This is a genomic window from Luteimonas sp. TWI662, from assembly GCF_039673825.1.
In the GTDB taxonomy this organism is placed as follows: domain Bacteria; phylum Pseudomonadota; class Gammaproteobacteria; order Xanthomonadales; family Xanthomonadaceae; genus Luteimonas.
This window is the reverse complement of record NZ_JBDJMI010000019.1, coordinates 1-54,869: the sequence shown is the minus strand read 5'-3', so window position 1 is coordinate 54,869 and position 54,869 is coordinate 1. Positions and strand designations below refer to the sequence as shown.

Sequence of the window (54,869 nt, the reverse complement as noted above, 5' to 3'; positions counted from 1 at the left end):
GGCGAGGCGCCCTCCGCGCCGGTGTTCATCGACGGCGAGAAGGCCGTCACCCTGCGCGGCGAGACCATCGCCCAGGACTTCGTCGCGCTGGTCGACGACTACGTGCACCGGACCTACGGTCGCGGTGCCGATGTCGGCTGATCACGCGCTGGCGCGCGAGGCCGCGCACGAAACTGGCGGCCTGCTGCGCAGGCACGGCTGGAAGCTGATGCTGCTGTTTGCCGGCGTGCTGCTGCCGATGTGGGGCTTCATGGAGCTGGCCGACGAGGTCCACGAGGCCGAGGCGATCCCGTTCGACGAACCATTGCTGCTGTACGCCAACCAGATGGCGCGCGAGGGCTTCGACCGCGTATTCCTGTTCTTCTCGCAGATCGGCTACGCGCGCGGCGTGGTGCCGGTCGACATCGGCCTGGTCGTGCTGCTGCTGGCGCTGCGGCGCTGGCGCGATGGCCTGTTCGCAGCCTTGGCGACCGGCGGCTCGGCGCTGCTGAATCTGGGAACCAAGCAACTGTTCGCGCGCGACCGGCCCAGCCTGTGGGCGTCGATCGCGCCGGAGGCGACCTACAGTTTTCCCAGTGGCCATGCGATGGGGTCGATGACGCTGGCGCTGGTGCTGGTGCTGCTGACCTGGCCGACGCGCGCGCGCTGGTGGACGGTCGCGGCGATGGCGGTGTTCGTGCCGATGGTCGGGCTGTCGCGCATCTACTTGGGCGTGCATTACCCCTCCGACATCCTCGCCGGCTGGGCCGCGGCCTCGGCCTGGGTGGTCGGTGTGTACCTGCTGCTCTACCACTCGTCGCTGCGCCGGCGCGGGCGCACGCTGGCTTCGGGCCGGTAGGCCGCAACGCGCGACGGGACAGCGGCCGGGGCCAGGCCTGCGCTGCGCAGCCGCCAAGCGGGCAGGCCTACAGCGGCAACTGGATGTCCGACAGCCGCCAGCGCAGGCCCTTGCGCGTGAGCACGAAGACGATCGGCCGTCCGGACTCGTCGCGCACGGTCGCGGTGAAGCGCGACAGCGAGTGATAGCGCCAGTGCGCATCGGCCAGCGGATCGGCTGCCGGCGCGCGATCGCCACCGACCGGCGGCGTGGCGCCGCTCGACAGGTCCCACAGCCGCCGTCCGCGCATCAGTGCGCTCAGCCCGACCGGCGTGACCATCATGTCCACGCTCGTGCCCACGGTGCCGCTGGTGGCCTGGAGCGCGAGCGCGCCGAGCAGGCTCGATTGCACATCGACGCCGGCGCGTCGTACGAGTGCATCGGACAGCTGCAGGCGCAGGCTCTGGCGCAATGCCGGGAAATCCACCTGCCTGGACAATGCCCGGGAATCCTCGCGCTGCACCGCATCGCGGATCGCGTGCATGGTCAGGAACGGTCCGGCCGCCGTGTAGGCCAGCAGCAGGGCGGCGATGAGTGCGGACAGCCAGGCGAGTTTCTTCATCGGGCGACAGGCCGAACAAGGGAGCGTCGCCATTGTGGGACCGCACGCCATCGAGCGGCTGAACACCGCCGCGCCAGGCTCAGAACTCCAGGTCCAGCGCCGCGCACAGATAGTCGACGAACGGCGCCAGCACGGCGAGGTCGGCGGCGATCGTGCGGTCGAGGCCGGGACCGGCCATCGCCGCATCATCGAGCGGTCGCAGGAACGCCCAGTTGCGATGGCGCAGATCATCGATGTAGACGAAGTCGGCCGGAAAGCCGCGCGGCGGGCGGACCAGCATCTGGCTGTCGTCGAGTGCGAAGTGGCGGCGCAACTTGGGGGCGTGCGCGGCCGCCTTCCAGCCGCCGGGGTTCTCCAGGATGAACTGGCGGACCTTGCGCTGGGTGTGCGGCTCGGGATGCCAGAGCCCGGCGCCGACGAAGCTCGCGCCCGGCTCCAGGTGCACGTAGAACGACGGCGCGGCGACTTCCCGCCGCCGTTCGTGGAACAGCCGCGCGCCCTGCCAGGTCTTGTACGGCGACTTGTCGTGCGAGAAGCGGGCGTCGCGATGGATGCGGAACAACGAGCCGCCGACGGTGCGGGTGTCGGCGCGGAAATGCGGGCTGATCGCGGCGACGTCGGGCTGCAGGTCGCCGACCAGCCGCAGGAACGGCTGGCGCACGTGCGCTTCGTAGTCCTTGCGGTGGGCCTCGAACCAGGCCTTGTCGTTGTGGCGCGCGAGTGCGCGCAGGAAGCGGAAGCTCTTCTCGCTGAAGTAGGCGGTCATGCGGGGGCGGTGGGGTAGAGGTGCGAATGCAGGCCATGGCCCCAGTCGACGAGCGCGTCGAGCAAGGCCTGGTGCGTGGAGGACTGCGCATGGTCGGCGCGCAGCGCGTCGATCTGCGTGAAGTAGCCGTCGAAGTCCTGTTCCGACGCGGTCGTGCCGGGGCCGAGCCGCAGACGACGGTATTCGTCCCAGCGGTGGCGCTCGTCCGGCGACAGGGTGTCGGGCCAGTTCCGGGCGCGGTAGCGGAATAGCAGCTCGTCCAGGCGCGGGTCCTCGAAGCCGAAGTCCGCCCCGTGCAACTGCGTCGGCGGCGTGGCCCGGACCCGGGCGACGCGGCGGCGGTCGCCGTCGCCCAGGAAGCCGTCGTACAGCGAGCCGTCGGCATCCGACGGCCCGTGCGCGCGCTCGGTCGCGAAGACCGCACGGATCTTCGCCGCCAGTGCCGGACCGGCTGCGCGCAGTTGCGCGGCGCGGCGCTCGACCAGCGCTGGATCGATCGACAGGCGTGCGAAGTCTTCCGCGCGCAGGTGCGACCAGGCGACCAGGGCCGGGCAACGGTTGCTGTGCACTTCCTTGAGCGGAATGCGGGCGATGCCCTCGGGCAGGTCGGCGCCGCGCACGAACACGCGCGCGGCGATGGTGTCGGCGTCGAGATCGAGCAGGGCGTCGGGCTCGGCGTCGAGGTCGAACACCACGATGCGGCTGTCGATCGTCGGGTGTCGTGCCAGCGGCAGCACCGGGGCCGCGCACAGCCGCGAGGCCGGATAGCGCTGGGAGACGTGCAGCACCGGGGTCATCGCGACCGGATCGAGCATCGCGGCCGCATGGCGCTTGTCGCGCAGTTTGGCGGCGTAGTCCCACAGCCGCGGCTGGGCGCTGCGCATCCGCCGCGCCAGGCCGATCAGCGCACGCACATCCGACAGCGCTTCGTGGGCGTCACCGGTGCGCACGTCGTTGGCCAGTGCCAGGTGTTCGAGCTTGAACGAGGTCGCGCCGTCGTCGCGCGTGGGCCAGACCAGCCCCTCGGGACGCAGCGCATGCCACAGCCGCATCACATCGAGCAGGTCCCAACGGCAGTTGCCGCCGCGCCACTCGCGCGCGTAGGGATCGTGGAAGTTGCGGAACAGTCCGAAGCGGACGAACTCGTCGTCGAAACGCAGCGAGTTGTAGCCCAGTGTGCAGGTGCGGGGGCGCGCCATCTCCTCGAAGATCCGCGCGAATGCCTCGGCTTCGGTCATGCCGTCGCGCTGTGCCTGCTGCGGCGTGATGCCGGTGATCAGGGTGGCGACCGGCGAGGGTAACAGGTCGTTGGCCGGTCGCACGAAGAAATCGATCGGGTCCTCGATCTGCACCAGATCGGCATCGGTGCGGATCGCCGCGAACTGGGCGATCCGGCTGCGACGCGGGTCGGCGCCGAAGGTTTCCAAGTCGTAGAAGAGAAAACTATCCGTCATAAGCAGTGCTATCGGCTCTTTTTTGCTGCAGGCCGTTGCGACGGCCTTACTGCGATGGGGGCGGCAGGTTCGTCGAGGCGCAGTCGTAGAAGAGAACACTGTCGGTCATAAGCGATGCTATCGGCTCTTCGTGGCTGCAAGCCGTGGCGATGGCGGCACGATCATGCGGGTGTGTCCTCCAACGGCGTCAGCTGCGCTCGCACCTCGGCGTCGATCGCCGGCCAGTCCAGCGCGTCGAGCGTGGTGTGGCCGGCCGTTGCGCGTTCGAGGATGCCGCGCTGCAGATCGGTGCGGTGCATCGCCAGCGAGTACGGGATGCGCATGAAGGTCACCATCGCGTAGTGCGGGACGAAACGGCCGGGGTGGCGCGCCTGCAAGGCAAGTTCGAGTTCGCGCTGCAGCAGGTAGTCGGCATCGTCGACCCGATCGCGCATCTCCAGGTAGTTGTCGAGCGCCATGCGCTGGATCGCGGCGGCGTCGGGCCGGCGCTGCGCCTCGAACGCGGCGAACGCGTCGGCGGTATCGGCATGCGCGTCGAGCTGGTCGGCCAATGCCACGCAGTCCTCGAATGCGCAGTTCATGCCCTGGCCATGGAACGGCACCATCGCGTGCGCGGCGTCGCCCAGCAGCACTGCGCGACCGTCCAGATGCCAGCGTTCGAGGTAGAGCGTGGCCAACTGGCCGACCGGATTGGCAGCCCAGTGCGCGCGGAACTCCGGCATCAGCGCCAGGGCGTCTGGAAACTCGCGCGCGAAGAACGCCTGCGCCGCGTCGACCTCGTGGATCTGCTCGAACGCCGGGCCGCCGTGGGCGCCCGCGCGGTGCGGCAGGAACAGCGTGACGGTGAAGGTGCGCTCGTCGTTGGGCAGGGCGATGCACATGTAGTGACCGCGGGGCCAGATGTGCAGTGCGTGCGGCTCGATGCGGAAACCGCCGTCGGCCGACGGGGGGATCTCCAGTTCCTTGTAGCCATGATCGAGCACGTCGACCCGCTCGCCCAGGTCGCGCACGCGCTGCATCGCCGCGCGCAGCGCCGAGCCGGCACCATCGGCACCAACCAGTGCGCGGAAGTGGACCTCGCGCGTTGCGCCGCTGGCCGGATCGCGGAACACCGCGCGCCGGGAGTCGAAGTTGACCGCATCCAGGCCGGCATCGAAATGCAGCCGGGCGCCGGCGGCCTGCGCCAGGTCGAGCAGCACGACATTCAGATCGCCGCGATGCACCGACCAGATCACCTCGTCGTCGTCGCGACCGTAGCGCTGCAACTGCGACGCGGCGGCGCCGGTGTGGACCATGCGCCCGCGCATCATGATCGCGTGTCGCATCACCGCAGCGTCGGCATCGGCCGCGCGCAGCGCATGTCGGCCGCGCTCGGCCAGCGCCAGGTTGATCGAACGCCCGCCGGCGTAGCCCAGACGCCGCGGATCGCCGCGCTTCTCGTACAGATCGACCTCCCAGCCCCGGCGTCGCAGCAGGATGCCGAGCAGCGCGCCGGCCAGACCCGCGCCGACAATGGTCAGCTGGCGGGCGCTCATGGCAGGGCACCGCTGACGAACGCCGACCCGTCGGGTGCGACGGCGCGGAAGCGGTCCGCGATCGACAGCAGTGCGCGCCGGACGCTCGACAGCGCGTCGGCGAGCGGACGGCGTGCCAACGACACCCGGATACGGTGGCGCGGCATCGCGTCCGCATCCGCGCGGCTGTGCCAGGACTCGCTGCGGATGTCCCATGCGTCGGCGTCGACGATCACCGCATCGCCCTGCAGCCAACTGCGGTCGCCGAGGATCGATGCGAGCGTGTCATCGCGGTCCTGTGCGGGTGTCGCAAACGCCTCGGGGCCGGTCGCCGGGCGCGCGCGCAGACGATCGGCCGCGAGACCGAGCGCATCGAGGTCGGCCACCTGCAGGTCGAGCGCGACCCCGCCGACTTCGGTGTGGCGGTCGGCGACATGGACCTGGATCTGCCAGCAGGGCACGCGCGTGGCGACGTCGAGCCGATGCGCACGCGCGGAGGTCCAGGTCTGCGCGAAGGCATCGAACCACGCCTGCCAGCCCGCGGGGTCGGCGTCGAGCGCGAAGGCGTGCCAGAACTGCGTTTCGAGGTGCATCCGCCGCGGGTCGGTGCCGATGCTGACTGCGTCGGCGAGATGCGCGTCCGACAGACCGGGACGCGGCAGGGCCCGCCAGCCGCGGAACAGGCCCAGGCGACGCGTCGGCAGGCGCATCGGTAGCCGGACAGTGGCCTCGACCCGGCAATCGCGCAATCCGATGTCGCCGTCGACAGCGATCACGCCCGCGGCGGTGCCGCGCGGGTCGCGCAATGGCCGGATGTGTTCGTCGTCATCGAGCACCCACGGCGCCACGCCCGCCTCGCGCAGCGCCTGCGTGAGCGCATCGCCCTCGGCATCGGCCTGGCCGGCATCGGCGGTGGAAGGAAAGTCGCCGTCCGCCGTCATCGTGTCTCGCTCCATCGCCTCACCGCGCGTGCGAACCGCAGCACGTCGGTGTGATCGTTGTAGAGCGGCGCCGGCGAGATGCGGATCACGTCGGGTTCGCGCCAGTCGCCGAGCACGCCGTTGTCGGACAGGTGCTCGAACAGGGCGCGGCCCTGCTCGCGGCCACCGCGCACGCGCAGCGACAGTTGCGCACCGCGCCGTGCAGGATCGGCCGGCGTGACGATCTCGAGCACCTCCGACAGCTGCGCGTGGATCAGCGCTTCCAGATACCCGGTCAGGCGCTCGGACTTGGCGCGCAACGCCGGCATTCCGGCCTCGGTGAACAGGTCCAGCGACGCGCGCAGCGGCGCCAGGCCGAGGATCGGCGGATTGCTGAGTTGCCAGCCCTCGGCGCCCGGCGTGGGCTGGAAGTCCGGCCCCATGCGGAAGCGCGTCGCCGCATCATGGCCCCACCAGCCGGCGAAGCGCGGGCGATCGGTCGTGGCGTGGCGCGCATGCACGAAGGCGCCGGCCACGGCCCCCGGCCCGCTGTTGAGATACTTATAGTGGCACCACACAGCGAAGTCGGCGTCGCTGTCATGCAGCCGCAGCGGCAGGTTGCCGGCGGCATGGGCGAGGTCGAAGCCGACCACGGCGCCGGCCGCGTGGCCCAGGCGCACGATCTCCGCCAGGTCGAACGCTTCGCCGGTGCGGTACTGCACGCCCGGCCACAGCACCAGCGCCAGCCGGTGCCCGTGTTCGGCGATCGCCGCGGCGATCGCGTCCATGCCGAACAGGCCGTCGGTGCCGGGCTGCACCTCGATCAGGTCGGTCGCCGGGTCGAAGCCGTGGAAGCGGACCTGCGATTGGAGCGCATAGCGGTCGGACGGAAACGCGCCGGCTTCCATCAGGATCGCCGGACGTTCGGTGGTCGGGCGGTAGAAGCCGACCATCAAAAAATGCAGGTTGGCGGTCAGCGAGTTCATCGCGACCACTTCCTCCGGTTGCGCGCCCACGACCTCGGCCAGCTGCGCGCCGACCAGTGCGTGGTAGGTCATCCACTGCGAGTTGCCGCGGAAATGGCCCTCGACCGCCTCCATCGCCCACTTGTCGAGCACGTCCTCGACCTGCGCGCGGGCGCCGCGCGGTTGCAGGCCCAGCGAATTGCCGACGAAATACGCCTGCTCCACATCGCCGAAGCGCGGCATGTGGAACTGCGCGCGGAAGCGCCGGAGCGGGTCGGCGGCGTCGGCGGTCGCGGCGTAGTCGTCGGTGAAGAGGGCGTGCGTCTCGGTCATCGTGAAAAGCCGGTGGTGTCGCGCGAGGCGAAGCGGAAGAGGGGTCAGGCGAAGCGGTTGATCGGCAGGCCCAGCCAGTCGAGCGCCGTGCCGTGGTAGAGCCGGGCGCGAGAGGCGTCGTCGAGCGCCAGCTGTTCGATTCCGGCGCCGGGTTCCTGCTCGCCGAGCGGGAAAGGGTAGTCGGTGCCGAGCATCACCCGGTCGGCGCCACAAGTGTCGAGCAGGTACTGCAGCGCCCGCGGATCGGCGACCCAGGAATCGAAATAGAGCCGCTTGAGATAGCCACGCGGGTTGTGCGGGTTGTCGGTGGCGACGAGGTCGGGACGCATGTTGAAGCCGTGCTCGATGCGGCCGATCGTGTATGGGAAGCTGCCGCCGCCATGTGCCATACAGATGCGCAGCTTCGGCAGCCGCTCAAGCACACCGCCGAAGACCAGGCAACAGGCCGCGCGGGCCTGCTCGGCCGGCATGCCGACCAGCCAGGGCAGCCAGTACTTGGGCATCGACTCGCTGCCCATCATGTCCCAGGGGTGGACCAGGATCGCAGCCCCCAGGTCGGCCGCGGCCTCGAAGAACGGGAACAGTTCCGGCGCGTCGAGGTTCCAGTCGCCGACATGGCTGCCGATCTGCACGCCCTGCAGGCCGAGCTGATCGACGCAGCGCTCCAGCTCCTGGATCGCCAGCCGCGGCGACTGCAGCGGCACGGTGCCGATGCCGGCGTAGTGCCGCGGATGGGCGGCGACGGTCGCCGCCATGTGGTCATTGAGCGCCTGGTGCAGTTCCAGCGCGTGCGCGGGCTTGGCCCAGTAGCCGAACATCACCGGCACGGTGCTGATCACCTGGACCTGCACCCCGAAGCGGGCGTAGTCGTCGATGCGCTCGCGCGCGTCCCAGGTCCGCGACCAGATCTCGCGGAAGAACCGCCCGTCCTTGTAGATCCGGTGGCGTCCGTCGGCGGTGTGGTGGATAACCGGGAACCGCGCCTCGCCATACTTGGCCGCCAGGTCCGGCCAGTCGCGCGGCAGGTAATGGGCGTGGATGTCGATCTTCAGCATGGCCCGATTGTAGGCACTGGCGGCCATGGGCACCCGCTGCGGCGCGGCAGGCGTTCGATCATCCGGCGGCCGGCCCGGTCGCCTGTTCGTATCGGGCGGGACGCGGGTTGACGTGGCCGCAGGCCGCGCAGGTGCGCAGGTCGATCGCGCCGTAGAAGCGGTCGAACACCGGCGGGAAGTCCTGCTCGATATCGGCAAGCGTGAAGTAGTGCTCGAAGAGTTTGTGGTTGCAGCGCTCGCAGAACCACAACAGGCCGTCGCGCTCATGCGGCAGGCGCTTGCGCTCGATCACCAGTCCGACCGAGCCGGCGCTGCGCTGCGGCGAATGCGGCACCTTGGGCGGCAGCAGGAAGGTCTCGCCGGCGCGGATCGGAATGTCGCGCGGGCGGCCGTCCTCCTGGATGCGCAGCACCATCTCGCCCTCGAGCTGGAAGAACCACTCCGGGCCCTCGTCGTAGTGGTAGTCGGTCCGCGCATTGGGCCCGCCGACGATCATCACGATGAAGTCGCCGTCGTGGATGCACTTGTTGCCGACCGGTGGTTTGAGCAACTCGCGATGCGCGTCGATCCAGGCCTGCAGGTTGATCGGGTTGGGCAGCATCGGGCGTCTCCGGTCAGTGGCGCGCGGTGCGCAGCGCGCGGACGTCGGGGCGGGCAGGGCGCGCCACGACGATCATCAGGTGCGTTCGGCCGCGTCGCGCGCGCTCGCCACGCATTTGAGTTCGATCGCGATCGGCGTCGGCAGCGCATCGATGCCGAGCGTCGTACGGCAGGGCGCCGCGGCAGGGTCGGGAAAATACTCGGCCCAGACCGCGTTGTAGGCGGCGAAGTCCGCCATGTCGGTCAGGTAGACGGTCACGTCGACCAGGTCTTCCCAGCACGCGCCGCTGGCCTGGAGCACGGTGCGGACATTGGCGAGCACCGCGCGGGTCTGCGCCGCGATGTCGCGCGCGACCACGCGGCCGTCGGCATCAAGCACGTTGCCCGGCACCGCGTCGGTCGCCGGGTCGCGCGGGCCGATGCCCGACAGGAACAGCAGGCCGCCGGCACGGCGCGCATGCGGGTAGCGCCCGACCGGAGCGGGCGCGGCGGCGGCGTGGACCGCGTCAGTCATCGCGCTCGCCACGCGCGGCGACCGCCGCCACCTTGGCGACGGCGGCGCGGTAGGCCGGCGTGATCTGCTCGGGACCGGAGACGTCCATCGACAGTTCGCGCACGCGGCCGTCGCCCAAGGCGTACACCCAGCCGTGCACCGCCAGCGGCTGCCCGCGCGCCCAGGCGTCGCGGACCACCGTGGTCTGACAGACGTTGAGCGCCTGCTCGATCGCGTTGAGCTCGCACATCCGGGCGTGGCGCTGGGTCTCGTCCTGGACCGAGGCGAGCAGATCCTCGTGCTTGTAGGCGAGGTCGGAGACATGGCGCAGCCAGTTGTCGACCAGGCCGACCCGCGTGCCGGTGAGGGCGGCCTGGACGCCGCCGCACCCGTAATGGCCGACCAGCAGGATGTGCTCGACCTTGAGCACGTCGACGGCGAACTGGATCACCGACAGTGCGTTGAGGTCGCCATGCGAAAGCACATTGGCCACATTGCGATGTACGAAGACTTCGCCGGGGTCGAGCCCCAGGATCTGGTTGGCCGGTACCCGCGAATCGGAACAGCCGATCCACAGGTACTTCGGGGTCTGCTGGCTGGACAGACGGTTGAAGAAATCCGGGTCGTCGCGCGAAACGCGTTCGGCCCAGTCGCGGTTGCGTTTCAGGAGGTTGTCGAGTTCGCCCATCGCACCATTATTCCAGAGACAGGCCGATGTTCTTCGCCTCGGTGAAGAATCGCATGGCCTCCAGCCCGCCTTCGCGGCCCAGCCCCGAGTCGCCGCTGCCGCCGAACGGGGTGCGCAGGTCGCGCAGCAGCCAGCCGTTGATCCAGACCATCCCCACGCGCAGCGCGGCCGCCAGGCGGTGGGCGCGGGCCAGATCGCGGGTCCACAGCGACGCGGCCAGGCCATAGCGGCCGGTATTGGCGAGCGCGAGCGCCTCCGCGTCGTCCTCGAAGGTCTGCAGCGTGACCACTGGCCCGAAGATTTCCTCCTGATTGGTCGCGCAGTCCGGTCCCAGGCCGTCGATGACTGTCGGCGCGACGAACCAGCCGGGGCGGTCGAGCGCGTGGCCGCCGCACAACACCCGGCCGCCTTCGTCGCGGGCGCGCTGCAGCGCGGCAAGCACCTTGTCGAAATGCGCCTGCGACACCAGGGGCCCCATGCGCACATCCGGGTCCATCGGGTCGCCGACGCGAAGCGCGGTGGCCTCGGCGACGAAGCGCTCGGCGAATTGCACCGCAATGCGCCGCTCGACCAGGATCCGCGAGCCGCACAGGCAGATCTGGCCGCTGTTCTGGAACGCCGAGCGCACCAGGGTGTCGAGCCGGTCTTCCCAGTCGCTGTCGGCGAAGACCAGCGTGGCGTTCTTGCCGCCGAGCTCGAGCGAGGTCTTCTTCAGCAGGCCGCCGGCGAGCGCGCCGATCCGCCGCCCGACCGCGGTGCTGCCGGTGAATGACACCGCCCGCACCCGGGGGTCGATCACCAGCGCCTCGCCAACCTCGGCGCCAGTGCCGTGGACGAGGTTGAGTACGCCCGGCGGCAATCCGGCCTCGGCCGACAGCGTGGCCAGCAATGTCGCTGTCGCCGGGGTGATCTCCGACGGCTTGGCGACCACCGTGTTGCCGGCCGCCAGCGCCGGCGCGATCTTCCAGGTGAACAGATACAGCGGCAGGTTCCACGGCGAGATCGTCGCGACCGTGCCCAGCGGCTGGCGCAGGGTGTAGTGCAGGCCGGCCTCGCCATGGTGCGATTCGCTGGCGAACTGGGTCGCGGCATGTGCGAAAAAGCGCAGGTTGGCGACCGCGCGCGGGATCTCGGCATCGCGCGCCAGTGCGAACGGCTTGCCGCCGTCCAGGGACTCGGCGTGGGCGAACTCGTCGTTGCGGGCCTCGAGCAACGACGCCAAGCGTTCGAGCAGGGCCGCGCGTTTGCTGTTGGGCAGCGCGGCCCAGCCGGGGGCGGCGCGTTCGGCGGCCTGTAGCGCGAGATCGACATCGGTGACATCGCCCGCGGCGACCTCGGCGTACACCCGGCCGGTCGCGGGGGCATGGACCGGCCACCAGCGATCCGCCGCCGGGTCCCGTGCTGCGCCGTCGATCCAGTGGGTCAGCCGCTGCATGGCGCCAGCTTACCTGAGTGCGCGCCGGGGCCGGGGGGGGCGGCCGGCCCGGCTCCAGGGTCAGTGTTGGCAGCCCGGGCACCAGTACAGCCGGCGGCCGGCCAGGCGGAGCTCGGCGATGGTGCCGTCGCCGCGCGGGCACGGCGCCCCGGCGCGCTCGAACACCGCGAAACCGAAGGTCGCCCGGGTGCGCGCCAGATAATCCTTGCCCGGCGGCGGCGTGTCGTCGAGTTTGGCGCGATAGGCGCGCCGGGGCACGTCGAGCAGGGCATTGGCCAGCCGCCGCCGCTCGCCGACGGTCAGGTCCTGCAGGATGCGATGCGGCGACAGCCGCGCCTGGAACAGCACCTCCGAGCGCAGGTAATTGCCCATTCCGGCCGCGAAGTCCTGCGCCAGCAGCAGTGCGGCCAGCGTGCGCTTGCCGAAACGCGGTTCGCGCATGTGCGCCAGCAGGGCTTTGGCGTCGATCGCCGGATCGAGGACGTCCGGGCCGAGCTTGGCGAGGTAAGGCTGGTCGCCGAGCGCATCGGTGCGCCACAGCGAGACCGACGGCGCGGCATAGAGCGCCGCGACACCGCGCACGGTGACCAGCAGCACGCGCGGCCGGGTCTCGCCCGGCAAGGCCTCGGGCGTATCGACAAAGCGCCAGAAGCCGAACAGGTGGCTGTGCGTGTACAGCGTCCAGCCCCCGTCGACCGCGGTCAGCAGCGCCTTGCCGCGCGCCTCGACAGCCAGCACCCGATGGCCTTCGAGCAGACGGCGGCGTCGCTGCAGCGCCGGATCGACGAACCGCACGCAGCGCAGCGTCTCATCGACGAGCAACTGCGACAGGTGGTCGGCGAGGGCGTGGGTTTCCGGACCTTCGGGCATGGGCGCATCGGAGCAGCCCGCGCGTCGTCACGCCGTGACCCTGCCGGACACCGCGTTGAGGGGGGCGGCCGCGTGGGGGCTCAGATCGAGGCCATGCGCCCGCCGTCCACCGGGAGGCTGACTCCGTTGATGTAGGCCGCGGCCGGCGAGCAGAGGAATGCGATCACGCCAGCGGTCTCCTCGGGTTCGGCGAAACGCCCGGCTGGCACCGCAGCCTGCATCGCGGCGATGACGGCATCCTCGGACTGGCCGCTGCGCGCGGCGCGATCGGCGACGATCTGCGCGATGCGCTGGGTGCGCGTGTAGCCGGGCAGCACGTTGTTGACCGTGATCCCGTCGGCCGCCAGTTCGCGGGAGAGCGTCTTGGCCCAGCCGGCCACCGCACCGCGCACGGTGTTGGACACGCCCAGGCCCGCGATCGGCTCGCGCACCGAGGTCGAGACCACGTTGACGATCCGGCCCCAGCCGGCGGCGCGCATGCCCGGCAGCAGCGCCTGAACCAGAACCTGTCCGGCGAGCAGGTGGCGCCGGAACGCGCCCAGATAGGCGTCGGCCGATGCGGTATGCGCCGGCCCGCCGGACGGACCGCCGGTATTGTTGACCAGGATCTGGGCCGGGACCGTGGCGACGTGCGTCTCCAGACGGCTCCGCAGAGCTTCCAGGTCGTCCATGTCGGCGACGAGCGCATGGTGCGCCTGGCCGGCAGGCGCCGGCAGCGATTCGCATACAGCTTGTAGCGCATCGCTACGCCGGGCGAGCACCGTCACGCTGGCGCCCAGCAGGGCCAGCTCATGCGCCGTAGCGCGTCCGATGCCTTCGGAGGCGCCGCAGACGAGCGCGTGGCGGCCGGTGAGGTCGAGGTCCATGGACGGGTCTCCTGGAGCGGATGTGCACGTGCGGTAAGGATCGCGCGAGTCGAGCCTGACGATCCACTACGCGAAGAGGCGTGAGCGAGGACCTGGCCTCGGCGCCGACGTCGATCCGGTTGCGCGGTGTGTCCGGGGGCTGCCGGTGGACGCGAGCGGTGGGCACACGGCACGGTCCGGGGTGCCCCAATCCTGCAGGGCGATGACACGGGCGACGCGCCAGGCGCGGTCGCGCGCCACGCCGATCTCATCCACGCTCGGCGGCACGTCGCAATGCGGCCGCACGCCACGGCCAGCGGGCAGACCGGGCCAGTCGAACCGGAATCGCAGCAGCGGAATCCCCAGCGCGACCCCGCTGTGCGGCAGAACCAGGGGCCAGCTGTAGCCGCTGGTGTTGCCTTCGTGTGCGCCGCCGACCTCTTCGCCGACGAACACTGCGCGCCCGACGTGGTGGAGCATCGACGCCAGCTCGGCGGCACCGGAAAACGTGCGGCCGCCGGCCAGAACGACGAGCCTGCCCGAGAACACTGGTGTGGACGGTGCCCAGTGACTCATCAGCCCCTCGGGCGGGACATTGAGCCGGGTCAGGCGACCATCCCCGGCCGAACGTTGGAAATGGATTTCGTCTTCGTCGTAGACCTCCGTCTCGAAGATCTGTCCGGACGCAGACGCGACGCTGATCCGTTGGCCTCGTGCGTCGACGGCGCGGTATTTGCGCAGCGGCGTGTCGACCAGGAAGGAGAACAGGATGCTCTCGTTCGGTTCCGAGCCGCCCCCGTTTTCGCGCAGATCGAGGATCAGACGCTCGGCGCGACCGCGCTGCAGTTCCTCGAACAGATGGCGCATCTCGTCGCGGAAGGTCGTGCCCGCATCGCGATAGACCCGGTTGGAGAAAGAGGGCACCTCCAGGTAGGCGAGCCCGGGCGCCAGCCATTCGAGCGCGGCGCGCCGCCTCTCCCGGTCGGGCGCACGCGGGCGTTCGGCCATGGGGTGCGCGCCGACGGTCCTGTGCACGGTCCCGCCCGCAGGCGGCGCATAGATCAGCGCGAATGCGGACTCCGTGCCGCGGCGCCTGTGCCGAAGTACGGCATAGCAACTGCCGGGGCACTCGCGCATTGCGCCGGTCGCGATCCGCCCGTCGTGCTCGACCAGCGACATCAGTTCCTGCAGCAGAGTGTCCCCGTGCTCGCCGTTGATCGACAGCAGCCGGCTGCCGAGCGGAATGTCGGCCGCGTCTCCGTAGCCTTCGCTCACGAAGATGCCTTCGGTGCTCCAGTGCAGGTCGAGCGGCAGCAGCCGCGCGGTGCGTCGCTGCTGGGCCGCCGCTGCGGAGGCCGGGCGGACGGTCAGGTGGCCTTCGCCGATCCGGCTCGTCAGTTCGGCCACCGCCACATATACCGACATTGCGTCGTGCGCGCCGTCGGCCGCGGCCAGTGCGCGCGCCTTGGCCGACGTCCAGTCGTCCGGCGACTGATGCCAGTGGATGTCCGGCAGCGCCGCCTCGGTCGCATCGATCGCCAGCAGGATGTCTTCGCGCGCCTGGATGGGCGTGATCGAACGCGCCACGGGCACTGCCTCGGCAGCGGCGGCCGATGTACTCGCGAACAGAATCGCGGCGAGGAACGCCGCCCGGAAAGAGCAAGTTGGCGGCACGCGACAGACCCGCTATAAGCAAAATACCGCCGGTATCCTATGAGGCAATATTTTGCCGAGTCAAGTCACCCCGTCTTTCATGGCGTTCGTCGCCAACAATGTTCGCGAACGGCGCTTGGCCGCCGGCCTGAGCCAGAAGGCACTGGCGGCGCGTTCGGGTGTCAGCCAGCGGATGATCGGCGCGATCGAGGCCGGCACCAGCAGCGTCAGCACCGCGACGCTGGACCGGATCGGGATCGCGCTCGATGCCACGCTCGCAGAATTGGTGACCGACCCCTCCGCACCGCGAAGCGTGGTGGTGGACCGGCTGGGCTGGACGGGTGCGCACGGCGGCAGTGGCATCCTGCGCTGGAGCGTCAACGCCGTCCGCGAAGTCGATGCGTGGGCGTGGCAGCTGCAGCCAGGCGACCGCTACCAGGCCGCCGCCGACCCTGCGGGTTGGCACGTCATGCTCTTCGTGCTACAGGGACGGCTGACGCTCGAACTCGACGACGTTGAGATCGAGATCGAGGCGGATGCGCGCGTGTTCGAGAGCGCGACGACGCACGCTTACAGCAACCGGACCGACTCGCCGGTGCGGTTCTATCGCTGCACGGTGTGGTAGGTCGTCCGCGGCGACGTGGCTCGCTGCGGGTGGGTCGCTCTTCTGGCTTCCGGGTCAGGCGCGCGCGCCCAGCGACTGCACCATGCGGTCGCGCAGTTGGGCGTCGTCCTCGGCCTGCGGCGGGGCGATCTCGCCGGGCGCGAAACCGCGCTCGAGCGCATCCTCGGCGTCCAACCCGTCCCAGGCGACGAACTCGGCGTCGAGCAGCATCGCGCGCGCGGTGTCCTCGCTGTCGTAGGGCAGGGTGTTGCCGTCGCTGTCGAACACCTCGGCGGTGCCGGCCTCGAGCACGCGCAGGCGCGCCCAGATCACGGTCCGTCCGATCGTCGCCAGCCACCATTCGTCGCGGGTCATCGAAAACGTCCTTCCTAAGGTCAGGGGGCGATCGACCACAGCCACAGCACCGCGCAGGCGGTCAGTGCGCCGAGGATCACCATCAGCGAGATCCGCGCCGGGGTGGCCAGGCCGGTGAACTGGCGGTCGGGGACTTCGTAGTAGCCACCGGCCAGCAGCCAGCGCAGCGCCGCCGGCTGCAGGAATGCACCCTCGGCGAACCGCGCCCGCACCTGCGGATGCCGGTCGCGCAGGTGCACCAGCGACAGCGGCCAGAAGATCACGAACGCGGTCACGCCGCCGATCGCGACGCCGAAGAAGCACAGGGCGAGGAAGAGAATCACGGCGTGGTCAATACTCCGCCTGCCCCGGTGCGCGCGGGTAGGGGATTGCGTCGCGGATGTTGGACAGGCCGCAGACGTAGACGATCAGGCGCTCGAAGCCCAGGCCGAAGCCGGCGTGGGGCACGGTGCCGTAGCGGCGGAAGTCGCGGTACCAGCCGTAGTGCTCGCGGTCGAGACCGAACTGGTCCATGCGCGCATCGAGCACGTCGAGGCGCTCCTCGCGCTGCGAGCCACCGATGATCTCGCCGATACCCGGCGCCAGCACGTCCATTGCCGCGACGGTCTTGCCGTCGTCGTTGAGGCGCATGTAGAACGCCTTGATGTGCTCGGGATAGTTCGCGACCACGACCGGCCGGCCCACGTGCTGCTCGGTCAGCCAGCGTTCGTGCTCGGTCTGCAGGTCCAGGCCCCATTCGACCGGGAACTCGAACTTCTGCCCGGACTTGCGCAGCAACTCCACCGCCTCGGTGTACTCGATGCGCTCGAACGGGGCGTTGACGAACTTTTCCAGCCGCGTGATCGCATCCTTCTGCACGCGTTCGGCGATGAACGCCATATCGTCGGCGCGCTCGTCGAGCACCGCGCGGAACAGGAACTTCAGGAAGTCCTCGGCCACGCGTGCGTCTTCGGCCAGATCGGCGAACGCGATCTCCGGCTCGATCATCCAGAACTCGGCCAGGTGACGCGTGGTGTGGCTGTTCTCGGCCCGGAAGGTCGGGCCGAAGGTGTAGACCTTGCTCATCGCCAGGCAGAACGCCTCGACGTTGAGCTGGCCCGACACGGTCAGGAACGCCTCCTTGCCGAAGAAGTCGCGCGAAAAGTCGACCTTGCCATCGCGCAGCGGCAGGTTGGCCAGGTCCAGCGTCGAGATCCGGAACATCTGGCCCGCACCTTCGGCATCGGACGTGGTCACGATGGGGGTGTTGATCCAGTAATAGCCGTTCTGGTGGAAGTAGCGGTGCGCCGCCTGCGCCAGGCAGTGGCGGATGCGGGTGACCGCGCCGAACAGGTTGGTGCGCGGGCGCAGGTGCGCGACTTCGCGCAGGAATTCCAGCGAATGCGCCTTGGGCTGAATCGGATAGGTCTCCGGGTCCTCGACCCAGCCCACGACCTCGATCTCGCGCGCCTGGATCTCGAAGCTCTGCCCCTGGCCCTGCGAGCGGACCAGCGTGCCGGTGGCGATCACCGAACAGCCGGCGGTCAGCCGCCGGATCTCCGACTCGTAGTTGGCCAGTGTCTGCGGCGCCACGACCTGGATCGGCGCAAAACACGAGCCGTCGCTGACGTTGACGAAGCTCAGGCCCGCCTTGGAGTCGCGGCGGGTGCGGACCCAGCCACGGACGGTGACGTCGCCGCCTTCGGGAAGATGGCCGGCGAGGGCCTGTTGGACGCTGGTCGTGGTCATGCCTTGAATCCCGGAAATCCGCACCGATGAATGGCTGCACAGTCTACCGTGCCGCCGCCGCGCCGCGGATGTCCGCTCAGCTGCCGCTGTCGACCGCAGGAGTACACTCGTCCCATGGCCATCGCACTCGCTCCCGCTGCCCTCGAACGGGCCCGCCGTTTCCTTGCCGCCAGCCCCGATGCGCTGGGGTTGCGCTTCGGCGTGGCCAGGACCGGCTGCTCGGGATGGGGCTATGTCGTCGACCTCGCCCACGAGGAACGTCCCGGCGATGCGGTCTCCGAGCAGGACGGTGTGCGGATCTATGTCGATGCGCAGAGCCAGCCGATGGTCGACGGCACCGAGATCGATTTCGCGCAGAAGGGACTGAACCAGGAGTTCGTGTTCCGCAACCCCAATGCGGCCGCCGAGTGCGGCTGCGGCGAAAGCTTCACGACCGATCCGGGCAAGGCCTGATCGCTTCGGCCGGTGGCCTCGGCGGCCAGGGCGAACGTTCCCGCCGGGGCAGTGCGCGTCTAGGCGGCGTCAGGCGCGCTGCGCCGGAACTCGCTGCGCAGCACGAAACCGATCGCCAGCAGCGTCAGCAGCGCCATGCCGAACCAGGTCAGCGCATAACTGAGGTGGTTGTCGCGGAACTGCACGATCGTCAGTCCGGGCACCGGCCAGTTGGCGCCGTCGATCGAGGTCTGGGCGTCGATGAAGAATGGCGCCACCGGTGCCGGGACCTGCCGCGCGGCAGTCATCTCCACCGGCACGCGGGCATACCAACGGTCCTCGGCGGGCACGTTGGCACGCACGAACAGGCCGGCGCGGTCGGGCTGGCGTAGCAGGCCGGTGACCTCGACGACGTCGGCGGCGTCCACACGGGCGCGGCTGTCGCGTCGGCGATGCGCATTGTCGACGTAGCCGCGGTTGATCCACACCGCGCCGTCCGCGGTCGCCATCGGGGTCATGATCCAGTAGCCGGGTCCACGCTCGGTGGAGGCGTAGACCGCGACTTCCTGATCGTGCAGCAGGCGCCCGCGGGCGGTCACGCGCTGGTACTGCGCATCGGCCACGTCCAGGCTGTCCCAGTCGGCGACGGCCGGCAGCGCTGTGGGGGCTGCGTGGATCCGGGCCTCGACCCGGGCGATCAGGTCGCGTTTCCAGCCCAGCCGCTCGACCTGCCACAGGCCCAGCGCGATGAAGCCGGCGGTCGCGGCGACCAGGAATACCAGCAACGCCCAGCGTCGGGCCGGGCGTTGCGGGGCGCGTTGCACGTGCATGCGGAGGCGTCGCGTCCGGTCAGGGCGCGGCGCGCATCTGCTCGGGCGACATCGGCATCATGTTGTTGTTGAGGTGATACATGACCCACAACGAGCCGACCAGCGCGATGACGATGAGGATGCCGGTGAACAGCATCGACATCAGGATCCAGCCGCCCTCCGATTTCCGGTTCATGTGCAGGAAGTAGATCATGTGCACGACGATCTGGATGGCGCCGAACATCATGATCAGTGCGACTGTCCAGACACGGCTCTCGATCACCTCGCCCATGACCAGCCAGAACGGGATGACGGTGAGGATCACCGACAGCACGAATCCGATCACATAGTCGCGCATGCTGCCATGGCCGTGCGCGTCGTGTGCCGCCTCGTGGGCAGGGTGGTGGTTGGTTCCGGTGCTCATCCCACGACTCCCATCAGATACACATACGAGAACACGCCGATCCAGATCACATCCAGGAAGTGCCAGAACATCGACAGGCACATCAGACGGCGGTTGTTGGCGGCGTTGAGCCCGTGCTTGCGCAACTGGACCACCAGCGTCACCAGCCAGATCAGGCCGAACGTCACGTGCAGGCCGTGGGTGCCGACCAGGGTGAAGAACGCCGACAGGAATGCGCTGCGCTGCGGTGTCGCGCCCAGGTGGGCGAGGTGGTGGAACTCGTAGAGTTCGATGCCCAGGAACGCCAGGCCGAACAGGCCGGTGACGAGCAACCAGCCGATCGTGCCCCGGATGTTCTGCTTGTACGAATTCAACATCGCGAACCCGTAGGTGATCGACGAGAACAGCAGCATGAACGTCGCGACCAGGATCAGCTTCAGGTCGAACAGGTCGGCCGGCGATGGGCCGGCCGCGTAGTTGCGGCCGAGCACGGCGTAGATGGCGAACAGGATCGCGAAGATGAGGCAGTCGCTCATCAGGTAGATCCAGAAGCCGAGGTTGGTCCCGGTCTCGGGGTGGTGCCCATGCCCGTCCTCGGCATGGGGGTCCTCGATCACGTGGTAGACGCGGGCGGTATCGCCGGAAGTGGATTGGATGCTGTGTGCCATGTCAGAGCGCCTGCTGCGCGAGATCGCGCGTGCGTTGTTCCTCGGTGTCGATCACGTCCTGAGCGGGGATGTAGTAATCGCGGTCGTAGTTGAAGGTGTGCGCGATCGCCGCGACCACCAGGGCCACGAACGACGCGCCGGCCAGCCACCAGATGTGCCAGATCAGGCCGAAGGCCAGCGCGACGCTGATCGCCGACAGCACGACCCCCGCACCGGTGTTGCGCGGCATGTGGATCGGCACGAAACCGGCCAGCGGACGCTTGTAGCCGTGACGCTTCATGTCGGCCCAGGCGTCGATCTCGTGGATCACCGGGGTGAAGGCGAAGTTGTAGGCCGGCGGCGGCGACGAGGTCGACCACTCCAGCGTGCGGCCATCCCACGGGTCGCCGGTGACGTCGCGCAGCGCCTTGCGCTTCCGCACGGCCTGGACGATCGACATGATGAACGCGCCAATGCCGGCCGCGACCAGCGCCGCGCCAATCGCCGCGACCACGAAGAACAGATGCAGCGAGGTGTCCTCGAACTGGCTCAGGCGGCGGGTCACCCCCATCAGGCCCATGATGTAGAGCGGGGTGAACGCGACCCAGAAGCCGGTCAGCCAGCACCAGAACGAGACCTTGCCCCAGAACTCGTCGAGCTTGAAGCCGAACGCCTTCGGGAACCAGTACACCATGCCGGCGAACAGGCCGAAGACCACGCCGCCGATGATGGTGTTATGGAAGTGCGCGATCAGGAACAGGCTGTTGTGCAGCACGAAGTCAGCGGGCGGCACCGCGAGCAGCACGCCGGTCATGCCGCCGATGACGAAGGTGAACATGAAGCCGATCGTCCACAGCATCGGGACGTCGAAGCGGATGCGTCCCTTGTACATCGTGAACAGCCAGTTGAAGATCTTCGCGCCGGTGGGGATCGAGATGATCATCGTGGTGATGCCGAAGAACGCGTTGACGCTGGCACCCGAGCCCATCGTGAAGAAGTGGTGCAGCCACACCAGGTACGACAGGATCGTGATCACCGCGGTCGCGTAGACCATCGACGTATAGCCGAACAGGCGCTTGCCGCAGTACGTCGAGACGATCTCCGAGAAGATGCCGAACGCCGGCAGCACCAGGATGTAGACCTCCGGGTGGCCCCAGATCCAGATCAGGTTCACGTACATCATCGGGTTGCCACCCAAGTCGTTCGTGAAGAAGTTGGTGCCGACATAGCGGTCCATCGTCAGCAACGCCAGCGTCGCGGTGAGGATCGGGAACGACGCGACGATCAGGATGTTGGTGCACAGCGAGGTCCAGGTGAAGATCGGCATGCGCATGTAGCGCATACCCGGCGCACGCATCTTGACGATCGTCACGATCAGGTTGATGCCCGACAACGTTGTGCCGACACCCGCGACCTGGAGCCCCCATAAGTAGTAGTCCATGCCGACGCCTGGACTGTAGTCGGCGCCCGACAACGGCGGGTAGGCCAGCCAGCCGGTCCGCGCGAACTCGCCGACGAACAGCGACAGCATGATCAGCACCGCGCCGGCGGCGGTCATCCAGAAGCTGAAGTTGTTGAGGAACGGGAACGAGACGTCGCGCGCACCGATCTGCAGCGGCACGATGTAGTTCATCAGGCCGGTCACCAGCGGCATCGCCACGAAGAAAATCATGATCACACCGTGCGCGGTGAAGATCTGATCGTAGTGATGGGGGGGCAGGAAACCTTCGCCACCGCCCGAGGCCAGGGCCTGGTGCGCGCGCATCAGCACGGCGTCGGAGAAGCCGCGCAGCAGCATCACCAGCGCCAGGATGCAGTACATGATCCCGATCTTCTTGTGGTCGATGCTGGTGAACCACTCCTTCCACAGGTAGCCCCAGAGGCGGTACCGGGTGATGAGCACGAGCAGCGCGATGCCGCCGAGCGCAGTGCCGATGAAGGTCGCCGCGAGGATCGGGTCGTGGAGGAAGGCCAGGGACTCGAGCGAAAGACGCCCGAGCCACGGTGAGTTGAGCTGGTCCTGGGGTGCGGACATGGGGTTCCTGCCTAGTACTGGATTCGGTGATGCGATCCGGGATCAGCGGCCTGAGGGGCCGCCGTCGTCGTCCGGCTTGCCGGGCGCGCCTTGCTGCTGCGGTGCCTGTCCCGGCGGGATCGGCTGCACGCCCTTGTCGTCGGCGCCTTCGCTCGAGGGCGTGGGCTGCGGTGTCGGCTCCTCGGGCGAAACGGCTCGCGGCTGGTGGCCCTGCGGCTCGTCGCCACGCGCTTCGCGGCCGGCCTCGGGGAACGTCGCGCCAGGAGCGGCCATCGGTTCGTCGGCGTGGCGGTTGTCGTAGCGCAGCCGGGCGTAGTTGGCATGGCTGTCCACGCCGCCGCCGCCCGAGCGGTCGATATGCATCATCTCGTGGATGCACATCGAGCCGGGCGACACGCACATGTTGAGGATCGCCTCGTAGAGCGCCGGGTCGACGTTGCCGAAGTAACGCACCGGTTCGCGCTCGGAAGGCTTCTCGAGCACCAGGTACTCCTGACGGCCCAGCGGGGTCTGGTCGGCCTGCACCTTGCGCACCCAGGCGTCGAAGCCTTCCTGGCTCATGCCGTGGAAGTCGAAGTGCATGTGCGAGAAGCCATCGCCGCTGTAGTTGGCCGAGAAGCCCTTGTAGACGCCCTCGGCGTTGATCACGGCGTTGAGCTTGGTCTCCATGCCGGTCATCGCGTAGATCTGGCCGGCCAGCGCGGGGATGAAGAACGAGTTCATCATCGACGCGGAAGTGATCTTGAACTCGATCGGCACGTTCACCGGCGCGGCGAGCTCGTTGACCGTCGCGATGCCCTGCTCGGGATACAGAAACAGCCACTTCCAGTCGAGGGCGACGACTTCGACCACCAAGGGCTCGACGCCCTCGGCGATCGGCGTGTTGGAGTCGATCCGGTCGAGTGGGCGATAGGGGTCGAGCTTGTGGGTGGCGATCCAGGTCACCGTGCCGAGCACCAGGATGATCGCCAGCGGTGCCGACCAGATGATCAGCTCCAGGCGCGTGGAGTGGTGCCAGTCCGGCGCGTACTCGGCGTTCCTGTTCGACGCGCGGTACTTCCATGCGAAGAAGAACGTCAGGAAGATCACCGGGACGATGACCAGCAGCATCAGCACCGTCGACAGCAGGATCAGGTCGCGCTGCTGCAAGGCGATGTCGCCGGACGGCCGCATGAGCACCCAGTCGCAGCCGGACAGCAGCAGGGCGGCCCCGAACAGGACCGAGAATCGAAGGAAGGATTTCATTGGCGGGAGATCAACGACTGAAAAGGGAAAGACGGCTTGACGGAGGCGCCACGTGGCGGCGGCTAGCGTGGAATCAGGGCAGGGCGCGGACGCGTGCTGCTGCGCACCTTGCGTGGTGGGCCCGTTTGGGGTTCACAATGCGGTGCATTATCCCCCATGACGACCGGAGAGAGCGCGCAGATGAGCGGAACCGCACAGCAAGCCACCACCGGGCTGGACGATGCGCCGGAGACCGACGACCTGGAGATCTCGCCTGGGAAGATCGCCTTCCCGGTCGTGATGGGCCGGACGTCGGAGTTCTTCGACTTCTTCGTCTACGGCATCGCCTCGGTGATGGTGTTTCCTTATCTGTTCTTTCCCGACAGCGACCCGGTGCAGGCGACGCTCAAGTCGTTTGCGATCTTCTCGCTGGCGTTCATCGCCCGCCCGATCGGCTCGGCGGTGTTCATGGCCATCGACCGCAACTTCGGTCGGGCCGCAAAGCTGATCGTGGCCCTGTTCCTGCTGTGCGGCTCGACCATGGCGATCGCGTTCCTGCCCAGCTACGCCCAGGCGGGCCTGCTGGCGCCGGTGCTGCTGGCAGTCTTCCGCTTCGGCCAGGGGCTGGGCTGGGGCGGCGCCTGGGACGGGCTGCCGTCGCTGCTGTCGCTCAGCGCGCCCAGAGAACGCCGCGGCTGGTACGCCATGGTGCCGCAGCTGGGGGCGACGTTCGGCTTCATGCTCGCGGCTGGCATGTTCCTGGTGTTCACCCGCTTCCTCGGCCATGAGGACTTCATGGCCTGGGGCTGGCGCTTCCCGTTCTTCGTGGCGCTGGCGCTGAACGTCGTCGCGCTGTTCGCGCGGCTGCGTCTGGTGGTCACGCCGGAGTTCGTGCAGTTGTTCCGACAGCAGGAGCTGCAGCCCCGCCGGATCGGCGAGACCATCCGCACGCATCCGCGTCAGGTCCTGCTCGGTGCGCTGATTCCGCTGGCCAGCTACGCGATGTTCCACCTGGTGACGATCTTCCCGCTGAGCTGGGCCACGCTTTACACCGACCATGACCCGGGCGACTTCCTGGTCAGCCTGCTGATGGGCGCGGTGGTCGGCGGGGTGGGCATCGTGCTGTCGGGCCTGCTGGCCGACCGGGTCGGCCGCCGCGGGCAGCTGGCGATCGCGGCGGTCCTGATCGCGATCTTCAGCTTCTTCGCCTCCCGCCTGCTGGGCGACGACACGACCGCTGGCCGCACGACCTACGTCGTCGTGGGCTTCGCGCTGCTGGGGCTGTCGCTCGGCCAGGCGAGCAATGCGATCGCCTCGCGCTTTGAGAGCATCTACCGCTACACCGGCGCGGCGGTCACATCCGACATCGCCTGGCTGCTCGGCGCGGGCTTCGCGCCGCTGGTCGCGCTGGGCGTGTGCAGCCGATTCGGGCTGGAGTACGTGGGCTATTACCTGCTGTCGGGCGCGGTCGTGACGTTGGCTGCGCTGGGCTTCAGCCGAACGCTGGAAACCGTGCGCTGACCCCCACGCACCGTGCGCCCAGTCGGGCGCACGGTCGATTCGGTCAAGGGCGGCGGTCTGCACGATGCGTTCGTCCGGGCCCGAAACATCCGGGCATGAGAGGCGGGGAGGGGCCTGCGGCTCGACTCGGGCGCGTCCGCTTGGGGTGCGCTCCGATGTCGCGGTGGCCGGGTGTCCATTTCACCATGCCCGCCTGCGACAGGGCTGCGACCGAGTGTCGCACCTGCGCGCTGGACCACCTGCGCATGCCCCGCGCTTGCCCGGAGGCGGGGAATCTGTGAGAATTGCCGGCTCCCTGCGCCCAGGCGCCGGGAGGCCCTTGCCCCACTGCGCACGCGGGGGGCTATCCGGACCGCCGCCGACCGGCGCGGTCGATATCCGAAAGGAAACCACTATGCGTCATTACGAAGTCGTGTTCTTGGTCCACCCGGACCAGAGCGAGCAGGTGCCCGCGATGATCGAGCGTTACAAGTCGATGATCGAAGGCGCCGAGGGCACCATCCACCGTCTGGAAGATTGGGGCCGCCGTCAGCTGGCCTACCCGATCAACAATCTGGTCAAGGCCCACTACGTGCTGTTCAACATCGAGGTCGGCCAGGCCGGTCTCGACGAGCTCGTCGAGGCGTTCCGCTTCAACGATGCCGTGCTGCGTCACCTGGTGATCCGCCGCGAAGAGGCCGACACCGAGCAGTCGCTGATCATGAAGAACAAGGACGACAAGGGCGACAAGCCCGAGCGTGGCGAGCGTCGTCGTCGCGATGACGAGGGCGAGTCCACCGGCGGCGACGCCGACGGCGACAAGTCCGACAAGCCCGACACCAACGCCGAAGCCGCCTGAGGAGCACGTCCATGTCCAAGTTCTTCCGCCGCCGCAAGTTCTGCAAGTTCACCGCCGAGGGCGTCAAGGAGATCGATTACAAGGATCTCAACACCCTGCGCCAGAACCTGACCGAGAACGGCAAGATCGTTCCCAGCCGCATCACGGGCACCAAGTCGCGTTACCAGCGCCAGCTGGCCACGGCCGTCAAGCGCGCCCGTTACCTGGCCCTGATCCCGTACACCGACAACCACAATGTGTGAAGCTGCGGGTCCTTCCGCCAAAGCCCGGCCTTCGATGGCCGGACTTTAAAAAAAAGCGGATGGCGACACCGTTCTGCACCATCATTCCGTCCGGTTCGGACAGCAATCGTTGCGGCGCCTGGGGCGCCGCTAACGAATACGGAGCTACACCATGCAACTGATTCTCCTGCAGAAGGTCACCAACCTCGGCAACCTCGGCGACAAGGTCAATGTCAAGCCGGGCTATGGCCGCAACTACCTGGTGCCCCAGGGCAAGGCCGTGCCGGCGACCGAGGCCAATCTGGCCGAGTTCGAGACCCGCCGTGCCGAGTACGAGGCCAAGGCCAAGGCGCAGCTCGACGAGGCGCAGTCGCGTCTGGCCAAGCTCGAGGGTGCCAGCGTGACCGTCTACGCCAATGCGTCGACCGAAGGCAAGCTGTACGGTTCGGTCGGTCCGCGCGAGATCGCCGACGCCCTGACCAAGGCGGTCGCACCGGTCGAGAAGTCGGAGGTCGTGCTCGGTGAGGGCGCGTTCCGCACCACCGGTGAGTACGAGGTGGTCGTGCACCTGCACGCCGATGCCGAGACCACCGTCAAGGTGATCATCGAAGGCGAGGTCGCCTGATCCATCGGATCGGGTGGTCCTTAGACGGGCGCCGCAAGGCGCCCGTTTTCGTTTGGGTGTCCTGTTTTGGTCGCTTGTGCCGGGCTTTGGCTTCGGGGACCACGCATCGGCCTGCCGGGCCACGGTCGCTCTTCCCTCGGTCAGGGCCGCTTCGCGGTCCGGCCCGGCGCAGCGCGCCGTGCGTTCATGTGGACGCGCGGCAATGCCGCGCAAGCCGTCCCCACTCACCCTGCCCTGACTCGGGCGCGCGCCCGCTCAGCTTTGCGGATCGGTCCGGCCCGGCGCAGCGCGCCGGGCGTTCGCCCACTCGCGCGGCATGCCGCGCAAGCAGAGCGGGCTCACCCATGGCGCGCTCGGCGCGACCATGACCCCCCAGTTCGCCGCTTGCAGCAAGCCTTAGGCTTTCGTGCCTTCGGAAATGCCTCACGCAGCAGCGCTTTTCACAGGCGTTTGGTCCGTCTGAGGCATCCAACCGCAGCGCGCATGAGCTTTCGAGGTCTGCATCGTCCCAACTCGCGGGCGAGGGCTCGGCCGGGCGTTGCGGAGAGCGGACCATGGATGGTCCGCGGCGGCGAGTCAGTCAGGGATGACTGACCGAGCCGAGGAGCAATCCCGGCCGGGTACTCGCAGCCGCCGAAGAAGTCGTCTCAGTCCGCGAGATAACCCGTTGTGAAGCTGCCCATCGTTAGGCTTATCCACAGGTTATGGGGTCGCGTGTCCACAGGCCCGCGCTCTAGCATGCCACTTGCCGTAATCCGTTCTTTCTGAAGTCCACGCCATGTCCGCACGTCCCGAGTACCGCAATGACCACCGTGCCGATGCGCGCGTCGAACAGCTGCGCATTCCGCCGCAGTCGGTCGAGGCCGAGCAGGCCGTGCTTGGCGGCCTCATGCTGGTGCCCGATGCGTACGACCGCATTGCCGACCTGCTGGTGTCGGAGGATTTCTACCGGCGCGACCACCAGAAGATCTACGCCGCGATCCAGGAGCTGGCCGAGAAGAACAAGCCGTTCGACGCGGTGACGCTGGGCGAGTGGTTCGAGTCCAACGGGCTGTCGGAGCTGGTCGCCGGCGGCGCGTACCTGGGCGAGTTGGCGAGCACGACGCCGTCTGCGGCCAACATCCGCGCCTACGCCGAGATCGTGCGCGACAAGGCCATCCTGCGTCAGCTGATCGATGTCGGCACCGAGATCGTCAACGACGGCTTCCAGCCCGAGGGCCGCGACAGCAGCGAGATCCTGGCCAAGGCCGAGCAGCAGGTGTTCAAGATCGCCGAGGCTGGTGCGCAGGGGCGCAGCGACTTCACCGCGATCAACAAGGCGATGGCCGACGCTTTCGACGTGCTGCAGACGCGCTACAACAACGGCGGCGGGGTCACCGGCTTGCCGACCGGCTATACCGAATTCGACGAGATGACTGCCGGCCTGCAGCCGACCGACCTGATCATCCTGGCCGCGCGCCCGGCGATGGGCAAGACGACGTTCGCGCTCAACATCGCCGAGTACGCGGCGATCAAGACCAAGAAAGCGGTCGGCGTGTTCTCGATGGAAATGTCGGCCAGTCAGCTCGCGCTGCGTCTGATTTCCTCCAATGGCCGCGTCAATGCGACGCGCCTGCGCACCGGTCAGCTCGAGGACGAGGACTGGAGCCGGGTGAGCAGCGCGATCCGCATGCTCAAGGAGACCAAGATCTTCATCGACGACACGCCGGGTCTGGGGCCGGACGTGCTGCGCGCCAAGTGTCGCCGCCTCAAGCGCGAACACGATCTGGGGCTGGTGGTGATCGACTACCTGCAGCTGATGTCGGTACCGGGCAACAGCGAGAACCGCGCGACCGAGATCTCGGAGATCTCGCGCTCGCTCAAGGGCCTGGCCAAGGAGCTCAATGTGCCGGTGATCGCGCTGTCCCAGCTCAACCGTTCGCTGGAAACCCGCGCCGACAAACGTCCGGTGATGGCCGACCTGCGCGAGTCGGGCGCCATCGAGCAGGACGCCGACATCATCATCTTCATCTACCGCGACGACTACTACAACAAGGAAACCTCGCCGGACAAGGGGCTGGCCGAGATCATCATCGGCAAGCAGCGAAGCGGCCCGACGGGCTCGGTCAAGCTGAAGTTCTTCGGCGAGTACACGCGCTTCGACAACCTCTCGCACGACTCGATCGGCAGCTTCGAGTAACACGACGCGGTCGTGTCTTCTTCATTGGGGGGGGGCGGGGTGGTGTCGCGCCCGGAGACGGGCGAACGCACGCAGGGGGCGCGCCGATGTCGAGGCCGCCGCCGGTCATGCGGCGCGCAGCCTCGTTTCCGGCATCGCTTTACGGCTGGACGTGATGCAGCCGCACGCGGCCCACGTGCACCCCGACGTTGGCCGGATCGATCGCGATTGGCACGGCATCCTCAGTGCGGAAGCGTGGCGTGCCGTCGGGCATCGACACGGCGATTTCCAGGGCGACCGCGCCGTGCAGACGCGCGCGCGGCACGACGAGTTCGAACGCGTAGGGTCCGGCGCCGACACTCGTGCTGCGTTCGGCCAGCACCCGCGCCTCGCCCGTGCGGGCAGGGTCGACCAGGCGGACATCGAGCCGCGAGCCCTCGGGCATCAGGATCTTCTCGAAGTAGACGGCTTCGCCCTGCAGGGTGAGCGACGGCTGCGGCATGGTGTCGGTCATCGATGGTGCTCCTGCGGCGACGGTTGGGGCCGGGGTCTGACAGGCGCCGAGGAGCGCCACGGAAAGCGCTGCGGCGGCGATACGGGCAAACACCAGGACGGGGCGGGTCGGGGACATCGGATGGGCTCCACGGTGGCGAGGCCGACCAGCATGCGCGTCGCCAGCGCAATGGCGGCGCAACGCTGGACCGGCCATGGTCACGGGCGCAGGCGCAGGCGGACCCAGGTCCCGAAATGGTCGGACGGCCAGGTGCCCTCGGCGTCCGGCGTGTCGAGCACCACCTGGGCGTCCTCGATCTCGAACCGGTCCTGCTGCGCGAACACCAGATCGATCCGTGACCGGTAGTCGAAGAAGTGCGGATTGAGCGTGGTCACGCCGGCGCCGTCGGCTTCCGGGTGCAGCGTGCCATAGGCGTCGATGTAGCGTGCGCGCAGCGCCGCGAACTCGGGTGCGCTGGCTGGCGCGTTGAAGTCGCCCAGGATCAGCGATGGCGCTTGCGCGGACGTCCGCGCCACGAAGTCGAGTGCGTCAGCGACCTGGACGTCGCGGATCGCGCCGCCCTCCAGCGTCCAGTGCAGGTGGGTGAAGTAGACATCGAGCGGGCGTCCATCGATGTCGAGGCGTGCGTGGCCGATGCTGCGCGAGTCGTCATGCGGCTGCAGCCGATGCCAATCCTGCGCCTTCACCGGTAGCCGGGTGAGCAAGGCATTGCCGTAGCGGTGCGCCTGGTCGGCCGGGTCGGTGGAGACGAACTGCACCGCGTAGCCGAGCTCGGCGGCGATGGTCTGCGCCTGGTTGCGCAGGGTCTGGGTCTGCAGCACTTCCTGCAGCGCCACGATATCGGGATCGAGCGCGCGCAGCTGCTCGACGATCAGCGGCAACCGCTTCGGCCAGTCGGCCTTGTCGTGGTAGATGTTGAGCGTGACCACGTCCAGGGTGCGCGGCGTCGCCGGTTCGGCTTTGGCGCCGCCGGTGCCGGTGCAGGCGGCGAGGAGGAGCAGCGACAACGCCGCGGGCAGGCAGTGACGCATCAGGCGGGACAACGGGGACATGGCGGCTCCGGTCATTCGGGGGTGAGGTCGGTGCGGACGATGGGGTAGAGGTTGTAGCGCGCATCCCAGGCGCTGTGCCGACGATAGAAGTACGCCAGGCGTGCGCGCGGATCCGCCGCGAAGGCCGGATCGTCGCGCAGCCGGGCCCGGAAGTCCTCGGCGAGCGCCGGATCGGCGGCCAGCATCTCGCGCGCCACCGCTTCGGCGACGTAATCCTCCATGTACTCCTTGCGCTCGAAGTGGGTGTTGAAGCGGCCCCAGGCGGCCATCGAATCGGGCGCCTGCGGCTCGAGCAGCGCGGCGACCAGCCGCGCGCGCGGCTGTGCGATCGGTACGTACAGCGCGCCGGCGCCGATGTCCTGCGGCTCGGCGCGCCAGCGGCCTTCGAGCGTGAGCCGCTGGTGGCCCTCGACCGGGGCGGTGCCGAACGCGGTGCGCTCGGCGCGGAAGGTGTCGACGGCGAGCTGGGGATGGGCGCGCTTGAGCGTCGAATGGGCGATACCGTGGCGGTCGAGTGCCTGGGCGACGCTGGCCGCGTGGGCGGCGGGCACGATGTAGCCGGCGCGCGGCAACACGACGCTCAGCGACGGCACGATCTCGTCGCGCAGCGGCACGTGCCAGATCTGCGGCGTGGTCTCGTCGTAGCGCGTCATCAGTGCGCCCGACACCTCCGACAGCGTGCGCGTGTAGGCATAGCCGCGGAAGTCGACCATCCGCGCGCGCGCCGTGGCCTGCCAGTCCAGCGGCAGCGGGGTGCCGCCGAGCGCGGCGGCGCGGGCGTCGGCGTCGGCTGCCACGCGCATCCAATCGCGGCCATGGCGGGCGATCTGCTCGAGTACCGAGACCACGGTGTTGCGGGTCAAGGCCACGCGGACCGGGTAGGGCTTCCACGAGTGAGTCTCGATCAGCATCGCCACCCGGTTGCGCAGCGGGAAGTAGCCGGTCGAAAAGCGCGGCGGGGACACGCCGTCCTCGAAGCCCGAGGCCGGATCGTCGGATTCGACGAACGACGGGTAGTAGGGCAGCGGCAGCGCGCCCTGGCGCGCGAGGTCGTCGATGACCGCATCGCGAAATGTGCGCCCGACGCTGCGCATCTGCGCATCGCCCGAATGCAGCGGTTCGACCTGCACCGCGATGTCGTGTTCGAACTGCGCGCCATTGGTCGCGTGCAGGTCCACATAGGCGATCGGATCCCAGGCCTCGACCAGTGCCAGCATCGCCTGCATCTCCGGCGACTCGGCCTTGGCGTAGTCGCGATTGAGATTGTAGTTCTGCGCGGTGGTGCGCCAACCCATCTCGCGCGGACCGCGCTGGTTGGGACGGTTCCAGGCTGCGAACCGCTCATGGCCGTCGGCGCTGAATACGGGCACGAACACCCAGACCAGCGCGTCGAGCGCGCCGGGCGCGGCGTCGCCGTCGAGCACCTGGCGCAGCGCCAGAAAGCCGGCGTCCTTGCCGTCGATCTCGCCGGCGTGGATGCCGCCCTGGATCAGCACGACCGGAATGCCCTGCGCACGCGCCTGGGCAGGGTCGAGCGTGCCGCTGCGGCTGACGATCAGCGCCTGCATCGGCCGGCCTTCGGGCGTGGTGCCGAATTGGGTGCAGCGCACCGCATCGGGATGCAGGCGGGCGAAGGTGGCGCACAGGCGCACGACCTCATCAAAGCGGCCGGTCTCGACGAAGCCGCTGCGCTCGGACACGGTGATACGCGGATCGTCGCTGGCCGAGGCGGACGGCAGCGGCGCGACGAGTGCGGCGGCGAGCAACAGCGGCAGGAACGGGCGGCAGGACATGGGGCGGTCCGGAGGAGAACGACGACGCATGATGCCCGGCCGGGCGCGCCCGCCCAAGGGCAGGTGTCGCGATCGATGGCCCAGCGCCCGGCACTTGCCGCCGTCCGGCGGGCATGGCAGTCGCGGGCCGGACGCGAGGATCGGGTAGGCTGTCGGGTTCCCAGACTGCCTTCGACGTGCCGATGACGACCGTCCAGACCACTGCGGGCCGCATGCCCCGCCAGATCTCCTACATCATCGGCAACGAAGCCTGCGAGCGCTTCAGCTTCTACGGCATGCGCAACATCCTGGTGCCGTTCCTGATCAGTTCGGTGCTGCTGGCCTACCTGCCCGAGGGGCCGGAGCGCGACGGCGCGGCCAAGGACATCTTCCACATGTTCGTGATCGGCGTGTACTTCTTCCCGCTGCTGGGCGGGTGGTTGTCCGACCGGTTTTTCGGCAAGTACCACACCATCCTGTGGTTCTCGCTGATCTACTGCGCCGGTCATGCCTGCCTTGCGCTGTTTGAGAACAATGCCGCGGGCTTCTACACCGGCCTGTTCCTGATCGCGCTCGGCTCGGGCGGCATCAAGCCGTTGGTGGTCTCGTTCTGCGGCGACCAGTTCGACCAGAGCAACAAGGACAAGGCCAAGCTGGTCTTCGACGCGTTCTACTGGATCATCAACTTCGGTTCGTTCTTCGCGTCGTTGCTGGCACCGCTGTTCCTGCGCCATTTCGGGCCGGCCGTGGCCTTCGGCATCCCCGGCATCCTGATGTTCATCGCCACGTTCGTGTTCTGGCTCGGGCGCCGACGCTATATCGACGTGCCGCCGGCCGGTCGCGATCCGCATGCGTTCTTCGAGGTGGTCAAGACTGCGCTGCGTGCCGAGCGCCCGGGGGCGGGCCGTCCTGGCCTGCTGGTTGCGCTGTTCGGCCTCGCGGTCGCCGCGCTGCTGCTCGTGCTGTGGGCGCTGTCGGCGGTGGGCGTGGTGCCGTCGGCATGGGCCGAGTCCTTCAATTTCGTCATTTCGGCGTGTCTGGCACTGGGTGTGATCATCGCTGCCGGTGGTGTCGGTGCCTCGATGCAGCTCGAGCGTGCGCGCGGCGCGCACCCCGATGCCGCGGTCGACGGCGTGCGCGCGGTGCTGCGGATCCTGATCGTATTCGCGCTGGTCACGCCGTTCTGGTCGCTGTTCGACCAGAAGGCCTCGACCTGGATCATCCAGGGCCGCGAGATGGTGATCCCGCACGCGGCCTGGTGGTGGCCGAGCTGGCTGATCCAGGACGCAGCGCAGATGCAGGCGCTCAACCCGCTGCTGGTGATGCTGTTGATCCCGTTCAACAATCTGGTGCTGTACCCGGCACTGCGCGCGATGGGGCTGTCGGTGACGCCGCTGCGCCGTATGGGCTGGGGCATCGCGTTCTCGGGCGTGGCGTGGATCGCCGCCGGCGCGATCCAGTTGTGGATCGATGGCGGCGAACAGGTCTCGCTGGCCTGGCAGTCGCTGCCGTATCTGCTGCTGACCTTCGGCGAGGTGCTGGTGTCGGCGACTGCGCTGGAGTTCGCCTACAGCCAGGCTCCGCAGGCGATGAAGGGCGTGATCATGGCGTTCTGGTACCTGACCAGCACTTTCGGAAGCCTGTGGGTGCTGTTGACCAATGCCGGCGTGCGCAACGAGGCGGTGACCGCGTACATCGCATCGTCGGGGTTGAGCGAAAACGCCTTCCTGATGTTCTTCTTCGCCGGTTTCGCGTTCCTGGCCGCCTTGGCGTTCGCGGCGTACGCACGGCGCTATCCCATGCAGGACCACTACCGTGTCGCCTGATCCGTCCACCCGGAAACCCGCCCGATGAACCTCGCCCCCGTCACTTTGCTGCTGATTGTCGTCACCGCCGTGGTGTCATGGCAGGCGTTCGAGAAGCCGCAGTTGCTCGCCCGGCTGATCCTGTGGCCGCCGGCAGTCGATCGCTATCGCCAGTACGACCGCCTGCTGACCCACGGCTTCATCCACGCCGACTGGCAGCACCTGCTCTTCAACATGATCACGCTGTTCTTCTTCGGCGGCGGCATCGAACGCGCGTTCGCGCCGTACATCGGTCCGGTCGGCTTTCTGATGTTCTACCTGTCGGCGATCCTGGTCGCGATCCTGCCGACCTATCTGCGTCACCGGCGCGACCCGCACTACCGCAGCCTGGGCGCCTCGGGCGCGGTGTCGGCGGTACTGTTCGCGTCGATCCTGCTCAGCCCATGGTCGATGCTGTTGGTGTTCTTCATCCCGATGCCGGCAATCGTGTTCGGCGTGTGCTACGTCGGCTACAGCATCTGGATGGACCGCCGAGGCGGCGACAACATCAACCACAGTGCACACCTGTGGGGCGCGGGTTACGGCGTGCTGTTCACCGTGATGATGGAACCGCGCGTGCTCGGCAGCTTCGTCGATCGCTTGATGTCGCCCTCGTTCTTCTAGCGGCGAATGCGGACGTGGTTGGCGTCCGCACTCACTGGTCTTGCATGCGAGGCGTGGTATCCCTGCGCCCACATCCATCAAACGGAGTGCATGTCCATGGCCGTGACACGAGCGAAAGCCACCAGCCTGCTCAACAAGACCGAGATGGGGCTGTACGACGCGAGCCGCGCCAATGCAGTGCGTGGTCTGAGCGAGGCCCAACTCGCCAAGCTGGTGACCCGCGCGCGTACCGCCCGTGATCGTGCGCGGGATCTGGAAAAGCGCCAGCGTCTGGCCTCGCGCAAGTCGACCGGCAGCAAGGCCGGACGGACCGGTCAGGCGAATGCGCGCACGGGCGAGAAGGCCGAACTGCTCGCCGATATCCTGAGCCGCTTCGAGACACGCCAGAAGGACACTGCGAAGGCCGCCAAGGCGGCGGCGACGGCTGCGCGCAAGTCTGCGAAGAAGACCAGCGCGTCGGGCGCACGCAAGCCGGCCGCCAAGTCGGCCGCTGCTGCGCGCTCGACAGGCACGCGGTCCAAGCCTGCCAAGACCGCAAAGACGGCGAGCAAGGCCGCGGCGAAGTCGGGCTCGTCCCGGCGCGCGGCGTCCGGCGCGACATCGACCAACGCCGGCACGACCACCAAGCCGGCTGCGGCCCGGTCGCGCAAGGCAGCCACGTCCACGGCGCGCAAGCCGGCGTCCGCCGAGACGCCGGCCGCGCCCGCGCGCAAGTCGCGACGTGGATCGCGTATTTCCCCCGAGCGTGCGCTCGACAACACGCGGCAGTTGCTCGAGCAGCACGAAGCACAGGCACGCGCGCCCAAACACTGGGAGGACATCGGTGGCGACGGCGCGGCGGCGGCGGCGCCGGGCTTCCAGTCTCCGCAGGCCCGCGCCAAGGCGCTGGAACTGCACGCTGCCGAAAGCCGGCAGGCCTCGATCAACGGCAGCAGCAGTACGCGCGACCGCAAGAATCAAGGCAAGCGCGATCGCCGGTCAGCGACAGACTGACCGACCGGGCCGGTCGGGTCGGCGGTGTCCGCAACCCGCGTCCGCAGCCGGCGTGACCAGCGCCGGCTGCGCAGCGCAGTGAACCGTTGGCCGCAGCCATGGCGCCGACGGGGCCGGCGACATTCGCGTCCCCCTATTCACATTTCGGTCGATAATTGCGGTATCGTGCGCGGACTGTTCAAGGCGGGATCACGGTACATCGTGGCTCCGATGCGGTAGATCCAATCTCACGACGGCCGGGCTTTCCGGTCGGGACGATCCGCTCCATCGCTTTCGCGTTACCCCTTGCTAGACAGTCGCGGCAGCCGGCCATCCAAACAACGCCGGTCGTCGTGTTCCAATGACCACACTGCTTCAAGGAGTAACACCATGTCAGAGCGCCAGACCGGAACCGTCAAGTGGTTCAACGATGCCAAGGGCTTCGGCTTCATCACCCCGGAAAGCGGCCAGGACCTGTTCGTCCACTTCCGCTCGATCCAGGGCACCGGCTTCAAGTCGCTGCAGGAAGGCCAGAAGGTCTCCTTCAAGGTCGTGCAGGGCCAGAAGGGCCTGCAGGCTGACGAGGTGCAGGCGATCTAATCGCCCGCAGCGTCTGCAAGATCCGGCCCCGGACGGTAACGTCCGGGGCTTTTTCGTATGCGTCGGCCTGGCGGGCGCCGTTCACGACGAGGCCACGTCGATATCGTTAGCGTTTCGTGAGTTCCATGCTGCGTGGACGGCTCGAGGATCGATGATGAGACGGATGGTGCTGTGCGTTTTGCCGCTGTTGCTGCTGGCCTGCCAGCGCGAGGCGCCCGTGCCCGCGCAACCTGCGGCCGGCCCCGCGGGCGTCGATGCCGAGGCGGTGCAGCCGTTGGCCGAAGCGCCGGTCAAGCTCGAGGATGTGGTCGAGATGGACCCGCGCTACATCGTCGGCATCAGCTACCCGCCCGAAGCCAACAAATACCCTGGGTTGGCTGCGGAACTGCATCGTTTCGCGCAGGCGGCCCGCGACGAACTCAAGCAGGCGTTGCCGGGCACCGAGCAGCAGCCGGGCGTGACCTACGATCTGTCGCTGAGCTTCACCACGTTGCTCGACACCCCGCGCGTGCTGGCCATCGCCGCCGATGGCGGCAGCTACACCGGCGGCGCGCACGACAGCCCGATCATCGCGCGCTTCTTCTGGCTGGTTCGGGAAGAGCGGTTGCTCACCGCCGAAGAATTGGTTCCGCGCGCGGCCGACTGGCAGGTGATTTCGGACTACGTACGAGAGCAACTTCATGCGGCGCTGTCCCAGCGCATCGATGCCGACGAACTCGAACCGGCCGAGCGCAGCCGGATGATGCAGACCGCAGGCCGGATGATCGACGAAGGCGCACGGCCGGACGTGTCCAACTTCCAGCAGTTCGAGCCGATCGCCGGTCCGGGCGGCACGCTGGCCGGGCTGCGTTTCGTGTTTCCGCCCTACCAGGTCGGGCCGTACTCGGACGGCGTGCAGACCGTCGAGGTGCCGGCGTCGGTCCTGTTGCCGCACCTGGCGCCGGCGTATCGCGATCTATTCGTCGCTGGCTGAGGCGTCTTGCGCGAGGGTGCCCAAGGTGTGGCCGATCTCGGCATCGAGCCGCAGTGTGGCCAGGGGGTCGGCGCGCGTGACCCCGCGGTTGATGATCGCCAGCGGCAGGCCGGCCTCGTGGGCCATCTTGGCGAAACGGAAGCCCGAATAGACCATCAGTGAGGAGCCGACGACGAACATCGCGTCGCTCTCCGCCAGTGCGGTCCTGGCTGCCTGCACGCGTGCCTTCGGCACATTCTCACCGAAGAACACCACATCGGGCTTGAGTAAGCCGCCGCAGTGCAGGCACCGCGGCGGCACGAACGCGGCTTCGGCCTCGGCGGCGATGTCGGCGTCGCCATCGGGCGCCATCGCGGCCGCGCCGGGATGCCAGCGGGGGTTGTCGGCGACGAGCCTGGGTTGCAGGGCATCGCGCGCCATCGCGCTGCCGCAGCTCAGGCAGACCACGCGGTCGAGCCGGCCGTGCAGGTCGATCACCGAGCGGCTGCCTGCGGCCTGGTGCAGGCCGTCGACGTTCTGGGTCAGGAGTGTTCCGATCGGACCGGCATCGCCCAGTGCCGCCAGCGCGCGATGCGCAACGTTGGGGCGTGCGACGGAGAATCGCGGCCAGCCGACGAAGCTACGCGCCCAATAGCGGCGGTAGATCGCGGGGTCGCCGGTGAACGCTTGCCAGGTCACCGGCGCCGGGCGCTTCCAGGCGCCATCGGTATCGCGATAGTCGGGAATGCCGGAGCCTGTACTGATGCCGGCGCCGGTGAGCACGAAGACGCGGCGGAATCCGCCCAGCCAGTCGCGCAGGCGTTCGGGGGCGTCGGTGGCTTCGGCGGCGTCGAGGCAGATCGCGGACATGCGGCCATGCTACTCCGGGCCTCTACTTTTCGTAGTACGCGCGCTCGCCCGTGAAGCGGCCTTCCTGGTGACGTGGGTCCACGAGCGAGCGCATCCCTCCAAAGCGAGGTTCTTCACCAGAGTCATGAAGATCCTGCTTCTGCTACTCGATCATGGAGATCGGCTCCGGAGCGCGCGTCGCGCCGGCCGGGGACTGCTCCCGGCTCGGTCAGCCATCCCTGGCTGACTCGCCGCCGCGGGCCATCCATGGCCCGCTATCGCAATCCCCGACCAGCACGACGCACCTGAGGCCGACAAGTGCGCGACTTCTTGTAGGAGGTGACTCTGCGTCTCCTCGAAGTCGGGTTGCCAACGTCCACCGCAGTGGACTGGCAGCCGGTGGCCGCGCCAAGCGCGCCATGGATGGCGCGCGCCCGAGTCAAGGCAGGATGCCTTGACCGAGGGGAGAGCGGCTTCCGGCTGGCAGGCCGCTGCCCATCTGAAGCGGAACGCCCATTTCGGTATTTGGTGGAGAACCAAAAAGAACGCCCGGCGCAGAGCCGGGCGTTCTGGTCAAACTTCACGGCGCGCGATCAGTTCGTCGCGTCCTTGGGATCGGGCGCCAGGCCGCGCTTGATCAGCAGGGGCTCGATCTGCGGCTCGTGGCCGGTGAAGTCCAGGAACAGCTGCTTGGCGTCCTTGCTGCCGCCGCGCGAGAGCAGGGTGCCCCGGAAGCGGTCGCCGTTGGCGCGGGTCAGGCCGCCGTTCTGCTCGATCCACTGCACGGTGTTGGCGTCCAGCACTTCCGACCAGATGTAGGCGTAGTAGCCGGCCGCGTAGCCGCCGTTGATGTGGCTGAAGTACGGCGTGCGATAGCGCGGCGGCACCGGCGGGTAGTCCAGGCCGGCCGCCTTGAGCGCGGCAGCTTCGGTCGCCATGACTTCCGACGCCTGGGGCAGTTGGTCGGCCGGCAACTGGTGCAGATACTGGTCGAGCATCGCCGAACCCAGGTACTCGGTGGTCGCAAAGCCCTGGTTGAACTTGGCAGCCGCCTGCACCTTGTCGAGCAGCTCGGCCGGCATCGGCGCGCCGGTGCGGTAGTCCTTGGCGTAATTGGCCAGCACCTCCGGCCAGTCGGCCCACATCTCGTTGACTTGCGAGGGGAACTCGACGAAGTCGCGCGGCACGCTGGTGCCACTGAAGAACGGGTACTTCACGTCCGAGAACATGCCGTGCAGCGCATGGCCGAACTCGTGGAACATCGTGGTCACCTCGTCCCAGGTCAGCAGCGTTGGCTGGCCGGCCTGCGGCTTGGGAATGTTCTGGTGATTGGCGGTGACCGTGAGTGTGCCGTCGAGCTCGGACTGCGAGACATACGAATTCATCCAGGCACCACCGCGCTTGGACGGGCGCGCGTAGGGGTCGTAGATGAAGATCGCCAGCTGGCTGCCGTCCTCGTTGAAGACGTCGTAGGTCCAGGTATCGGGATGGTACTTGGGCAGGTCGGTGCGTTCCTTGAACGTGATGCCGTAGAGCTTGGTCGCGGCGAAGAACACGCCGTTCTCGAGCACGTTCTTCATCTCGAAATAGGGCTTGAGCTGCGCGTCGTCGAAGCTGTACTTGTCCTGCCGGACCTTCTCCGAGTAGTAGGCCCAGTCCCACGGCTCGAGCTGGAACGTGGGCTCACCCTTGGCGGCCTGTTCGCGGTCGATCATCGCCTGCAGTTCGGCGGCTTCGCGCTTGGCGTTGGCGACGGCGGCCGGCGCCAGCTGGCCGAGCATGCCGTTGACGGCTTCGACGGTACCGGCGGTCGAATCTTCGAGGATGAAGGCGGCCTGGTTCGGATAGCCCATCAGGTTGGCACGCTCGGCGCGTAGCTTGAGGATCTGCGCGATCACGCCGGTGTTGTCGTACTGGTTGCCGCGGCTGCCGCGAGCGACCGAGGCCTTGTGGATGCGCTCGCGCAGCGCCCGGTTGTTGATCTGCGGCAGCGGCGGCTGGCCGGTGGTGTTGAGCAGGGTGATGACGTACTTGCCGTCCAGTCCGCGCGACTTGGCGGCTTCGGCCGCGGCAGCGATCTGCGCCTCGCTCATGCCATCGAGTTCGGCCACGGTGTCGACCACGACAGCCGAGTCGTTGACTTCGTTGAGCACGTTCTGGCTGAAGGTCGTCGAGAGTTTGGCCGACTCGGCGTTGATGCGCCGCATCTGCTCCTTCTGCGCATCGCTCAGGTTGGCGCCGGCGCGGACGAACATGGTGTGGTAGCGCTCGACCAGACGCTGACCCTCGGCGTCCAGGCCGAGCGAGCCGACGTTCTTGTAGAGCGTGTCGACGCGGGCGAAGAGCTTGGGATTGAGCATGATCGCGTCGCGGTGCGCGGCGAACTTCGGCGCGTAGTCGGCGTCGATCTGCTTGCGGGTGTCGTTGGTGTCGGTGCCGTTGAGGTTGCCGAAGATCCGGCGTGCGCGCGACAGCAGTTCGCCGGACTTCTCAAGCGCGACGATCGTGTTGTCGAAGGTCGGCGGCTCGGGATTGTTGGCGATCGCCTCGATCTCGCGCAGGTTCTCGGCCATGCCGGCGTCGAATGCGGGGCCGAAGTGCGCGTCCTGGATCAGGTCGAAGCGCGGATAGCGCAGATCGAGCGTGCTTTCCACGAACAGCGGATTGTCGGCGGGGCGCTGGGCGCTTGCGGCAGGCGCGGCCGCGGTGGTGCCCGAGGACTGGGCGAAGACGGGCAGGGCGGACACGGCGAGGGCCGCACACAGTGCGGCGGCAAGCGGGTGCTTGAGCAAGGGTGACTCTCCGGGTGACGTGACCGCCTAGGCTAGCTTATCGGGCGTCGCGATGACCGTGCCGGAAGTCCGCGCCATGTTGGTATAAGTCATTCAACGGGATGGACGATATTTTTCGTGCGATGCATGATGGTTTGGCGGGCGCGCCAGTCGGGCGACGTCATCGATGCAGGATCTGCGGCAGACTGGCGAGCCACGTTCCCGCCCGTCACTGCCATGACCACCATCCACGAGTTCACCGCCCGTACGCTGGACGGCGTCGACCAGCCGCTGTCGGATTTCGCCGATCGCGTGCTGCTGATCGTCAACGTCGCCTCGCGCTGCGGATTCACGCCGCAGTACGCCGGCCTGCAGGCGCTGTGGCAGGACTATCGCGACCGGGGGCTGGTGGTGCTCGGGTTTCCGTGCGATCAGTTCGGCCACCAGGAGCCCGGCGATGCGAACGCGATCCGCAGCTTCTGCGCGCTCAACTATGCGGTCGACTTCCCGATGTTCGCCAAAGTCGAGGTCAATGGGCCGAATGCGCATCCGCTGTGGGCCTGGCTGGGCGGGCAGAAACGCGGCTTGCTGGGCACCCGACGGATCAAGTGGAACTTCACCAAGTTCCTGGTCGGCCGCGACGGCTGCGTCCGTGCGCGCTATGCGCCGTCGACGGCGCCAGCCGCGTTGCGTGGACGGATCGAGACGATCCTCGACGAAGATCCGAGCCCTGTGCGGCGCTGAGCGCGGCCGGCTGCGCGGACATGACACGCCGGCGCGCGCGACGAAAGTCGCCCGGCCTTACTTCTCGACGAAGGCGCGCTCGAACACGTATTGCCCCGGCGTGCCGATGCGCGGCGCGGCCTCGAAGCCGCGGGCATCGAGCAGGCCGCGGAAATCGGCCAGCATCTGCGGGCTGCCGCAGATCATCGCGCGATCAAAGGCCGGGTCGAGCGGGGCCAGGCCGAGGTCGGCGGCCATGCGACCGCTGTCGAGCAGCTCGGTCAGCCGGCCGCGGTGGCTGTGGCCGTCGAACATGAAGTCCTCCCGGGTGACGGCCGGGTAGTACAGCAACTGGCGCGAAATCTGCTCGCCGAGGAATTCGTGCCGCGGCAGCTCGTTGACGATGTAGTCGCGATAGGCCAGGTCCTGGGCCGAGCGCACGCCGTGGGTGACGATCACCTTCTCGAAGCGCTCGTAGGTCTCCGGATCCTTGATCACCGACAGCCACGGCGCAAAGCCGGTGCCCGTGCCCAGCAGGTACAGATTGCGGCCCGGGTGCAGGTCGTGGATCAGCAGCGTGCCGGTCGGCTTGCGGCCGACCAGGATCTGGTCGCCTGGCTGGATGTGCTGCAGACGCGAGGTCAGCGGGCCGTTGTCGACCTTGATGCTGAAGAACTCGAGCTGCTCCTCCCAGTTCGCGCTGGCGATCGAGTAGGCGCGCAGCAGCGGCTTGCCCTCGACCTGCAGGCCGATCATCACGAACTGGCCGTTGTCGAAACGGAAACCGTCGTCGCGGGTCGTGGTGAAGCTGAAGTACGCGTCCGTCCAGTGGCGGACGTCGAGCACCGTTTCGGAACCAAAGGCGGAGGACATAGAAGGCAAGGCGAGGCGCGGAGCCGCCCATCTTAACAGAGCGATGAGACCGGTTCTCATCTGCGACCTGGTGTCGCAGCCTGCGCGCCGGCTGGAAGAGGCGGAGCTCGACTAATGCGGCCCGCTTTCCTCGTTCGGCCGTGCCCGGCGGTCGCCGAGCAGGGCACTGAGCACGATCGCGATGCCCAGGCCTGCGCCGGTCAGGAACAGCAGCAGCGCGATCGCCGGATAGCCGAACAGCCGCGGGCCGCCGGGGTTGTCCATCATCAGCGCCGAGGCCAGGATCAGCGCCGCGGTGACCACGCCCGCGGCGATGCGATTGGCGATCTTGTGCAGGCTTTCGAGCAGATGCGATTCCTCCAGCCCGGTCAGGCGCACGCGCAGGCGGTTCTCGGCCAGCAGCGACAGCACATTGGACACCTTGCGCGGCGCCTCGCGGACCAGTTCCTGCAGGTCCATCATCTCGCTGGCGAGATTGGCCGGCGAGAGCGACTTGCGCAGGCGCTGGCGCATCATGTCGTTGAGGTGCTCCTCGACGACGCGCTTCATGTCCATGTCGGGCGCCAGCGTGCGCACGACCGATTCGAGGTGCAGCAGCGTCTTGCCCAGCAAGCTCATCTCCGGCGCGGTACGCAGGCCGCAGGCGGTCGCCAGGCGCACCAGGTCGAGCACCAGGCGGCCCTCGGTCTGGCCGGTGGCGCCCGACTGCGCGGCGTAGCGCGCGACCAACTGGCCGACATCGCGGTAGTAGCGCTCCTCGTCGAAGTCCTCCAGGCGCGTGCCCATGGCGATGCCCTCGGCGGCGACCTGCTCGCCGCGGCCATCGACCGCGGCGAACAGCAGCTTGAGCAGGCGCTCGCGGGTGCGTGGCGGCACGTGCGCCACCATGCCCAGGTCGAGCAGCGCGAGTCGACCGTCGCGGGTGTAGAGCAGGTTGCCCGGGTGCGGATCGGCGTGGATCTCGCCGTGGACGAACACCTGGTCGAGATAGCCGTGCAGCAGCGCGGTCGCCAGCGGCGCCATGTCGCGCTCGGTGCGCTGCAGGCCGCTGATCGCAGTGACCTTGGTGCCTTCGACCAGTTCCATCGTCAGCAGCCGCGGCCGGGTCAGGTCCCAGATCGGCTTGGGCACGAACAACGATGGGTAGGCGGCGAAATGCGCATCGAAGCGATCGAGGTTCTCCGCCTCGACGCGATAGTCGAGCTCGGCCAGCAGCGTGCGCCGGAACTCGTGCACCCAGTCGGCGAAGCGCACGCGCCGGCCGAGATCGGTGACCCGGTCGATGCCGCCAGCCAGCCGGGCGAGCGTGTCGAGGTCGTCGCGGATCTGCTCCACGATGCCCGGGCGCTGCACCTTGACCGCGACGGCGCGGCCGTCACGTAGCGTGGCGCGATGCACCTGCGCCAGCGAGGCGCTGCCCAGTGGCGTCTCGTCGAAGCTGTCGAAGACCTTGTTGATGCGCACGCCCAGCGCGTCCTCGACCGCGGCGTGGATCACCTGGAACGGCACCGGCGCGACATCGTCCTGCATCCGTTCCAGCGCGGCGAGATAGGCCGGCGGCACCATGTCCGGACGTGTCGACAGCGCCTGGCCGATCTTGATGAAGGTCGGGCCGAGCGCCTCGAGATCATCGACGAACGCTTCCGGCCGGCCGGCAGTGTCGGCCTCGTCGACCTCCACCGTCGCCGCGTCCAGGTCGAATCCGGTCAGCACGCCGGCCTTGCGGTACTTCATGAGGAAACGCAGGATCTGCGCGTTGCGCGCGAGCGCCTGGCGGGTATCGGTCATCGCGGAACTCCGTTGATGCGGGCAGCGTACGCAGCGCCGCGTCAACGCCGTCTCACGGCAGCGGCGCAACGGGCGCAACCTGCGCCGTTCCGACCTGCTGCCGCGTCAGCGGTAACCCGCGGCCTGCAACTCGAACAACTCGGCGTAGCGGCCACCCTCGGCCATCAACTGGGCGTGCGAGCCGCTGGCCTCGATCCGGCCTTGCTCGAGCACCAGGATGCGGTCGGCCATGCGCACGCTGGAGAAGCGGTGCGAGATCAGCACCGCGGTGCGCTGATGCGACAGCTCCTTGAAGCGTCGGAACACCTCGTACTCGCTGCGCGCATCGAGCGCGGCGGTGGGTTCGTCGAGGATCATGACCTGGGCCTCGCGCATGTAGGCGCGTGCGATTGCGACCTTCTGCCACTGGCCGCCCGACAGGTCGACGCCGTTGCGGAAGCGCCGGCCGATGATCTGATCAAAGCCGTCGGGCAGGCCGGCGATGATCTCATCGGCCATCGCCCGATGCGCCGCGTCGACGATCCGCGCGTGATCGTCCATCGCCTCGATGCGCCCCACGCCGATGTTCTCGCCGGCGGTCAGGTGGTAGCGCACGAAATCCTGGAAGATCACGCCGGTATTGGCGCGCAGCGCCTCGAGGTCGTAGTCACGCAGGTCGCGGCCGTCGAGCAGGATCCGCCCCTCGTCGGGGTCGTAGAGCCGCGCCAGCAGCTTGACCAGCGTGGTCTTGCCGGCGCCGTTCTCGCCCACCAGCGCCAGCACCTCGCCTGCGTGGAGGGTGAAATCCAGATGTCGGACCGCCCAGCGCTCGCTGCCCGGATAGCGAAAGCCCACGTTCTCGAAGGTGAAACCCTGGCGGATCGGCTGCGGGAATGGCACAGGATCGCTTGGCGAGGCGATCTCCGGTTCGATCGCGAAGAACGAGAACAGGTCGTCCAGGTACAAGGCCTGGCCGGCGACCTGCGAGAAGCCGACCAGCAGGCCTTCGAGCAGCTGACGCAGGCGCAGGAAGCTGCCGGCCAGGAAGGTCAGGTCGCCGATGCTGAAGTCGCCGCGCACCGTGCGCCAGGCGATGTAGCCGTAGGCGACGTAGTAGCCCAGCGAACCGAGCGCGGCCAGCAGGGTGCCCCACAGCGCCCGGCGCCTGGCGAGTGCGCGGTTGGCGAGGAAGAACCGGTCGGCCAGCGTGCGGTAGCGGTCGATCAGGAACCGGTGCAGGCCGAAGATCTTCACTTCCTTCGCCGTCTCGACGCTGGCGCCACTCTGGCGCACGTACTCGAGCTGGCGACGTTCGGGCGTCCACTGGAAATTGAGCGAGTAGCCCAGCGCGTTGAAATGCGATTCGCCGATGAAGGCCGGCACCAGCGCGACGGCCAGCAGCACGATCAGCCAGGGCGCGTAGACCAGCAGGCCGATCGCGAAGCTCGCGACCGTGATCGCATCCTGCACCTGGCCGAACAGCTGGCCCATCAGGTTCATGCGGCCCATGGTCTGGCGGCGCGCGCGATCGAGCTTGTCCTGCAGTTCGGGGTCCTCGAAGTCTTCGAGGTCCAGGGTCGCCGCGTGTTCCATCAGCCGGATGCTGGTGGCGTTGGTAAACAGCTCCGACAACAACGTGTCGGCATAGCTGACCAATCGCCCGAGCAGGTCGGAGCCGATCGCCAGTGCGAACTCCAACGCAAGCAGTCCGGCAAGCGTGTCGAGCGCACCGCTCGACCAGGCCTGGGCCAAGGTCGTGAAGCCGCCGTCCAGGCCGACGACGCGGATCGCCTCGTCGATGATCAGCTTGCCGACGTAGAGCATCGCCACCGGCAGGAACGCGCGGACCAGACGCAGGCCGAGGCTGGCGAGCGTCAGCGGCCGGCTGGTCTGCCAGATCATGCGCAGGAACGGCCGCAGGTTGCGCATCGCGTCGAAGCGCTCGCGCAATGTGGGGCGGCCATCGGTGCGGAGCGGTTTGGCGGAGGCGGAGGCGGGCATGGCCCATTGTCGCGCCAAAGGCGTCGACGCGTCGGCATGCCGGCGCATCCTGCGCGTGCCGGCCGCTCACACCGGACACGGAAGGCGCCGCCAGCGGCGACGCCGCATCGCCGTCAGCCGCTGCAGCCGCCGCCGCAGCCCCCGCAGCACACCGCGGCCACGCGCTCGATCTGGCTCGGGCGGATCGGATGGCCGGCCTGGGCGAGGATCGTGACCAGATCGTCGCCGGACGCGGTGGTCGAGACGCGCAGCACGCCGGTGATGTCGATGTCCGCCAGGCCGGCCGGATCGAGGGTCTGCAGCAGGCGCTCGACGGCGTCGATATCGATCTGCGGACGGTCGAGGTGGATGTTGAACTGCATCGCGGTGTCCTCTGGGCAGTGGGGCGGGCGGTGCGGCCATGCTGGGGCGGCCGGCGCCCGGGCGCCCTGATCTCGATCAACGTCCGGCTTCGCCGCGTCCTGGCGCTCATAAGCCGGCCGCGCACGTCTCGCTCGCCGCCCGAGGCTGCGGACGTGGCATCTGGATGTGTTCCATCGGCTCGGACGGCAGCAGATCACGACGATCGAGGCGAATATGCATGACGGCTGCGCCGGGGAAACGGTGCACGACGGTGCGCCGTGCACGCCCGCGACCCATTGGCCTGGGGCCGTGGCGCGACGCCTTGGGCTCAGCCCAGGCGCCGTCCGATCTCGCGCGGCAGCGCCAGTTCCTGCCAGCCCTGCGCCTGGACATGGCGCAGCACCGCGACCACGTCGTCGCAGGCGCGGCGCACCGCGTCGCCGAGCGCGGCCCCGGTCATCATCCGGCCGCCGACCAGCGCGGCGAACATGTCGCCGGTGCCCTTGACCGCATGCGCGACGGCGGGATGTTCGAACGTCTCCCAGCCCTGCGCCGAAACCGCGAGTACCTGGACCACGCCGGGCGGGCAGGTCTGGGGCGCGGCGCTGGTGACCACGACCCATTCGGTGACCGGGCCGAGCAGACCGGCCGCGGCCTGCGCGCAGTCGTCGAGCGTGTGCAGCGGGCGACCGGCGAGTTGTTCGAGTTCGAAGTGATTCGGAGTCAGGCCATGGGCGCGCGGCAGCAAGTGATCGCGCCAGATCGGAACCAGCGCAGGATCGGTGTAGATGCCGGTGTCGTGGTCGCCGATGACCGGATCGATCTGCATCCGCAGCCCCGGGTTGCGCACGCGCATGCGGTCCAGCCAGGCCGCCAGCGCCAGGCCCTGGGCCGGCGAGCCGAGATACCCGACCAGCAGATGCCGCGCGCGGGTGATCACCTCGCGCGCTTCGAGGTCCTCGAGCAGACCTTCGAACCAGTCCAGCGGCAGCGGCGCGCCATGCATCGTCGGATAGTGCGGCGTGTTGCCGAATACCACCGTCGGCACCGGTGCCACCTGCAGCCCGAGTGCCTGCAGCACCGGCACTGCGATGCTGTTGCCGACGCTGCCGTAGACGACCTGCGACTGCACCGATACGACGTCGATGAGGCGGGTGCCGACCGCCGGCGATTGGAGCAGGGCGCTCATCGCGGCTGCGCCGCGGAGGCCAGCCCCGGCCAGTAATGGCTGTCGGGCAGGCCGCGGTCGCCGAAGATCGCCGTGCCCACGCGCACCGTGGTCGCGCCCTCGGCGATCGCCAGTGCGAAATCGCCGGACATGCCCATCGACAGCTCGTCCATCGCCACGCCCGACGGCGCTTCCTGACGCAGCCGGTCGCGCAACGTGCGCAAGCGCACGAAACAGGGACGCACCAGCGCCGGATCGGGCGAGAACAATGCGAGCGTCATCAGGCCGCGCACGCGCAGCGACGAGAATGCGCCCAACTGCCGCACGAAGCCCGCGACCTCGTCGGGCGCCAGGCCGAACTTGCTCGACTCGGCCGAGGTATTGACCTGGACCAGCACGTCGAGCGCGCGCCCCTTCGCCTGCAACTGGCGGTCCAGCGCCTCGGCGACCCGCAGGCTGTCGAGGGCCTGGAACTCACGGGCGAAGCGCGCGACGTACTTGGCCTTGTTGGTCTGCAGGTGGCCGATCAACACCCAGCGAAGATCGTCGAGATCGGCCATCGCCTCGGCCTTGCCCAGCGCCTCCTGCACCTTGTTCTCGCCCAGTTCGCGCAGGCCGATCGCGTGCGCCAGGCGCAGCCGCGTCTCATCGACGGTCTTGCTGACCGGCAGCAGGCGCACCTGCGCCGGATCGCGTCCGGCGGCATGGCAGGCATCTTTGATGCGCGCGCGCACTGCATCGAGGCGGCTGCGCAGCGCGGCGGCGGGATCGTTCGGGGCGTCGGTCATCGGTCCTGCATCGTGACGGTCGGTGCCGGCCTGCAACTGCGGCCGGAAGCGAACAAGGATACGCCTCGCGGATCGGCGCCGTGCGCCGCCACGGGTCTGCGCCGTGGCGCGCGGGTGGTCGGCTGCCGCGACGGAGCGGAGGGCCTAGAATGGGCGGGTTTCCCTCCGCCAGCCACGAGCCAGCCGTGTCCGCAAGCCACCCCCCGCATGCCGCGCCTTCCGGCGCGCCCGTGTCGATCCGCCAGGACGACCTGATCCAGTCGGTCGCCGATGCGCTGCAGTACATCAGCTACTACCACCCGGTCGATTACATCCGCAATCTCGCCGATGCCTACGAACGCGAGGCCTCGCCCGCGGCGAAGGATGCGATGGCGCAGATCCTGATCAACTCGCGCATGTGCGCCGAGGGCCACCGTCCGATCTGCCAGGACACCGGCATCGTGACCGTGTTCCTTGCGATCGGCATGCAGGTGCGCTGGGACGACGCCACGATGGGCGTGGAGGACATGGTCAACGAGGGCGTGCGCCGCGCCTACAACGATCCCGACAACAAGCTGCGCGCCAGCGTGCTGGCCGATCCGGCGGGCGCGCGCCGCAACACCCGCGACAACACGCCGGCGGTGGTCAACGTCAAGGTCGTGCCCGGCAACACGGTCGAAGTGATCGTCGCGGCCAAGGGCGGCGGCTCGGAAGCCAAGTCGAAGTTCGCGATGCTCAACCCGTCCGATTCGATCGTCGACTGGGTGCTCAAGACCGTGCCGACGATGGGCGCGGGCTGGTGCCCGCCGGGCATGCTCGGCATCGGCATCGGCGGCACTGCCGAAAAAGCGATGCTGCTGGCCAAGGAATCGTTGATGGAGCCGATCGACATCCAGGACCTGATCGCGCGCGGGCCGTCGAACCGGATCGAGGAGCTGCGCGTGGAGCTCTACCAGAAGGTCAACGCGCTGGGCATCGGCGCGCAGGGCCTCGGCGGGCTGACCACCGTGCTCGACATCAAGATCAAGGATTACCCGACCCATGCGGCGAACCTGCCGGTGGCGATGATCCCCAACTGCGCGGCGACCCGGCACGCGCACTTCACCCTCGACGGCAGCGGGCCTGTGACCCTCGACCCGCCGTCGCTCGCCGACTGGCCCGAGCTCACCTACAACCCACGCAATGCGCGTCGGGTCGACCTGGATACGATCACCCCGGAGGAGGTCGCCAGCTTCCGGCCGGGCGAGGTGGTGCTGCTCAACGGCAAGCTGCTGACCGGGCGCGACGCCGCCCACAAGCGCATGGTCGACATGCTCAACCGTGGCGAAACGCTGCCGGTGGACTTCACCAACCGCTTCATCTACTACGTCGGCCCGGTCGACCCGGTGCGCGAAGAGGTCGTCGGCCCGGCCGGACCGACCACCGCCACGCGCATGGACAAGTTCACCCGGCAGATGCTCGAGCAGACCGGCCTGCTGGGCATGGTCGGCAAGGCCGAGCGCGGCCCGGCGGCGATCGAGGCGATCCGCGACAACCGCGCCGTCTACCTGATGGCGGTCGGGGGTTCGGCCTATCTGGTGTCCAAGGCGATCAAGGCCAGCCGCGTCGTCGCGTTCGAGGACCTGGGCATGGAGGCGATCTACGAGTTCGAGGTCAAGGACATGCCGGTGACCGTGGCCGTGGATGCGAACGGCGAATCGGTCCACGAGACCGGCCCGCGCACCTGGAAGGCGAAGATCGCCGGCATCCCGCTCGAGGTCGTCTGACCGGCGAGCGCTGGAGATGGGATCGGACGGCGCCTGCGGGCGCCGTTCGCGTCTGCGCAGGCGGCCTTCGGACTCAGTCGACGTAGTCGTCGAAGGTCTTGCGCCGACGGAACGGCATCAGATGCTGGCTGACGATGCCGCGCGGCACCGTCTCGAGCTTCATCACGCCGTACTCCTGCGGCCAGGCATCGCGCTCGCGCGGGAGCTTGAACGTGCCCATCAGCATGTCGACCAGCGGCAGGTGGATGGCGTAGTTGACGTCGATGTAGTCCTGCTGGCGGGCGTGGTGCCAGTGGTGATAGCGCGGCAGCACCAGCACGTATTCCAGCCATCCGAAGCGCACGCCGATGTTGGCGTGGGCGACGACCGCCTGCAGGCCGACCAGGATGACGTAGGCATTGACCGCCGGCGTCGAGAAGCCGAGTACCAGCAAGGGCAGCAGCACGACGCTGCGCGTGAGCACGATCTCGACGAAATGGATCCGCGAACCGGCCAGCCAGTCCATCTGGCGGCTGGAGTGATGCACCGCGTGGAAGCGCCAGAGCCAGGGAATGTTGTGGTAGGCGCGGTGCAGCAGCGCCTGGGCCATGTCGGCCACGAACACCGCGATCAGGAACTGCGCCCACACCGGCAACGACTGGATCGCCCGCTCCAGCGCCGGGAACGCGGCGAAGCTGGCGATCGTGGAGGTCGAGGCCGTGACCAGGATCAGGATGAACTGCACCAGCACATGGCTCATGAAGAAGTACGTCAGGTCGGTGCGCCAGCCCGGGCGCAGCGGCGAGACACGACGCTTGCCCAGGTAGTGCTCCAGCGGGACGAACACCAGCGCCGAGAAGAACAGCGAGATCACGAACCAGTCCAGGCCCAGCGAGTAGGGCGTGTGGCCGATGGCGTCGAATTGCACATTGGTACCGCCCAGCAGCACCGCCAGCGTCGCGCCGGCGACGCCGATCGTGGCGATGCGCTTGTTGCGGTCGCGCAGGATCGCCACCGTGCCCAGCACGAACGCTGCGACCAGGCCGATCAGCAACAGGTTGCGCGCGAAGCCCTCGTCGTAGACCGCGCGGAACTCCTTGCTGGTCAGTAACTCGGGAAAATGGAAGCAGACGACGCCAAAGACGCTCAACAGCCCCAGCAGCGCCGAGGCGTAGGCGAAGAACGAACGGCGCGGACGCGCGAGCGGGGCGGCGTCATGCGGTGGCGGGGGTGCGGCTGCCTCCATGCGCGGGTCCTGCTATGCGGCAGCGCCGCGGGCGAGCCGATCATAGCCGCTCGCGGCGGTGGCGCCGCAAGCCCCGGATCGGCGCCTGCGGTGCCTGGTGGCGCGGGCCGGCCGCCCGCGCCGTCGGTCAGAACCAGTCCATCAACGAGATGCCCAGGCCGACGTAGGTGGCCTTGTGGTTGTAGTCGATCAGGCTTTCGCCGTAGCCGTCGAACACCTGCAGATGGCCGCGGAAATTGCGGTGGATCGGAAATCCCCAGTCGAACTGCAGGGCCCCGTGCGAGCGGTCGCCGCCGCGGAGCGAATGCCGGGCCATCAGCGAGAACTGGTGGCCGTCGCGCACGTGGGTCAGCGTCAGGTCGCCACGCCCCATGTAGTCGGCGATATCGGGGTTGTCGCTGTCGCTGCCTTCGCCCAGCACGATCCACGGCCGCGCGGTCAGCGCCCAGTTCTGCCGATCGAAGCCGAAGTTGAACATCACCCGGTTCCAGCTGCGCGACAGCGGGTCGCCGCGGCCGTTGGACTGGTGGTTGATGCCGATCCCGGTCATGCGCCCGCGCCAGCCACCCGGCAGGCCATAGTTGTTGCGGAAGACCAGCAGGATCTCGGGCTCGTAATTGGTCTCGCGGAACGGGCGCGAGGCCTCGCTGTTGTAGACCTGCCAGCGCGAGCTCTGGGTGTAGCCCATCCAGATGTCGCCGTTGTTGCCGAACAGGTTCTCCACCGCCTTGGTCTTGAAGCTGATCTGGAACTTGGCCTCGGTGCTGTCGAGCAAGAGCGGGTCGGTGACCGTGTTGGCCGGATTGGGCGAACTGGGCGTACGGTTGACATCCGAGGTCCAGAACACCGGCAGCAGGTACAGCGGCTTGTAGGCACGCAGATTGAAGATGCCGAGCTTGGAATCCTTGGCCAGTTCCCAGCGACTGTCGAGCAGCGAGCCCTGCCCGGCGTTGGCGATCGCATCGTCCAGTCCGCGGGTGGTGTCGCGCGCATAGAGGTTGCGGTTGGCCGGTTCGGCGGACAGCGCCTCGGCGAGCGCGGCGGGATCGCGGCGCAGTTCGCGCGCGCGCTCGGCGGTGACGTCGGCCTGCGGCGTCGGCGGCGCTTGGCGGCCGGCGAAGGCGTCGTAGCACGCCAGGCGTTGCGCGTCCTGTTCCAGTGCCAGGCAGGCCTCCAGGCTGGCGGGCGCGGACGGTGCGGCCGGAACGGTCTGCGCCACGGCGTGCGTGGATAGGCCAGCGAGCGCGGCCGGGAGCAGGGCGATGCGGAGTTTCATTGCGGGGCGTCCTTTGCGATCAGCAGGTTCTGGGGGTCGGCATTGACGACTTCGGCGACGTGCTCGTCGATGTCGCGGTTGACCGAGGTGTCGACGCCGACGCTGGTCGCCGGCTCGATGTCGTGATGATCGGCGACCGCGCCCTCGTCGCGCGTGAGGACGACGCGGGTGGTGGTGCGCGGCCCCTGGATGCCCGCGCGCCAGAAGGCGCCCTTGACGCGACGGATCGCTTCGCCGCGGGTCTTGCCCAGGTCGCTCTTGCGCTGGTCCACCCAGCCGAAGAACCGCAGTACGCTGCCAGAGGCCCCGAACTCGACCAGTGTCCACGACGGACCGGGATCGGTCAGGACGTCGTCGATCGCAGCGATCTCGGTCAGGCCGATCGTCTGCGCCTGCCGGATCGAATGGCTGGCGTCGATGTTCATCGTGAAATCGAAGCGCCGGCGCGGATTGCTGCTGTAGTTGAGGATCACCGCCTTGAACACCAGCGCATTGGGTAGGCGCAACTCGTTGCCCTCGGCGGTGACCAGCACCATCGCGCGTGCGCTCAGCGAGGCGACCCGGCCCTCGTAGCTGTCGATCTTGACCGTCTCGCCCGGTTCGAACGGCCGGCGCAGGCTCAACAGGATGCCGGCGATGTAGTTCTCGGCGATGTCCTTGAATGCGAAGCCCATCGCGATGCCCAGCACACCCGCCGAGCCGAACACCACGCCGATCACCGCGGTTGCGTTGAGCAGGTCCAGTGCGATCACGATGCCGATCAGCAGGATCGCGGCCTGCACCATGCGGCGCAGCAGGCTGTCGAGATAGGGGTTGCGCGTGCGCAGGTGCAGCCAGTGCAGGCGCTGGGATATCACCCGGCCTAGCCATGCGGCGAGCGCGACGACCAGCAGTGCGGCCAGCAGCAGCGGCAGATTGGCGAGCAGGCGCATGAAACGGCTGACCGTTTCGTCGTACACCGCATCGAAGCGACCGCGCACGTCGGCCTCTTGGAACGCCTGCGCCGCGCTCGGCGGCGGGGTGTCGACCGCCTGGGCGCCCTCGGTCGTGTCGGGGGCGGGTGCTGCCGAAGCGGCCGGGGCTGCACTGGGTGGCGCGCTCGGTGCGGCCAGGCTCGGGCCGGCAAGGAGGCTGGCCACGAGCGCCAGCAACACGAGAGCCGACAGGCTGCGCAATCGCCCACGGCGGGGCGGCGGGAAGGGGGCGTAAAGGGAATCGGTCATCGTGTCATTGTGGACTCAGAACCACCAGGCGAGTGCGAAAATCGCCAGCATCGAGACCGCCAATGCGAGTTTTAACGCCACGCCCAGTGCGATGCCCAGCCACGTGCCGACCCCGACCTTGGCCGCATGGCCGAGGCCGGCAGGATAGAGATTGCGGCGACTGATCAGCTCGCCCACCACCGCGCCGACGAAGGGGCCGGCGAATAGGCCCGGCAGGCCGAAGAACAGACCGACGAAGGTGCCGACCACGGTGCCCAGCAGCGCCAGCGGACTGGCCCCCACGCGTTTGGCACCGACCGCGGTGGCCCAGAAGTCCACCGCGAACGAGACTGCAGTCAACAGCCCGAGCAGGACGAGCGGCAGCGCGCCCACCCGCTGAAAATCGTCCGCCCAGGCCGCCGCAAGCAGGCCGGCGAACACCAGCGACAAACCGGGCAGGGCAGGCAATACAACGCCGGCCAGGCCGACGGCAACCAGCAGCCCGGCAAGTAGGTACAGGGCCAGGCTCAGATCCATGTCGGGCCCCCTGGATCGGGAGTAAGAGACCCCCGGAAAGGGCCTTTTGCGGACGATTGCATTTTCATAAATGCCGGGTTACTTTGCAGCCGCTGTGTTTGTCAAGGTCACCGTGAATCGTGACCCTGCATCAAGTCGCTGGCTCGTTCCACCGGTCCGCTGCATCGTCGCACCCGTGTTCTCCTTGCAACCAGCCGCCCGACAGGCGTAATCGCTCGATTCATCGAACAGTTTCAGGGAGAGAGAGCAACATGGCAGAGCGCGAAACCGGTACCGTGAAGTGGTTCAACGATGCCAAGGGATTCGGATTCATCAGCCGTGAAAGCGGCGAAGACGTTTTCGTGCATTTCCGCGCCATCCAGGGCACGGGCTTCAAGAGCCTGCAGGAAGGCCAGAAGGTCAGCTTCACCGTCGTCCAGGGCCAGAAGGGCCTGCAGGCCGACGCCGTGACGCCGCTCTGACCAGCTGCGACGCTTCAAGAAAAACCCGGCCATCGGCCGGGTTTTTTTTTGGTTCTTCGCAGATTAGCGGGGAGTCCTTTGCCAGCCACCGTTACGCTTGATGCCTGATTCCAGGGCGCAAGGGTGAGGGGATGTTCGACCGGAAGACGATCAAGAGGCTG

Annotated in this window: 55 protein-coding genes (1 of these 55 running past the window's edge); 18 read left to right on the top strand and 37 right to left on the bottom strand. The window is 68.4% G+C overall.

Annotated features, from left to right (window positions below; all coding sequences use genetic code 11):
* On the top strand, window positions 1-141 hold the final stretch of the coding sequence (gene ispG, locus ABE488_RS13290; protein ID WP_346448833.1) for a flavodoxin-dependent (E)-4-hydroxy-3-methylbut-2-enyl-diphosphate synthase. 1,158 nt of this gene lie to the left of the window's left edge; 141 of the gene's 1,299 nt are visible here — the last part of the coding sequence; its start codon lies off the left edge, out of view; it ends in the stop codon at window positions 139-141.
* On the top strand, window positions 131-838 hold the full coding sequence (locus ABE488_RS13285; protein ID WP_346448831.1) for a phosphatase PAP2 family protein: 708 nt from the start codon (window positions 131-133) through the stop codon (window positions 836-838). Before ispG ends, ABE488_RS13285 begins: the two co-directional genes overlap by 11 nt.
* A 67-nt stretch (window positions 839-905) precedes the next feature.
* On the opposite strand, the gene ABE488_RS13280 is transcribed toward ABE488_RS13285, so the two are convergent.
* From ABE488_RS13280 to ABE488_RS13215, 14 genes are all read right to left on the bottom strand, one after another.
* Window positions 906-1,439 carry a DUF2939 domain-containing protein gene (locus tag ABE488_RS13280; protein WP_346448830.1) on the bottom strand — a complete coding sequence of 178 codons (534 nt, stop codon included), beginning with the start codon at window positions 1,437-1,439 and terminating at the stop codon, window positions 906-908.
* Window positions 1,440-1,518: 79 nt separating this feature from the next.
* The gene (locus ABE488_RS13275) at window positions 1,519-2,205 is read right to left on the bottom strand and encodes a DUF2461 domain-containing protein (RefSeq protein ID WP_346448828.1); all 687 of its coding nucleotides are present in this window, start codon (window positions 2,203-2,205) and stop codon (window positions 1,519-1,521) included.
* Window positions 2,202-3,659 (bottom strand): exodeoxyribonuclease I, encoded by a 1,458-nt coding sequence (sbcB, locus tag ABE488_RS13270; protein ID WP_346448826.1) that lies wholly within the window; start codon window positions 3,657-3,659, stop codon window positions 2,202-2,204. Before sbcB ends, ABE488_RS13275 begins: the two co-directional genes overlap by 4 nt.
* A gap of 161 nt (window positions 3,660-3,820) precedes the next feature.
* Window positions 3,821-5,194: an NAD(P)/FAD-dependent oxidoreductase gene (locus ABE488_RS13265; protein WP_346448825.1), complete on the bottom strand. Its 1,374-nt coding sequence runs from the start codon at window positions 5,192-5,194 to the stop codon at window positions 3,821-3,823.
* Entirely contained in the window at window positions 5,191-6,114 is a 924-nt protein-coding gene (locus tag ABE488_RS13260; RefSeq protein ID WP_346448823.1) for a hypothetical protein, read from the bottom strand. The genes ABE488_RS13265 and ABE488_RS13260 overlap by 4 nt, the downstream gene beginning before the upstream one ends.
* Entirely contained in the window at window positions 6,111-7,391 is a 1,281-nt protein-coding gene (gene kynU / locus ABE488_RS13255; RefSeq protein WP_346448821.1) for a kynureninase, read from the bottom strand. Before kynU ends, ABE488_RS13260 begins: the two co-directional genes overlap by 4 nt.
* A 44-nt stretch (window positions 7,392-7,435) precedes the next feature.
* Complete coding sequence (locus ABE488_RS13250) at window positions 7,436-8,446, bottom strand: amidohydrolase family protein (RefSeq protein WP_346448819.1); 1,011 nt, start codon at window positions 8,444-8,446, stop codon at window positions 7,436-7,438.
* A 58-nt stretch (window positions 8,447-8,504) separates the two neighbouring features.
* On the bottom strand, window positions 8,505-9,047 hold the full coding sequence (locus ABE488_RS13245) for a 3-hydroxyanthranilate 3,4-dioxygenase (protein WP_346448817.1): 543 nt from the start codon (window positions 9,045-9,047) through the stop codon (window positions 8,505-8,507).
* Window positions 9,048-9,122: 75 nt separating this feature from the next.
* On the bottom strand, window positions 9,123-9,560 hold the full coding sequence (locus ABE488_RS13240) for a RidA family protein (RefSeq protein ID WP_346448816.1): 438 nt from the start codon (window positions 9,558-9,560) through the stop codon (window positions 9,123-9,125).
* Window positions 9,553-10,227, bottom strand: a complete 675-nt coding sequence (gene can, locus ABE488_RS13235; RefSeq protein WP_346448814.1) for a carbonate dehydratase — start codon at window positions 10,225-10,227, stop codon at window positions 9,553-9,555. The genes ABE488_RS13240 and can overlap by 8 nt, the downstream gene beginning before the upstream one ends.
* 7 nt (window positions 10,228-10,234) lie before the next feature.
* Window positions 10,235-11,662, bottom strand: coding sequence for an aldehyde dehydrogenase (locus ABE488_RS13230; RefSeq protein WP_346448812.1), 1,428 nt, complete (start codon window positions 11,660-11,662; stop codon window positions 10,235-10,237).
* Window positions 11,663-11,722: 60 nt separating this feature from the next.
* Window positions 11,723-12,532, bottom strand: a complete 810-nt coding sequence (locus ABE488_RS13225) for a DNA-formamidopyrimidine glycosylase family protein (protein ID WP_346445375.1) — start codon at window positions 12,530-12,532, stop codon at window positions 11,723-11,725.
* An 80-nt stretch (window positions 12,533-12,612) separates the two neighbouring features.
* Window positions 12,613-13,398: an SDR family oxidoreductase gene (locus ABE488_RS13220; protein WP_346448810.1), complete on the bottom strand. Its 786-nt coding sequence runs from the start codon at window positions 13,396-13,398 to the stop codon at window positions 12,613-12,615.
* A gap of 66 nt (window positions 13,399-13,464) precedes the next feature.
* Entirely contained in the window at window positions 13,465-14,784 is a 1,320-nt protein-coding gene (locus ABE488_RS13215; protein ID WP_346448809.1) for a S41 family peptidase, read from the bottom strand.
* Window positions 14,785-14,881: 97 nt separating this feature from the next.
* On the opposite strand from ABE488_RS13215, the gene ABE488_RS13210 reads away from it, so the two are divergent.
* A complete protein-coding gene (locus ABE488_RS13210) occupies window positions 14,882-15,094 on the top strand; it encodes a hypothetical protein (protein ID WP_346448807.1) in 213 nt (70 codons plus the stop codon).
* A 36-nt stretch (window positions 15,095-15,130) separates the two neighbouring features.
* Entirely contained in the window at window positions 15,131-15,655 is a 525-nt protein-coding gene (locus tag ABE488_RS13205) for an XRE family transcriptional regulator (RefSeq protein WP_346448805.1), read from the top strand.
* Window positions 15,656-15,709: 54 nt separating this feature from the next.
* Here the strand turns inward: ABE488_RS13205 and ABE488_RS13200 are convergent, their stop codons facing one another.
* Genes ABE488_RS13200 through asnS form a run of 3 tightly spaced genes read right to left on the bottom strand, consistent with a single transcriptional unit; the run spans window position 15,710 to window position 17,737 of the window.
* Window positions 15,710-16,009, bottom strand: a complete 300-nt coding sequence (locus ABE488_RS13200) for a hypothetical protein (protein WP_346445379.1) — start codon at window positions 16,007-16,009, stop codon at window positions 15,710-15,712.
* Between the two features lie 20 nt (window positions 16,010-16,029).
* Window positions 16,030-16,332, bottom strand: a complete 303-nt coding sequence (locus ABE488_RS13195; RefSeq protein WP_346448803.1) for a hypothetical protein — start codon at window positions 16,330-16,332, stop codon at window positions 16,030-16,032.
* Between the two features lie 7 nt (window positions 16,333-16,339).
* Window positions 16,340-17,737, bottom strand: coding sequence for an asparagine--tRNA ligase (gene asnS / locus ABE488_RS13190; protein WP_346445381.1), 1,398 nt, complete (start codon window positions 17,735-17,737; stop codon window positions 16,340-16,342).
* Between the two features lie 114 nt (window positions 17,738-17,851).
* On the opposite strand from asnS, the gene ABE488_RS13185 reads away from it, so the two are divergent.
* Window positions 17,852-18,190 carry an iron-sulfur cluster assembly accessory protein gene (locus tag ABE488_RS13185; RefSeq protein WP_346448801.1) on the top strand — a complete coding sequence of 113 codons (339 nt, stop codon included), beginning with the start codon at window positions 17,852-17,854 and terminating at the stop codon, window positions 18,188-18,190.
* Window positions 18,191-18,249: 59 nt separating this feature from the next.
* On the opposite strand, the gene ABE488_RS13180 is transcribed toward ABE488_RS13185, so the two are convergent.
* From ABE488_RS13180 to cyoA, 5 genes are read right to left on the bottom strand one after another with little or no spacing between them, the layout of a single operon-like run.
* Window positions 18,250-18,999 carry an SURF1 family protein gene (locus tag ABE488_RS13180; protein ID WP_346448799.1) on the bottom strand — a complete coding sequence of 250 codons (750 nt, stop codon included), beginning with the start codon at window positions 18,997-18,999 and terminating at the stop codon, window positions 18,250-18,252.
* A gap of 19 nt (window positions 19,000-19,018) precedes the next feature.
* Complete coding sequence (gene cyoD / locus ABE488_RS13175) at window positions 19,019-19,402, bottom strand: cytochrome o ubiquinol oxidase subunit IV (protein ID WP_346448797.1); 384 nt, start codon at window positions 19,400-19,402, stop codon at window positions 19,019-19,021.
* Window positions 19,399-20,049, bottom strand: coding sequence for a cytochrome o ubiquinol oxidase subunit III (cyoC, locus tag ABE488_RS13170; RefSeq protein ID WP_346444031.1), 651 nt, complete (start codon window positions 20,047-20,049; stop codon window positions 19,399-19,401). Before cyoC ends, cyoD begins: the two co-directional genes overlap by 4 nt.
* Before the next feature lies 1 nt (window position 20,050).
* A complete protein-coding gene (cyoB, locus tag ABE488_RS13165) occupies window positions 20,051-22,063 on the bottom strand; it encodes a cytochrome o ubiquinol oxidase subunit I (protein WP_346444033.1) in 2,013 nt (670 codons plus the stop codon).
* 42 nt (window positions 22,064-22,105) lie between these two features.
* A complete protein-coding gene (gene cyoA / locus ABE488_RS13160; RefSeq protein ID WP_346444035.1) occupies window positions 22,106-23,308 on the bottom strand; it encodes a ubiquinol oxidase subunit II in 1,203 nt (400 codons plus the stop codon).
* 180 nt (window positions 23,309-23,488) lie between these two features.
* Between cyoA and ABE488_RS13155 the strand changes: the two genes are divergently transcribed.
* The 5 genes from ABE488_RS13155 (at window position 23,489) to ABE488_RS13135 (ending at window position 28,671) form a co-directional block, all read left to right on the top strand.
* Window positions 23,489-24,808, top strand: coding sequence for an MFS transporter (locus ABE488_RS13155; RefSeq protein ID WP_346444036.1), 1,320 nt, complete (start codon window positions 23,489-23,491; stop codon window positions 24,806-24,808).
* A gap of 394 nt (window positions 24,809-25,202) precedes the next feature.
* Complete coding sequence (gene rpsF, locus ABE488_RS13150; RefSeq protein WP_183425435.1) at window positions 25,203-25,646, top strand: 30S ribosomal protein S6; 444 nt, start codon at window positions 25,203-25,205, stop codon at window positions 25,644-25,646.
* A gap of 11 nt (window positions 25,647-25,657) precedes the next feature.
* Window positions 25,658-25,888 (top strand): 30S ribosomal protein S18, encoded by a 231-nt coding sequence (gene rpsR / locus ABE488_RS13145; protein WP_047135782.1) that lies wholly within the window; start codon window positions 25,658-25,660, stop codon window positions 25,886-25,888.
* A 151-nt stretch (window positions 25,889-26,039) separates the two neighbouring features.
* Entirely contained in the window at window positions 26,040-26,492 is a 453-nt protein-coding gene (gene rplI / locus ABE488_RS13140; RefSeq protein WP_346444038.1) for a 50S ribosomal protein L9, read from the top strand.
* Between the two features lie 778 nt (window positions 26,493-27,270).
* A complete protein-coding gene (locus ABE488_RS13135; RefSeq protein WP_047135784.1) occupies window positions 27,271-28,671 on the top strand; it encodes a replicative DNA helicase in 1,401 nt (466 codons plus the stop codon).
* Window positions 28,672-28,810: 139 nt separating this feature from the next.
* On the opposite strand, the gene ABE488_RS13130 is transcribed toward ABE488_RS13135, so the two are convergent.
* The 3 genes from ABE488_RS13130 to ABE488_RS13120 form a co-directional block, all read right to left on the bottom strand.
* The gene (locus ABE488_RS13130) at window positions 28,811-29,164 is read right to left on the bottom strand and encodes a YbaY family lipoprotein (protein ID WP_346448795.1); all 354 of its coding nucleotides are present in this window, start codon (window positions 29,162-29,164) and stop codon (window positions 28,811-28,813) included.
* A 197-nt stretch (window positions 29,165-29,361) separates the two neighbouring features.
* On the bottom strand, window positions 29,362-30,216 hold the full coding sequence (locus ABE488_RS13125; RefSeq protein ID WP_346444042.1) for an endonuclease/exonuclease/phosphatase family protein: 855 nt from the start codon (window positions 30,214-30,216) through the stop codon (window positions 29,362-29,364).
* An 11-nt stretch (window positions 30,217-30,227) separates the two neighbouring features.
* Window positions 30,228-32,009: a M14 family metallopeptidase gene (locus tag ABE488_RS13120; protein ID WP_346448793.1), complete on the bottom strand. Its 1,782-nt coding sequence runs from the start codon at window positions 32,007-32,009 to the stop codon at window positions 30,228-30,230.
* A gap of 182 nt (window positions 32,010-32,191) precedes the next feature.
* Between ABE488_RS13120 and ABE488_RS13115 the strand changes: the two genes are divergently transcribed.
* The 5 genes from ABE488_RS13115 (at window position 32,192) to ABE488_RS13095 (ending at window position 37,001) form a co-directional block, all read left to right on the top strand.
* Window positions 32,192-33,814, top strand: a complete 1,623-nt coding sequence (locus tag ABE488_RS13115) for an oligopeptide:H+ symporter (protein ID WP_346444045.1) — start codon at window positions 32,192-32,194, stop codon at window positions 33,812-33,814.
* Between the two features lie 24 nt (window positions 33,815-33,838).
* Complete coding sequence (locus ABE488_RS13110) at window positions 33,839-34,456, top strand: rhomboid family intramembrane serine protease (RefSeq protein WP_346448792.1); 618 nt, start codon at window positions 33,839-33,841, stop codon at window positions 34,454-34,456.
* Window positions 34,457-34,552: 96 nt separating this feature from the next.
* Window positions 34,553-35,449 (top strand): hypothetical protein, encoded by an 897-nt coding sequence (locus ABE488_RS13105; RefSeq protein ID WP_346448790.1) that lies wholly within the window; start codon window positions 34,553-34,555, stop codon window positions 35,447-35,449.
* Window positions 35,450-35,818: 369 nt separating this feature from the next.
* Window positions 35,819-36,028 (top strand): cold-shock protein, encoded by a 210-nt coding sequence (locus ABE488_RS13100; protein WP_047135789.1) that lies wholly within the window; start codon window positions 35,819-35,821, stop codon window positions 36,026-36,028.
* 154 nt (window positions 36,029-36,182) lie between these two features.
* Window positions 36,183-37,001, top strand: coding sequence for a DUF3298 domain-containing protein (locus ABE488_RS13095; RefSeq protein WP_346444048.1), 819 nt, complete (start codon window positions 36,183-36,185; stop codon window positions 36,999-37,001).
* Here ABE488_RS13095 and ABE488_RS13090 read toward each other — a convergent pair.
* Together ABE488_RS13090 and ABE488_RS13085 are read right to left on the bottom strand one after the other, a co-directional pair.
* Window positions 36,984-37,850 (bottom strand): NAD-dependent protein deacetylase, encoded by an 867-nt coding sequence (locus ABE488_RS13090; RefSeq protein WP_346448788.1) that lies wholly within the window; start codon window positions 37,848-37,850, stop codon window positions 36,984-36,986. The two genes, ABE488_RS13095 and ABE488_RS13090, sit on opposite strands and share 18 nt — an antisense overlap.
* 572 nt (window positions 37,851-38,422) lie before the next feature.
* The gene (locus ABE488_RS13085; RefSeq protein WP_346448787.1) at window positions 38,423-40,576 is read right to left on the bottom strand and encodes a M3 family metallopeptidase; all 2,154 of its coding nucleotides are present in this window, start codon (window positions 40,574-40,576) and stop codon (window positions 38,423-38,425) included.
* Window positions 40,577-40,837: 261 nt separating this feature from the next.
* Between ABE488_RS13085 and ABE488_RS13080 the strand changes: the two genes are divergently transcribed.
* Complete coding sequence (locus ABE488_RS13080) at window positions 40,838-41,344, top strand: glutathione peroxidase (RefSeq protein WP_346444053.1); 507 nt, start codon at window positions 40,838-40,840, stop codon at window positions 41,342-41,344.
* Between the two features lie 57 nt (window positions 41,345-41,401).
* On the opposite strand, the gene ABE488_RS13075 is transcribed toward ABE488_RS13080, so the two are convergent.
* From ABE488_RS13075 to ABE488_RS13050, 6 genes are all read right to left on the bottom strand, one after another.
* Window positions 41,402-42,196: a ferredoxin--NADP reductase gene (locus ABE488_RS13075; protein WP_346444055.1), complete on the bottom strand. Its 795-nt coding sequence runs from the start codon at window positions 42,194-42,196 to the stop codon at window positions 41,402-41,404.
* Window positions 42,197-42,307: 111 nt separating this feature from the next.
* Window positions 42,308-43,984: an AarF/UbiB family protein gene (locus tag ABE488_RS13070; RefSeq protein WP_346448786.1), complete on the bottom strand. Its 1,677-nt coding sequence runs from the start codon at window positions 43,982-43,984 to the stop codon at window positions 42,308-42,310.
* A 105-nt stretch (window positions 43,985-44,089) separates the two neighbouring features.
* Window positions 44,090-45,964, bottom strand: a complete 1,875-nt coding sequence (locus ABE488_RS13065) for an ABC transporter ATP-binding protein (protein ID WP_346444058.1) — start codon at window positions 45,962-45,964, stop codon at window positions 44,090-44,092.
* A 113-nt stretch (window positions 45,965-46,077) separates the two neighbouring features.
* A complete protein-coding gene (locus ABE488_RS13060) occupies window positions 46,078-46,326 on the bottom strand; it encodes a hypothetical protein (protein ID WP_346448784.1) in 249 nt (82 codons plus the stop codon).
* A 308-nt stretch (window positions 46,327-46,634) separates the two neighbouring features.
* The gene (gene pdxK, locus ABE488_RS13055) at window positions 46,635-47,495 is read right to left on the bottom strand and encodes a pyridoxine/pyridoxal/pyridoxamine kinase (RefSeq protein ID WP_346444061.1); all 861 of its coding nucleotides are present in this window, start codon (window positions 47,493-47,495) and stop codon (window positions 46,635-46,637) included.
* Complete coding sequence (locus ABE488_RS13050; RefSeq protein WP_346448782.1) at window positions 47,492-48,262, bottom strand: YggS family pyridoxal phosphate-dependent enzyme; 771 nt, start codon at window positions 48,260-48,262, stop codon at window positions 47,492-47,494. Before ABE488_RS13050 ends, pdxK begins: the two co-directional genes overlap by 4 nt.
* Before the next feature lie 230 nt (window positions 48,263-48,492).
* Here ABE488_RS13050 and ABE488_RS13045 point away from each other — a divergent pair, with 230 nt between their 5' ends.
* Window positions 48,493-50,007: a fumarate hydratase gene (locus ABE488_RS13045; RefSeq protein WP_346448780.1), complete on the top strand. Its 1,515-nt coding sequence runs from the start codon at window positions 48,493-48,495 to the stop codon at window positions 50,005-50,007.
* A gap of 73 nt (window positions 50,008-50,080) precedes the next feature.
* Here the strand turns inward: ABE488_RS13045 and ABE488_RS13040 are convergent, their stop codons facing one another.
* The 4 genes from ABE488_RS13040 to ABE488_RS13025 all read right to left on the bottom strand — a co-directional run bounded on the left by ABE488_RS13040 (window position 50,081) and on the right by ABE488_RS13025 (window position 54,247).
* Complete coding sequence (locus ABE488_RS13040) at window positions 50,081-51,232, bottom strand: sterol desaturase family protein (RefSeq protein ID WP_346448778.1); 1,152 nt, start codon at window positions 51,230-51,232, stop codon at window positions 50,081-50,083.
* A 127-nt stretch (window positions 51,233-51,359) separates the two neighbouring features.
* Window positions 51,360-52,508, bottom strand: coding sequence for a phospholipase A (locus tag ABE488_RS13035; protein ID WP_346444066.1), 1,149 nt, complete (start codon window positions 52,506-52,508; stop codon window positions 51,360-51,362).
* Window positions 52,505-53,731: a mechanosensitive ion channel domain-containing protein gene (locus ABE488_RS13030; RefSeq protein ID WP_346448776.1), complete on the bottom strand. Its 1,227-nt coding sequence runs from the start codon at window positions 53,729-53,731 to the stop codon at window positions 52,505-52,507. The genes ABE488_RS13035 and ABE488_RS13030 overlap by 4 nt, the downstream gene beginning before the upstream one ends.
* A 15-nt stretch (window positions 53,732-53,746) precedes the next feature.
* Complete coding sequence (locus ABE488_RS13025) at window positions 53,747-54,247, bottom strand: DUF456 domain-containing protein (protein ID WP_346448774.1); 501 nt, start codon at window positions 54,245-54,247, stop codon at window positions 53,747-53,749.
* A 251-nt stretch (window positions 54,248-54,498) separates the two neighbouring features.
* On the opposite strand from ABE488_RS13025, the gene ABE488_RS13020 reads away from it, so the two are divergent.
* Window positions 54,499-54,708, top strand: a complete 210-nt coding sequence (locus tag ABE488_RS13020; RefSeq protein ID WP_047135804.1) for a cold-shock protein — start codon at window positions 54,499-54,501, stop codon at window positions 54,706-54,708.
* The last annotated feature ends 161 nt before the right edge of the window (window positions 54,709-54,869 follow it).

What these genes read in the sequence shown, in the direction of transcription:
- ABE488_RS13040 (WP_346448778.1), bottom strand. Translation starts at nt 51,232, where the DNA reads ATGGAGGCAGCCGCACCCCCGCCACCGCATGACGCCGCCCCGCTCGCG.
- cyoC (WP_346444031.1), bottom strand. Translation starts at nt 20,049, where the DNA reads ATGGCACACAGCATCCAATCCACTTCCGGCGATACCGCCCGCGTCTAC.
- ABE488_RS13020 (WP_047135804.1), top strand. Translation starts at nt 54,499, where the DNA reads ATGGCAGAGCGCGAAACCGGTACCGTGAAGTGGTTCAACGATGCCAAG.
- ABE488_RS13130 (WP_346448795.1), bottom strand. Translation starts at nt 29,164, where the DNA reads ATGACCGACACCATGCCGCAGCCGTCGCTCACCCTGCAGGGCGAAGCC.
- ABE488_RS13155 (WP_346444036.1), top strand. Translation starts at nt 23,489, where the DNA reads ATGAGCGGAACCGCACAGCAAGCCACCACCGGGCTGGACGATGCGCCG.
- ABE488_RS13220 (WP_346448810.1), bottom strand. Translation starts at nt 13,398, where the DNA reads ATGGACCTCGACCTCACCGGCCGCCACGCGCTCGTCTGCGGCGCCTCC.
- ABE488_RS13205 (WP_346448805.1), top strand. Translation starts at nt 15,131, where the DNA reads ATGGCGTTCGTCGCCAACAATGTTCGCGAACGGCGCTTGGCCGCCGGC.
- ABE488_RS13120 (WP_346448793.1), bottom strand. Translation starts at nt 32,009, where the DNA reads ATGTCCTGCCGCCCGTTCCTGCCGCTGTTGCTCGCCGCCGCACTCGTC.
- kynU (WP_346448821.1), bottom strand. Translation starts at nt 7,391, where the DNA reads ATGACCGAGACGCACGCCCTCTTCACCGACGACTACGCCGCGACCGCC.
- ABE488_RS13285 (WP_346448831.1), top strand. Translation starts at nt 131, where the DNA reads ATGTCGGCTGATCACGCGCTGGCGCGCGAGGCCGCGCACGAAACTGGC.
- ABE488_RS13200 (WP_346445379.1), bottom strand. Translation starts at nt 16,009, where the DNA reads ATGACCCGCGACGAATGGTGGCTGGCGACGATCGGACGGACCGTGATC.
- ABE488_RS13125 (WP_346444042.1), bottom strand. Translation starts at nt 30,216, where the DNA reads ATGTCCCCGTTGTCCCGCCTGATGCGTCACTGCCTGCCCGCGGCGTTG.
- rpsF (WP_183425435.1), top strand. Translation starts at nt 25,203, where the DNA reads ATGCGTCATTACGAAGTCGTGTTCTTGGTCCACCCGGACCAGAGCGAG.
- ABE488_RS13035 (WP_346444066.1), bottom strand. Translation starts at nt 52,508, where the DNA reads ATGAAACTCCGCATCGCCCTGCTCCCGGCCGCGCTCGCTGGCCTATCC.
- rplI (WP_346444038.1), top strand. Translation starts at nt 26,040, where the DNA reads ATGCAACTGATTCTCCTGCAGAAGGTCACCAACCTCGGCAACCTCGGC.
- ABE488_RS13260 (WP_346448823.1), bottom strand. Translation starts at nt 6,114, where the DNA reads ATGACGGCGGACGGCGACTTTCCTTCCACCGCCGATGCCGGCCAGGCC.
- ABE488_RS13025 (WP_346448774.1), bottom strand. Translation starts at nt 54,247, where the DNA reads ATGGATCTGAGCCTGGCCCTGTACCTACTTGCCGGGCTGCTGGTTGCC.
- can (WP_346448814.1), bottom strand. Translation starts at nt 10,227, where the DNA reads ATGGGCGAACTCGACAACCTCCTGAAACGCAACCGCGACTGGGCCGAA.
- ABE488_RS13090 (WP_346448788.1), bottom strand. Translation starts at nt 37,850, where the DNA reads ATGTCCGCGATCTGCCTCGACGCCGCCGAAGCCACCGACGCCCCCGAA.
- ABE488_RS13075 (WP_346444055.1), bottom strand. Translation starts at nt 42,196, where the DNA reads ATGTCCTCCGCCTTTGGTTCCGAAACGGTGCTCGACGTCCGCCACTGG.
- ABE488_RS13065 (WP_346444058.1), bottom strand. Translation starts at nt 45,964, where the DNA reads ATGCCCGCCTCCGCCTCCGCCAAACCGCTCCGCACCGATGGCCGCCCC.
- cyoB (WP_346444033.1), bottom strand. Translation starts at nt 22,063, where the DNA reads ATGTCCGCACCCCAGGACCAGCTCAACTCACCGTGGCTCGGGCGTCTT.
- pdxK (WP_346444061.1), bottom strand. Translation starts at nt 47,495, where the DNA reads ATGAGCGCCCTGCTCCAATCGCCGGCGGTCGGCACCCGCCTCATCGAC.
- ABE488_RS13230 (WP_346448812.1), bottom strand. Translation starts at nt 11,662, where the DNA reads ATGCAGCGGCTGACCCACTGGATCGACGGCGCAGCACGGGACCCGGCG.
- ABE488_RS13245 (WP_346448817.1), bottom strand. Translation starts at nt 9,047, where the DNA reads ATGCTGCCCAACCCGATCAACCTGCAGGCCTGGATCGACGCGCATCGC.
- rpsR (WP_047135782.1), top strand. Translation starts at nt 25,658, where the DNA reads ATGTCCAAGTTCTTCCGCCGCCGCAAGTTCTGCAAGTTCACCGCCGAG.
- ABE488_RS13095 (WP_346444048.1), top strand. Translation starts at nt 36,183, where the DNA reads ATGAGACGGATGGTGCTGTGCGTTTTGCCGCTGTTGCTGCTGGCCTGC.
- ABE488_RS13080 (WP_346444053.1), top strand. Translation starts at nt 40,838, where the DNA reads ATGACCACCATCCACGAGTTCACCGCCCGTACGCTGGACGGCGTCGAC.
- ABE488_RS13030 (WP_346448776.1), bottom strand. Translation starts at nt 53,731, where the DNA reads ATGACCGATTCCCTTTACGCCCCCTTCCCGCCGCCCCGCCGTGGGCGA.
- ABE488_RS13115 (WP_346444045.1), top strand. Translation starts at nt 32,192, where the DNA reads ATGACGACCGTCCAGACCACTGCGGGCCGCATGCCCCGCCAGATCTCC.
- ABE488_RS13180 (WP_346448799.1), bottom strand. Translation starts at nt 18,999, where the DNA reads ATGCACGTGCAACGCGCCCCGCAACGCCCGGCCCGACGCTGGGCGTTG.
- ABE488_RS13265 (WP_346448825.1), bottom strand. Translation starts at nt 5,194, where the DNA reads ATGAGCGCCCGCCAGCTGACCATTGTCGGCGCGGGTCTGGCCGGCGCG.
- ABE488_RS13250 (WP_346448819.1), bottom strand. Translation starts at nt 8,446, where the DNA reads ATGCTGAAGATCGACATCCACGCCCATTACCTGCCGCGCGACTGGCCG.
- ABE488_RS13275 (WP_346448828.1), bottom strand. Translation starts at nt 2,205, where the DNA reads ATGACCGCCTACTTCAGCGAGAAGAGCTTCCGCTTCCTGCGCGCACTC.
- ABE488_RS13105 (WP_346448790.1), top strand. Translation starts at nt 34,553, where the DNA reads ATGGCCGTGACACGAGCGAAAGCCACCAGCCTGCTCAACAAGACCGAG.
- ABE488_RS13135 (WP_047135784.1), top strand. Translation starts at nt 27,271, where the DNA reads ATGTCCGCACGTCCCGAGTACCGCAATGACCACCGTGCCGATGCGCGC.
- cyoA (WP_346444035.1), bottom strand. Translation starts at nt 23,308, where the DNA reads ATGAAATCCTTCCTTCGATTCTCGGTCCTGTTCGGGGCCGCCCTGCTG.
- ABE488_RS13100 (WP_047135789.1), top strand. Translation starts at nt 35,819, where the DNA reads ATGTCAGAGCGCCAGACCGGAACCGTCAAGTGGTTCAACGATGCCAAG.
- ABE488_RS13110 (WP_346448792.1), top strand. Translation starts at nt 33,839, where the DNA reads ATGAACCTCGCCCCCGTCACTTTGCTGCTGATTGTCGTCACCGCCGTG.
- ABE488_RS13225 (WP_346445375.1), bottom strand. Translation starts at nt 12,532, where the DNA reads ATGCCCGAAGGTCCGGAAACCCACGCCCTCGCCGACCACCTGTCGCAG.
- sbcB (WP_346448826.1), bottom strand. Translation starts at nt 3,659, where the DNA reads ATGACGGATAGTTTTCTCTTCTACGACTTGGAAACCTTCGGCGCCGAC.
- ABE488_RS13240 (WP_346448816.1), bottom strand. Translation starts at nt 9,560, where the DNA reads ATGACTGACGCGGTCCACGCCGCCGCCGCGCCCGCTCCGGTCGGGCGC.
- cyoD (WP_346448797.1), bottom strand. Translation starts at nt 19,402, where the DNA reads ATGAGCACCGGAACCAACCACCACCCTGCCCACGAGGCGGCACACGAC.
- ABE488_RS13280 (WP_346448830.1), bottom strand. Translation starts at nt 1,439, where the DNA reads ATGAAGAAACTCGCCTGGCTGTCCGCACTCATCGCCGCCCTGCTGCTG.
- ABE488_RS13185 (WP_346448801.1), top strand. Translation starts at nt 17,852, where the DNA reads ATGGCCATCGCACTCGCTCCCGCTGCCCTCGAACGGGCCCGCCGTTTC.
- asnS (WP_346445381.1), bottom strand. Translation starts at nt 17,737, where the DNA reads ATGACCACGACCAGCGTCCAACAGGCCCTCGCCGGCCATCTTCCCGAA.
- ABE488_RS13210 (WP_346448807.1), top strand. Translation starts at nt 14,882, where the DNA reads ATGTCCGGCAGCGCCGCCTCGGTCGCATCGATCGCCAGCAGGATGTCT.
- ABE488_RS13060 (WP_346448784.1), bottom strand. Translation starts at nt 46,326, where the DNA reads ATGCAGTTCAACATCCACCTCGACCGTCCGCAGATCGATATCGACGCC.
- ABE488_RS13050 (WP_346448782.1), bottom strand. Translation starts at nt 48,262, where the DNA reads ATGACCGACGCCCCGAACGATCCCGCCGCCGCGCTGCGCAGCCGCCTC.
- ABE488_RS13070 (WP_346448786.1), bottom strand. Translation starts at nt 43,984, where the DNA reads ATGACCGATACCCGCCAGGCGCTCGCGCGCAACGCGCAGATCCTGCGT.